Here is a 56691-nt window from a genome sequence, read left to right as displayed (position 1 = left end):
TAGGCCCAGCGCCCCTCCTCGAGAAATTCCAGATAGCGGGCATGATTGACGTGGCCGTAGCCATCGAGATGGAAGCCGCGAACGCGGACAGCGGTCACGGTAGTGCGTGAATCCATGGAAGCCTCTCCTGGTTGAGCGCAAGGTTTGCCGTAGCTCGTAGCTCGTAGCTTGTAGCTCGTAGCTTGTAGCTCGTAGCTCGTAGCTCGTAGCCAAAAACATACGCCCGTTTGAAACAGGCGCGCAAATATCAAAGGTCCACCTCGGTAGTAACAGCTGGGTCATTTCGCCATAATATGCCTCCTTTCAAACGGAACTGGCGCATGTGGTTCAAGCATTGTCATCTGTATCGCTGCCATGACGTCGAGGTCCTCTCGCTAGAGGATCTGGAAACCGCATTGGCAGAATTCGCATTTCGCCCCGTCTCCCCGCGCGAGGCACGGCGGGTCGGCTGGAGCGCACCGGCAGGCCGTCGCAGCGAACAGCGCGCGCATGAAATCCAGGGCCATCGGCTGCTGTCGATGCTGCGCCAGGAACGCCTGCTGCCGGCCGCGGTGATCAACGACGAAGTCAACGAGCGCAGCGAGGAGCGCGAACAGGCCGAGGGCCAGCCGCTGTCGCGGCGCGAGCGTCAACTGCTCAAGGAGCAGGTGATGGAGGAACTGCTGCCGCAGGCCTTCACCCGCACCCAGCGGGTCGAACTGTGGTGGGACACTCGCAAGCGCCTGATCGGCATCAACGCGTCCAGCCGCAAGCGCGCCGAAGAAGTGCTGGATCTGCTGCGTCAGTCGCTGGGTTCGCTCAAGGTCACTCCCCTGGCGACCAAAACGCCGCCGGCACGGGGGATGACCCAGTGGCTGAGCGATCCGGCCAGCCGCCCCGCCAGCCTGTTGCTGGGCGACCAGGTCGAGTTGCGCGCCGCCGAGGACGACGGCGTGCTGCGCGCCCGCAAGGTCGATCTCGACAGCGAGGAGATCCAGTCGCTGCTCGAGAACGGGCGCCAGGCCAGCCAGCTGAGCCTGGGGAGCGAAGGCCAGCTTCGCGTCATGCTGCACGACGACCTGGCGCTCAAGTCGCTGCAGTTCGACGACGCGCTGCTGGACGAAGCCAGCCAGAGCGACAGCGGAGAGGATCCGATCGTGAGTCTGGAGACGGACTTCGCGCTGATGTCGCAGACGCTTTCCACCTTCGTCGACCAACTCATCGAATGGCTGGGCGGTGAAGCCGACCCGGCAGCCCCGACGCCATGACGCCACGATCCAATACCGACAACAATGCCGTGCCCGGTAACGACGCCGTGAACGGCAGCGGCCCCGTGACCGACGCCAAGCCCTCAGCGTCCGCTAACCAGCATAGCGCCGAAGCGGCGATCGACCTCGATCGCTTCGCCGACATTCGCCCCTATCATGACGAAGAGGTCGAAGCCGTACTGGCCCGACTGGCGCATGACAGCGAGCTGCTGGATGCGATCACCCGCTTTCGTCTGCCGCGGCTGGCCCGTTTCGCCCCGCCATTGGCGCGGGCATTGGCGAGCTTTCGGCTCCAGCGCGAGATGCGCGGCGTCAAGACCGTGCGCGATCTTCAGCTGCGTATTGCCGACTACATGGCCCACATGATCAGCCACTCCACCCGCGGCTTCACGGTCGAGGGACTGGATCGGCTGGATGCGAATCAGGCCTACCTGTTCATCGGCAATCACCGCGATATCGCCATGGACCCGGCCTTCGTCAACTACGCGCTGTATAGCGAAGGCCACGACACCGTTCGCATCGCCATCGGTGACAACCTGCTGCAGAAGCCCTTCGTCACCGATCTGATGCGCCTCAACAAGAGCTTCATCGTGCCGCGCTCGGCCAAGGGCAAACGCGCGATGCTGGCAGCGTATCAGTCGCTTTCGGGCTATATCCGCCATTCGATCACCGATGACAACCACTCGGTGTGGCTCGCTCAGCGTGAGGGCCGGGCCAAGGATGGTGTCGATCGTACCGATAGCGCCATCGTCAAGATGCTGTGCATCGCGCGCCGGCTGGAACAGGGTGACAGCGATATCGGCAGCGCCGTGCGCGAGCTCAAGATCGTGCCGGTCTCGATCAGCTACGAGTACGACCCGTGCGCGATCAACAAGGCCCGCGAGCTGCACGCCAAGGAGACCGACGGCGCCTACCAGAAGGTCGAATTCGAGGATATCTTTTCGATCGTTGCCGGGATCACTGGCGACAAGGGGCGCGTCAAGCTGGTCTTCGGCACGCCGATCTCCAGCGATTTCGAAAGCGCCGATCAGGTCGCCGAAGAGATCGACCGTCAGATCCTGCAGAACTACCCCATCTTTCCCAGCCATCAACTGGCGCTGGCGGAAACCGGCCTGGCGCCGGAGCTGGTCGATCTTTCCGGCGTGACGCCTGATGATCGCGAGCGCTTCCAGGCGCAGTTGGCCACGGTTCCCGAGGCGTTGCGCCCATGGTGGCTACTGCAATACGCCAACCCGATTCTGAATCGAGCCGGCAAGGCGCGCCCGCAGGACGCCTGACCACCGCTAAGCCGGCTTGCCTCACGCTCACCGCCATCGCCTCGCGATGGCGGTTTTTTATGGGCGCCCAATCAACCTTGGTGAGAGAACGTCACTTGCGCCAGAAGAACGGCGTCATCAACACCAGCACGGTCAGGATCTCAAGACGCCCCATCAACATGCCCACGGAGAGCAGCCACTTGGCGGCATCCGGCAGCGAGGCAAAGTTGCCCGCGGGGCCGATCGTATTCCCCAGCCCCGGGCCAACGTTAGCCAGTGCCGTGGCCGCGCCGGTAATCGCGGTGACCATATCGAGCCCCAGCGCCGCCAGCGCCAGCGATAGCACCGCCACGATCAGAAAGAAGAAGAACGAGAAGGCGATGACCGCGCGCACGACTTCATCGTTGAGCGGACGCCCGTTGTAGCGCTGGGCGAATACGCCACTGGGGTGAACCAGATAGCGCAGCTGGTTGGCCAGCAGCAGACCGCCGATCTGAAAGCGGAAAATCTTCATGCCGCCGCTGGTCGAGCCGCTGCAGCCGCCGATGAACGTGATGAAGAAGAACGTGGTCACGGCAAGCGGCCCCCACTGGGTGTAATCCGCGCTGGCGTAGCCGGTAGTCGTCACCACCGAAATCACGTTGAAGGCGACATTCGTCAACGCCTCGAAAGGCGCATCCGAGAACGCCAGCACCCGGTAGAGCGTCAGCGCCGCGATCACCATGATCAACAGCCCGACCAGGCCGCGCACCTGCTGGTCCTCCCACAGCGCGCCCCGGCTATCGCGCAGCAGACGAATGTAGAGCACGAACGGCAGCGCGCCGCCGAGCATGAACAGACAGCCCAGCCACAGGATCAGCGGCTGATCGTGGTAGATACCGAACGACGCGTCGTAGTTGGCGAAGCCGCCGGTGGAAACCGAACTCATGGCGTGCACGACGGCATCGAGCATGCCCATGCCCGCCAGCCGGTAGCTCAGAATCGCGGCCAGGGTCAGCCCGAGATAGATAAAGGTTGAGGCCTTGGCAATACCGCCGGCCCGCGGCAGCACCTTGTCCGACCAGTCGGAGGATTCGGTCTGGAACAGCCGCATGCCGCCGACCTTGAGGAACGGCAGGATCGCGATCGCCATCACGATGATCCCGATGCCGCCCAGCCACTGCATCAGTCCGCGCCAGAGTTTCAACCCATCCGACAGATTATCGATGCCGGAGAGCACGGTGGAGCCGGTGGTGGTGATCGCCGAGACCGACTCGAACACCGCATCGGTGAACGACAGCTGCGGCGCCCCCAGCACCAGCGGCAGGCTGGCAAAGGCGCTGATCACCGCCCAGCTCGACGTGGTCAGGATGAACATGTGGCGCGTCTTCAACTCCACCGACGTGCGCCAGGTCCAGATCAGCAGCGAACTCGAGATGATCGCTACCAGCCCCATCGACTTGAGAAACGCCCACAGATCGGGGTCGTTCTCCAACCCCAGCATGATCACCGGCGGCACCATGAACAGCGCCAATACGATCAACAGCAGCGCCAGAATCTTGAAAATCGGCTTGGCGTCTTGCAAGACTTCCTCCTGATCCCATTACCGTTCGGCTGTTATCGCCGCGACGAGCCGAATGAACCGCAGCGATGATAGGCCATCCCGACGCGCAAGACACGACCCGGACACCATTTGTTATCGATGCGCCTTGCCCGAGACTGGCGGCAAAAAGCCGCCGAAAGCAGCGCACCGGATCCGCTCTGGACCCGCAGCGAGATATGCTATGGTGGCGCCAATCATCACCGCCGAACATGACCCGCCAAGTACGAGAGGAAAACCCCATGAGTTCCGCTTCGGAAATGCAGAAGACCCGCGTCATTCAGGAGCTTCGCGCCTTCATCAAGAAACTGCTGCAGGAACCCGGCATTCTCGAGAATTCGCTGAGCATCGCCAAGCGCCACTCCGACGGCAGCAACGACGCCAAGGCCTGGGCGACCATCGCCAACGAGATTTCGGACACCACCAGCGTGCATATTCCGGAAGACCCGGCTGAGCATTCGGAAGCGGACCGGCTGTTTCTGGAGGTCTTGCGGGAGGTCGTGGGGGAAGAGAAGGCGTTATACTGAAGTGGTAAGAGAGAAGCTATAAGCGGCAAGGAAAAGAAAGGCCGGCGATTGCCGGCCAATTAGAGATTAGGCTTCAGTACACGTGTCCGGCAAAAAATCACTATCAATCGTTCCCGTGCAAACCCACCCCTCTGTCTCGTTGCGAGTTAGCGTGAGATTAACATTGTCAGAGCCATCTACAGTCAAAGCGGCGGCGAAGTCTTTATTGCCGGCTCCGAATGTATAAACCAAAGACGGAGTCGGGCCGGTGCCACCTTCTACAGTTACCTGGCCGAAAGCTTGCTGCTTTTTAATACCCAAGTTGTTCTCTTTGGCGGTGCCGCCATCAGTCGCATCAACTCCCTCAGTGATCTCTTTTCCTGAGATTACGGACAACTCCGCTTGAGTGACCACACTTCTCAGCGTTGCCAACGCAGAAGCGGCCTGCGATCGCGCCACATAGTTCTGATACTGCGGAATCGCGATGGCGGCGAGGATGCCGATGATCGCGACGACGATCATGAGTTCGATCAGGGTGAAACCGCTCTGGCGGTGAGATATCTGCTTTCGTGTTTGCTGCATCGTGGTTCCCTGCCTTGCTGTTGTTGAGTCGATCGTTGAGTCAATTGTCGAGCCACTCGGCGTGACCCCCTTCTCCATGCCCGCCACGCGCCCCGAATTTTGCGTTCCGCTCGTCTGTCCCGCTTAAGCCCACCAGCTCCCGAACCCGCCCGAGCCACTGGAAGCTCGCACACGCACTGATACACAAGATTACCTTTAATGACACTTCAGTCGCCTTATCGGCCGATTGCGAAGGATACTTAAAGAAAAAATGGCACTCGCCGATAGCCAAGCTATCCGAACGCAACATTCGACTAACTACGGGTCGTCGTTGGCCGGCTTTCCAGACCTGCCGCCCGCGCTTTCACAAACACTCTGGGACACCCATTCCATGCCGGACGCCATCGCATCGCGCGCGCAGAGCAGTCTCGCCCAGCGCTTTATCGAGCAGCAGTTGATCAGCGCGGAAGCGTGCGAAAAGGCATTCCACGAAGCGGCCGACAAGCAGCTGACGCTGCTGGAATTCCTGGTGCGCGAAGGTCGAATCGATGCCCGTGAGGCCAGCATTCTGGCCGCTCGCGAGTACGGCCTGCCGTTCATGGACCTGAAGCAGGTCGACTGGGACAAGTTGCCGATCATCGAACCGGTGGCGGACAAGGTCATTCGACGCTTTCAGGTGCTGCCGCTGGCTCGCGACGATCGCCGCCTGACCGTGGCGATCGCCTTCCCCGCCACGCTGGCGAGCCTGGACGAGCTGCAGTTCACCACGGGCTTGGCGATCGAAGGCGTACTGGTGCCGTTCGATCAGCTGGAACGGGCGCTGGCCAAGCGCTACCAGCACCACGAGACCTCCGGCATGCTGGAAGCGCTGGGGGAAGCCAGCGAGTCGTTGACGCTGGATACCAGCGAGGCTGACCTGGCGAGCGAGGCCGCCGCGTTCGACAAGGGCGGCGAAGACGACGAACCGGTGGTGCGCTTCGTCAACAAGATTCTGCGCGACGCCATTCATCGCGGCGCCTCGGACATCCACTTCGAGCCCTACGAATCCAGCTACCGGATTCGCTTTCGCGTCGACGGGATGCTGATCGAGATCGCCCGGCCGCCGCTCAACCTGCGCACCCGCCTGGCGGCTCGACTCAAGGTCATGGCGCGGCTGGACATCTCCGAGCGCCGCCTGCCGCAGGATGGCGCGATGAAGATTCGCCTGGATGCCAATCGGGCCATCGATTTCCGCGTCAACACCCTGCCGACCGTGTTCGGCGAGAAGATCGTGCTGCGCCTGCTGGATGCCCGGACCGCCAGCTTCGGTATCGATGCGCTGGGCTTTGCGCCGGATCAACGGCGGCTATTCGAAGCCGCGCTGGCCGAACCCCAGGGCATGATTCTGGCCACCGGGCCGACGGGCAGTGGCAAGACAGTGACGCTCTACACCGGCATCAACCAGCTCAATACCGAGGAGCGCAATATTTCGACGGCCGAGGACCCGGTGGAGCTCAAGGTGCCCGGGGTCAATCAGGTCAACGTGCAGCCGCGTATCGGCCTCGACTTCGCCAGCGCCCTGCGCGCCTTCCTGCGCCAGGATCCGGACGTGGTGATGGTCGGCGAGATCCGCGATCTGGAGACCGCCGAGATCGCGGTCAAGGCAGCCCAGACCGGCCACCTGGTGCTGTCGACGCTGCATACCAACTCCGCCGCCGAGACGCTGACGCGCCTGCGCAACATGGGGGTCGCGAGCTTCAATATCGCAAGCTCGGTGTCGCTGATCATCGCCCAGCGACTGGCGCGCCTGCTCTGTCCGCGCTGCAAGGCCCCGGCGGAAATTCCTCACGAGGTGCTGCGTCGGGAAGGCGTCTCACCGGAGAAGCTGGCAGGCGCCACGCTCTACCGCGCCGTGGGCTGTGACCACTGCACGCTGGGCTACAAGGGCCGCATCGGGATCTATGAAGTCGTGCCGGTGGACGATGCCATGAGCCAGTTGATCATGACCGATAGCCACGCTCTCGAACTCGCCCGCGCAGCACGCACCGCCGGCTTTCCGGGGCTGCGCCAGAGCGGAATCGACAAGGTGCTCCAGGGCCTGACCAGCCTCGAGGAGATCAATCGCGTGACCACCGACTAGCCCATACGCGGCCACCGAAGGCCTCGCATCCTCTTTTCATCGATTCACTGTCAGGAACGCACGCATGGCGACCACGCTCAAGTCAGCCAGACCGTTGAGGCCCTCTAAATCACCCAAGCGAGTGGTGATGCACCGCTGGCAGTGGCGCGGCAAGAATCTGCGTGGCGAAGCGGTTTCCGGCGAGCTGATCGCCAGCGAAATCGCGGATGTGCGCAGTGAGCTGACCCGCCAGAAGATCATCGTCAAACGGATCACCCGCAAGACCGGGATGTTCGGTCTGGGCCGGATCAAGTCAAAGGACATCACGCTGTTCTCGCGTCAGCTGGCGACCATGATTCGTGCCGGCGTGCCGCTGCTGCAGGGCTGCAAGGTCGTCGCCGAAACCCTCAAGAATCCGGCCATGCGCAATCTGGTCGAGACGCTGGCCAACGATATCAGCGCCGGCGCCAGCTTCTCGGAAGCGCTGACCAAGCATCCCTCGCGATTCGACCGCATGTTCGTCAACATGGTCGCCGCCGGCGAGCAGGCCGGCGCTCTGGACAAGATGCTCGAACGCGTGGCCAGCTACCGCGAAAAGGTCGAGATCCTCAAGGGCCGAGTCAAGAAAGCGCTCTACTACCCGACCGCGGTGGTGCTGGTGGGCATCGGTGTTACCGCCCTGCTGCTGGTCAAAGTGGTTCCCCAGTTCCAGAGCCTGTTCAACGGCTTCGGCGCCGAGCTGCCGGCGTTTACCCAGTTCACGGTACATCTTTCCCAATTGACCCAGGCCTACTGGTGGCAGGCGATTCTCGCCGCCGCGGCGATCGTGTTCGGACTACGCCAGGCGATGAAACGCTCGCCGGCCTTCGCCTATCGTGCCGATCAACTGGTGCTCAAGCTGCCGGTCATCGGCAATATCGTCGACAAGGGCTCGATCGCGCGGTTCTCGCGGACCCTGGCGACAACGTTCAATGCCGGCATTCCGCTGGTCGAGGCGCTCGACACGGCCGCCGGCGCCACCGGCAACCGGGTCCACCAGCGGGCGATTGCCAGAATTCGCGAAGATGTCGGCACCGGCCAGCAGCTCAACTTTGCCATGCGTCGGACAAAAATTTTTCCCGTGATGGCCGTTCAGATGGTCAGCATCGGCGAGGAAGCGGGCGAACTGGATACCATGCTCGACAAGGTGGCGGAGTTCTACGAGGAGGAGGTCGACAACCAGGTCGACGCGCTGACCTCGCTGCTGGAGCCGTTCATTCTGGTGGTACTGGGGACGCTGGTCGGTGGGCTGGTCGTGTCGATGTATTTGCCTATTTTCCAGATGGGTTCCGCCATTTAGGTTGTTATTCATGACTGCGCGCATCCGCCGCGTTGTTGCCCGCCACCTCGAAATCCTCACGGACAACCGCGTCCGCGACGGGTTCTCGGCGTCGGGCGCCTAGCGGCAAAAGCGCTCGACAATGAATCTCGACCTCAGCGCACTCAAAAGCCAGCTTTCATATGCGTTACCCTTAGCGCTGACTATTTATTCGATGTTCGTGGAGTTTCCGTTGTCCGACCTTCCCCCTCTGATTCTCTGGCCGCTGGCGTTTCTATTCGGCGCGGCGCTTGGCAGCTTTCTCAATGTCGTCATCGTGCGGCTGCCGGTGATGCTGATGCGCCGCTGGCGGGCCGAGGCGCTGGCAGCGCTGGAGCAGCCGACGGAAGCCGATGCGCCCTACAATCTGGCGACGCCACGGTCGCACTGCCCCGGCTGCGGGCATTTCATCGCCTGGCACGACAACCTGCCGCTGATCGGCTGGCTCAAGCGTCGCGGCCGCTGTGCCGCCTGCGGCACGTCGATCAGCGCCCAGTATCCGCTGGTCGAACTGGCCGCGGCGCTGCTGACGGTGGCGGTTATCGCGCTGCACGGTTTGAGCTGGCAGAGCCTTTGGCTGATCGGCGCCTGTCTGACCCTGCTGGCCATGGCCGTAATCGATTGGCGAACCCAGCTGTTGCCGGATGCGTTGACCCTGCCGTTGCTCTGGGCCGGGCTGCTCTACCAATGGCTGTTCGATCCGCTGATGCTGGCAAGCGCGGTGCTGGGAGCGGCCGCCGGGTATCTGTCGCTGTGGGCGATCTACTGGCTATTCAAGCTGACCACCGGCAAGGAAGGGATGGGCTACGGTGATTTCAAGCTGATGGCGGCGCTCGGCGCCTGGCTCGGCTGGCAGAATCTACCGCTACTACTGTTGATTTCCGCGGGTGTCGGCGCGATCGTCGGCTTGATCCTGATCGCCTTGCGTCAGCAGAATCGCGACCAATCGATGCCGTTCGGCCCCTATCTCGCGCTGGCCGGCTGGATCTCTTTGCTGGTCGGCGCACCGCTGCTGGCCGGCTATCAGGCGCTGCTGATGGGAGGTTGGCAATGAGCACCGACGACAGGCAAGCCGAAGCGGGAATCGTCACGCTGATCGTTGGCGTGACCGGCGGGATCGGCTCGGGCAAGAGCGCAGTGGCGGATGCCTTTGGCGACCTGGGCATTGGCTGGGTCGATGCCGACCAGGTGGCGCGGGAAGTCGTCATGCCGGGCGAGCCGGCACTGGCCGCTATCGTCGACCGCTATGGCCCGAGGATCCTGCAGCCGGACGGCACACTCGACCGGCGCGCTCTCCGCACTCGAATATTCGACGACGAGGCGGAACGCCGGTGGCTGGAACACGAGACCCACCCGCGTATCCGTCAGGGCCTGATGAGACACCTGGAACGGCTGGCCGGCAGCGGCGCGCCGTACTGCCTGCTGGTCTCGCCGCTGCTGATCGAGTCGGGGCAGCGCGAGCTGGTCGATCGCATTCTGGTGGTCGACGTGCCGCAGGAACTCCAGATTTCCCGCACCCTGGCACGCGATGGTGTCGATCGACGTCAGGTTGAATCCATCATGGCCGCCCAGAGCCCGCGGGAACGTCGTCTTGCAGCCGCCGATGACGTCATCGACAATGGACGCGATCACCAACATCTACTCGAACAGGTCGCCCGGCTGGATATCCGCTATCGTCAACTGGCTCGTTCACGAGAACGATAGCGGCCGATACCCAAGCCGCCGCGTCAATCTCCGACACGAAAGCCACCGACACGACACCTCTCGCCATGACCCGACGTAACGACCCCAGTAATGATGCAGCCCCAGGTTCCGATCCCGCCTCCGGCAAGAAGCCGTTGACGGTACCCTGCCCTCAGTGCCAGAAACCGATCGCCTGGACGACCGAAAATCTCTATCGGCCATTCTGTTCGAAACGCTGCAAGCTACTCGATCTCGGCGCCTGGGCCGACGGCTCCCACCGTATCGCCGGCGAACCGCACATGGATGAAACCGAACTCGACGAACTGATCGATCGCCTCGAGCGCGGCGAATAGTCCGTTCATACCCAGAGTACCGACGCTTCCCACAGCGTAACTCTCCACAGCGCAACTCTCCACAGCGCAAGTCCGTGGCCAACAATGAAGACGCCGCACCCAGTGGGTGCGGCGTCTTCATTTTGACTCGTGGCTCGTGGCTCGTGGCTCGTGGCTCAGGAATCGTTGCGCCAGAAATCGCGGATCGAGGCGATGCCTTGAGCGCCGACCGCGCGGGCCTGACTGGCGTGATGGCGAGTCATGCCGCCCAGCGCGAAGACCGGCATCGCGGCTGTTTCCACCATCTGCTGGAAATCGTGCCAGCCGATGGTGACGGCATCGGGATGCGACGGTGTCGGCGCCAGCGGTGAAAGCGTGACGAAATCGCAGTCGATCGCACCCGCCTGAACCAGCTGCTCGTCACCATGCGTCGAGGCGCCCAGCCACTTGTTGCCGGGGATCGGGCGATGCTTGAGCGCCATCAGCCGCGCGCTGGTCAGATGAATGCCGTCGGCATCGACCCGCTGCAGCCATTCGGGATCGGCATTCAACAGCAGCTTGGCCCTGTAGCGCCGGCACAGTTCCAGGGTTTTTTCCGCCCTTGCCTGATAGGCGGCGTCGTCCAGGCCTTTGGCGCGCAGCTGCACCAGCCGGACATTGTCTTCCTTCAGCGCCCGTTCGAGCCGCTGCAGAAAGACCGTATCGTCCGCTTCTTCCGCGGTAATCAGATACTCCTGGGGAAGCGCCACCGCCTGCAGAATCGGCAGGTTGGCCGCCGGGAACGGATAGTTGGGCAGGTCATCCACATCGACCCAGCGCACCGGCTGGCCTTCCCGGCCGTAAGGATCGCCGTCGTATTCGCGCACCTGCCACACGTCCAGCAGGATATGCTTGTCGGGGTATTCATGATGCACCCGGATCAGCGGCTGGGCGCGCAGGATCTGAATGCCGAGCTCCTCGCTCAGCTCCCGCTTAAGCGCCTCCAATCCGGTCTCATAGGGCGCCAGCTTGCCCCCGGGGAACTCCCACAGACCGCCCTGATCGGCCGTTGCCGGACGCTTGGCGATCAGCACCCGTCCGTCGCCGCGAATGACGGCTGCTGCCGCTACATGGACCCGTCTTTTGATCATTTTGCTCAGTCTCTCGTACCACTGCAGTGTTTACGCTTTGTCTCGAAAATGCCTGCGCTCGCCGATTTTTTCAGACAGAACTTACTCTTGACCCGCGAGGTCGACATGGCGCGCATCGTCCGGAATCGCTCAACTGCGGTAGTCCGCGTTGATCGATACGTAATCGTGGGATAGATCCGAGGTCCAGACCGTCGCGCTGGCCGTGCCCCGACCAAGCCGAATCCGGATGGGGATCTCCTCCTGAGCCATGACCCGGCTGCCGATCTCTTCGGTATAGCTGTCGGCACGTCCACCGTGTTCGACCAGGCGTTCGCCGCCGAGATCGATGACGATACGCTCGACATCGAGGCCCTCCACCGGCGCGCGCCCCACGGCGGCGAGAATCCGCCCCCAATTGGCATCGCAGGCGTAGAGCGCGGTCTTGACCAGCGGCGAGTGCGCCACCGTGAACGCGACCGCGCGAGCCTCGTCGACACTGGCCGCCTGTTCGACGTCGAGCGTGACGAACTTGGTCGCGCCCTCGCCATCGCGAATGATCGCCTGTGCCAGCTCGGTCAATACCGCCGTCAGCGCCTCACGGAAACGTCGCTCGTCGTCGGCAGACTCGACAGGTGCGCCGCGGCCCGTGGCGATCAGGGTGCAGGCGTCGTTGGTGGAGGTATCGGAATCCACCGTGATCGAATTGAACGAGACCTGGACCGATTCGCGCAGCCACTGCTGAAGCTTCGACGCCTCGACGGTCGCGTCGCAGGCGACGAAACCCAGCATGGTCGCCATATTGGGCTGGATCATGCCCGAGCCCTTGCTGATGCCGTTGATCGTGACGGTGCCGCCGCTGAGCTCGACCTGAGCCGAAGCGCCCTTGATCCGGGTATCGGTGGTCATGATGCCCTCGGCGGCCAGTGCCCATCCGGCTTCGTCCAACGATTCCATTGCCGCCGACATCCCGCCGACGATGCGCGGCACCGGCAGAGGCTCGCCGATCACGCCGGTCGAGAACGGCAGTATCTGAGCGGCATCAACCCCGGCCAGATCGGCCAACGAGGCACAGCAGCTTTCGGCATCCTGACGCCCGCGAGCACCGGTTCCGGCATTGGCGTTGCCGGTATTGATCAGCAGATAGCGCGGCGCGGACTGCTGCAAGTGATCACGCGCCACCTGTACCGGCGCGGCACAGAAGGCGTTGCGCGTGAACGTCGCCGCGACCGCAGCGCCTTCCGGTATCTCGATCACCACCAGGTCACGCCGATCCGGCTTCTTGATCCCGGCCATCGCCGTGCCCAGGCGCACGCCCCCGATGGCTGGCATCTCCGGGAATACTGACTTACCTACGGCCATCTCGATTCTCCTTGAAAGGCCCGACTCGCGCCGAGCCCGCCACGCTTCAGCTGAGCGTGCCGTGGCACTGCTTGAATTTCTTGCCGGAACCGCACGGGCAAGGATCGTTACGGCCGACCTTGGGGCTCTCGCGACGGACAGGCTGGGCGCTCTCGTCCCCGGCTTCGGTTTCCGGCTCGGCCCCTTCGGCCGTCTGCTGAGCGGCGGCCACGGCATCTTCGTGCACCGATTGACTGGAGGCCTTTTCGCGCTCGAGCGCTTCGCGACGCTGGCGTTCGAGATCTTCGACCTCTTCCTGGCGACGTACCTGGACGTGGCTCAGAATTCGCGTGACGTCGTGCTTGATGTTATAGAGCAGCGACTGGAACAGCTCGAACGCTTCGCGCTTGTACTCCTGCTTGGGGTTCTTCTGCGCGTAGCCCCGCAGGTGGATGCCGCGGCGCAGGTGATCCATCGACTGCAGGTGTTCCTTCCAGCGGGTGTCCAGCACCTGAAGCATCACCTGCTTCTCGAAGCGTCGCATCATGTCGCCACCGATCGCCTCGACCTTGGCGACATACAGCCCGCGATGCTGATCGTGCAGGCGCTGGCGCAGCACTTCCTCGTTGAAGTTGTCGTCCTCTTCCGCCCATTGCACCAGTGGCAGGTCGAGATTGAACTCCTGCTTGAGCTGATCCTGAAGCCCGGCCAGTTCCCACTGTTCCGGCAGGCTCTGCGGCGGCACGTAGTCGGAGATGGTCTGCTCGAGCACCTCGTCACGAATGCTGGCGACGTTATCGGAAATCTCGTCGGCGGCAAGAATGTCGTCGCGCTGCTCGTAGATCACTCGGCGCTGGTCGTTGGAGACGTCGTCGTACTCCAGTAACTGCTTACGGATGTCGAAGTTGCGGCCTTCGACTTTCTTCTGCGCCCGTTCGACCGCATTCGACACCATCTTGTGCTCGATCGCCTCGCCTTCCTCGAGCCCCAAGGCGCCCATCAAGCGCTGCACGCGGTCGGAGCCGAACAGGCGCATCAGGCTGTCTTCCAGCGACAGGAAGAATCGCGTCGAACCGGGGTCGCCCTGACGGCCGGCACGCCCGCGCAGCTGGTTGTCGATACGTCGCGACTCATGACGCTCGGAGCCAATCACGTGCAGGCCGCCGGATTCGAGCACCGCGTCGTGGCGCTGCTGCCACTCGGTCTTGATCGCCGCGATCTGTTCCTCGCTCGGATTCTCGAGCTTGGCGACCTCGGCCTCCCAGTTACCGCCCAGCATGATGTCGGTACCACGACCGGCCATGTTGGTGGCCAGGGTGATCGCACCGGGGCGGCCGGCCTGGGCAATGATTTCCGCTTCGCTGTCGTGCTGCTTGGCGTTGAGCACGTTGTGCGGAATCTTCTTCGCCTGCATCAGCTTGGAGAGATATTCCGAAGTCTCGATCGACGCGGTACCCACCAGCACCGGCCGGTTGGCTTCGCGCTGGGTATTGACGTCCTCGATGATCGCGGCGTATTTCTCTTCGGCACTGAGGTAGACCAGATCGTTGAGATCCTGGCGCGCCAGGGGACGGTTGGTAGGGATCACCAGCACGTCGAGACCGTAGATATGGTTGAACTCGAAGGCTTCGGTATCTGCGGTACCGGTCATGCCCGCCAGTTTTTCGTAGAGACGGAAATAGTTCTGGAAAGTGGTAGAAGCCAGCGTCTGACTCTCGCGCTGGATCGATACCCCCTCCTTGGCCTCGACCGCCTGGTGCAGCCCTTCCGACCAGCGCCGCCCCGGCATGGTGCGGCCGGTATGTTCGTCGACGATGACCACGTTGTCGTCGGCGACGATGTAGTCGACGTCACGATGATAGAGACAGCGCGCACGCAGCGCGGAGTGGATATGTTGCAGCAGGCCGAGATTCTGCACGGCGTAGAGCGATTCATCGGCTTTCAGCAGGCCCGCTTCGCGCATCAGTTCCTCGACCTTCTGATGCCCTTCCTCGGTCAATTCGACCTGCTTCTGCTTTTCGTCGATCAGGAAGTCGCCGGTGCTCGGGTCTTCCTCGTCGGTGCACTGCTCGAGCTGCTTGGAAAGCGTGTGGATGGTGCGATAGAGCTCGACGTTCTCTTCCACCGGGCCGGAGATGATCAGCGGCGTCCGTGCCTCGTCGATCAGGATCGAGTCGACCTCGTCGATGATCGCGTAGTGCAGCGGGCGCTGGACCTTGTCCTGCATCGAGAACGCCATGTTGTCGCGCAGGTAGTCGAAACCGTACTCGTTGTTGGTGCCGTAGGTGATGTCGCAGGCGTAGGCCCGGCGCTTTTCATCGTTGGGCTGGCCGGAGGCGATGACGCCGACGCTCATCCCGAGGAATTCGTAGAGCGGGCGCATCCAGTTGGCATCACGGCTGGCCAGGTAGTCGTTGACCGTGACCACGTGAACGCCCTTGCTCAGCAGGGCATTGAAGTAGACCGCGAGAGTTCCGACCAGGGTCTTACCTTCGCCGGTCTTCATTTCTGCGATTCGGCCGTCGTTCAAGGACATGCCGCCGACCATCTGGACATCGAAATGGCGCATGCCCAGAACGCGTTTACTCGCCTCGCGGACGGTAGCGAACGCTTCCGGCAGCAGCGACTCGTGCTTCTCGCCGTCGGCGAGGCGCTGGCGGAACTCGGCGGTCTTGGCCTGGAGCGCGACATCGTCGAGCGCTTCGAAAGTGGCTTCCAGTTCGTTGATCGCCACCACCTGCTTGCGCATGCGCTTGACGTCGCGATCGTTCTTGGAGCCGACCAGTTTATGTAGCAATCCATTCAACATGATGTGGTTCCTGCCTAACTCTGTTTCTCTTACTGCGCCGAAGCAACGACACGACAATGAGAGCCGCGTCGGCTGCCGATGAGATGAAACGTATGACCAGAGATCAGGCAGAAGCCGGCGGACCGCGGCGGGAGATAACATCCAGTGCGGCGCTGAGGGAGATAGCGGGTTCGACATAGAACGAGCGTCGCGCTCGGGCCGCCGCGGCCTGCGGATGAACCGGCCGCTTGGCAGCCACGCGCGCGACGCGCCGGGATTCCGCGCGAATGGCCTCCGGGGCCATCAGATAGACCTGGGTCAGGCGCTCGGCCAGCCGCAATGCCTCGGCGTGGAGCAGACCTGCAGGCAGCAGACAACCGACCAGCACGCTGGCCAGCCACCAATGGGCTCGCTGCCGGGGGCGCCAGATGGCGCCGCGCTGACCGGACTGCGCTTTGGCCGAAGTCATGCTGTCGACGAACTCCGCGTCGTGATAGGTTTAGCGGGACATTTCCCACTGCGTGCAGGCCGATGAGTATAAAGGCTAAGCGTTTACGAGCCCAGCCCGTTTCCCGACTGCTGGAACAACCCGGCGGGCTGGGTGACGTCATGCGCATGGCGACACTGATCGAACGCGCCCAGACGCATCTGAGGCGTCAGCTGCCGCCGGATGTCGCCGAGCATCTTTACGTCGGTGGCTACCGCGACGGCGTGCTGACACTGATCACCGATCGCGCCGCGTGGCTGACCTGGCTGCGTTACGAGCAGCCGCGCCTGCTCAAGCTGCTGCATCAGCTGCCGGGATTCGAGGCGATCATGAAATTTTCGCTGAAGGTGCGCCCGATCCGCCCCGTCAAGGCGGTACCGCGCCACACGCGACGCCTGTCGGCGGCCGGCGCCGAGGCGCTCTCCCACTGCGCGGAAAACCTCGATGACTCTCCACTCAAGCGCTCGTTGAATCGACTGGCGTCTCATGCCGATGCGCCGTCCGAGCCCGCCGACGAAACCCCGACGTAGCGCGGGAGACGGACTTGACGTCCGTACGAATTGAGCGCACGAGCTGACGATGATGACCGCCGAGATTTCCAACACGCAGACACGACGACGCCGATCCGAAGATCGGCGTCCAACCCAGCGGCACCCTCGGCCGCGTGAGTGAAAGATCACGACTGGCGTATTACGCCATGGCAGGCGCTGCATAAGAGATAGGCGCAGACTGGGTCGACTCTTCGAAGGTCACGATTTCGTAAGCCTCTGGATGAGCCAGCAGCTCGCGGCAGAGCTGGTTGTTGAGTCCATGGCCGGACTTGTAGCCCTTGAACTCGCCGATCAGACTGCAACCCAACTGATAGAGGTCGCCGATCGCATCCAGCATCTTGTGCTTCACGAACTCATCGTCATATCGCAAGCCGTCCTGATTGACGATGCGATAATCGTCGACAACGATGGCATTGTCGAGACTGCCGCCCAGGGCCAGATTCTGTGAGCGCAGGAATTCGAGATCGCGCATGAAACCGAAGGTTCGAGCGCGCGACACTTCCTTGACGAAGGAGGTAGTAGAGAAATCGACGCTGGCCGTCTGCTTCTGCTGCTCGAAGACGGGATGGTCGAAATCGATCGCGAAGCTGACCTTGAAGCCGTTGTGCGGCAGGAAGGTCGCCTGCTTGCCATCGTCATTGACCGTGACTTCGCGCTTGATACGAATGAACCGCTTGGCCGCCGACTGCTCGGCGATACCCGCCGATTGAATCAGAAAGACGAACGGCCCGGCGCTGCCGTCCATTATCGGCACTTCCGGCGCGCTCAGCTCGACATAGGCGTTGTCGATACCCAGACCCGCGAACGCCGACATCAGATGCTCGACCGTGGCTACCTTGACGCCATCCTTGGACAGCGCGGTGCACAGATTGGTATCGGTAACACTCTCGGCGTGAGCCGGAATGTGCACCACCGGGTCGAGATCGGTACGCACAAACACGATGCCCGTGTTGGGCGCCGCAGGACGCAGCGTCAGATACACTTTCTCTCCGGAATGGAGCCCCACGCCGGTGGCGCGGATCGTGTTCTGCAACGTTCGTTGTTTGATCATGGCATCGACCTAACAGTCAAATGGTTTGGAAACGGTGTTCACTATAACACCAAACCAATAGCCTACCAACCATATCGACGTTACAGAATGATGATCGGCAGCTTAAAAAGCTATCAATCAGCCTGACGCCGCAGGAACGCCGGAATGTCCAGATAGTCGTCCATATCCGAAGACTTGCGTCGGTCCTGCTGGGGCTTCTTCGCCGCGGCTTCCTGCTCGGCACGCGCTGCCTGCTGGCGCATGACCGCCGGCTGCTGCAGCTTGCGATAGTCGGTCGTTTCCGGACGTGAAGCCGCAGTTTCGCGAGGAGCCGCCTTCTCTTTCTGCGCGTCGAGACCTGCAGCAACGACCGTCACCCGCAGCTCATCGGACATTTCCATGTCGATGGAGGTACCCACGACAATGGTGGCATCCTGTGAAGCGAATTCCTGAACCGTTGCCCCCACATCGTTGAACTCACCGATGGAGAGATCCGGACCGGCCGTAATGTTGACCAGGATGCCGCGGGCGCCGTGAAGGTCGATATCTTCGAGCAGCGGGCTGCGAATGGCCTTTTCAGCCGCTTCACGCGCACGGTTTTCACCCGTCGCCGCGCCGGTGCCCATCATCGCCATCCCCATTTCCGACATCACCGTGCGCACGTCGGCAAAGTCGACGTTGATGATACCGGGGCTGGTGATCAGCTCGGCGATTCCCTGGACTGCGCCCAGCAGCACATCGTTGGCGGCGCTGAACGCGGTCAACAGGCTGGCATTCTTGCCCAGCACCGACAGCAGCTTCTCGTTGGGAATGGTGATCAGCGAATCGACGTACTCGGAAAGCTCCTTCATTCCCTCTTCCGCCGCGCGCATGCGCTTCGGACCTTCGAACGGGAACGGCCGCGTGACGACAGCGACTGTCAGAATGCCGAGTTCCTTGGCCACCTGGGCCACGACGGGCGCGCCACCGGTTCCGGTACCGCCACCCATGCCGGCAGTGATGAAGACCATGTCCGCACCCTGCAGCATTTCCGCGATGCGCTCGCGATCTTCCATCGCGGCCTGACGTCCAACATCCGGATTGGCTCCCGCGCCCAGCCCTTTGGTGATCTCGCCACCCAGCTGCAGTACGGTCTTGGCCGCCACGCGCTTGAGCGCCTGGGCATCGGTGTTGGCGCAGATGAACTCGACGCCTTCGATGTTGCTCTCGACCATGTGGTTGACAGCGTTGCCGCCGCCGCCGCCGACACCGATGACTTTGATGACTGCACTACTAGAAGGTGCGTTATCTACTAGTTCGAACATTGCCCCGTCTCCAAGACCGCGTGCGGCCTGTCAGAAATTTCCTTTAAACCAGCCTTTGAGTCGCTCCAGCGTCGAAACCTCATCCCTGGTTGCGCGCCGGGGAAGCAATTCTTCCCGTTGAGGCTGGGCTGATACTGCGCGAGAGTGCTTGGAATCTTTCATTCCGTAGAATAGCAAACCAACGCCTGTCGAATAAATCGGGTTACGCACCACGTCCGCCAAGCCGCGGACGTTATACGGGCAGGCGATGCGGACCGGCATGTGGAATATCTCCTCCGCCAGCTCCACGACCCCCTCCATGCGAGAGGTGCCCCCCGTCAGCACGACACCGGCCGCCACCAGATCCTCATAGCCACTGCGGCGCAACTCTTCGCGCACCAGAGTGAAGAGTTCCTCGTAGCGGGGCTCCACGACTTCCGCCAAGGCTTGGCGCGAAAGGTCCCGCGCCGGACGATCGCCGACGCTGGGAACCTTGATCATTTCATCGCTGCTCGCCAGTTGTGTCAGCGCGCAGGCATATTTGACCTTGATGTCTTCGGCATACTGGGTCGGTGTCCGCAACGCCATCGCGATGTCGTTGGTCACCTGATCGCCGGCAATCGGGATCACCGCGGTGTGTCGAATGGCGCCCTCGGTAAATACGGCGATATCCGTCGTGCCACCACCGATATCGACCATGCACACGCCGAGTTCGCGCTCGTCCTCTGTCAGCACCGCATGACTGGAGGCGAGCTGTTCGAGGATGATGTCGTCGACTTCCAGACCGCAACGTCGCACACATTTTTCAATATTCTGCACGGCGTTCATCGCCGCCGTCACCAGATGCACGCGCGCCTCGAGGCGTACGCCGGACATCCCGAGCGGCTCGCGGATCCCCTCCTGGGTATCGATCGCGAACTCCTGGGGGATGACGTGCAGCACTCGCTGCCCTTCCGAGATGGCACGGGCGCGGGCGGAGTCGATCACGCGCTCGATATCGGCCTGCGCGACTTCACGCTCCTTGATCGCCACGACGCCATCGGAATTCATGGAGCTGATGTGGCTCCCGGCGATACCGACATACACGGAATGAATATCACAGCCGGCCATCAGCTCGGCTTCTTCCACGGCACGCTGAATCGACTGAACGGTTGATTCGATATTGATCACGACACCCTTCTTCATACCACGAGAAGGATGTGAACCAATCCCGGCGATTTCCAACCCGCCATCGTCGGTGGGTTGCCCCACGATGGCGACCACCTTGGATGTTCCGATATCCAGCCCGACCACCATGTTGGAAGCGTTGGATTGTCCTGCCATAGGTCGGGGTCGCTCCTCAAACTTCACCAGTAAACCGATAAAAATGGGCTAACAAAGACTCGCGCTTATTATAGGAACAAGTCGACCTTTTTCACCAGCCCATCACTGAAACAAAAGCCACATTAAGCTCTTTTTCTTTAAAAGGGAAATAAGGAAGGAGGCTCGCGGCTATTTACAGCCGCGAGAAATAACAGAATGGGCCAATAGCAGTATGTCGACGAGGGTCGGACGAGGCCAAAGTCCTGCGACTGTTTCCGTCCAACTGCCGAGTGATGTTCTCCAGGATGCGCCAGCCGGGAGATCGAGGCCATCTTTACGAACCATGATGACAAGGACTAATCATCGGACGTCGCGGTCGTTTCACCATGGCGCGCCACTGAAACTCCGTTGGGATAACGCAAGTCGATGTAGCGTATCTGCGACGCTTCCTCACTTAACTGTCGCTTCCATGCAGCAATAAAACGAGCCAGTCGTGCGTCCAAGTCGGTACGTCCCAGAATCACCCACACGCCATCATTGACTTGAAAACGCCAGGCGCCTCGAGGTTCCAATCTCAACTGGGTGATCGACAGTCCGAGATTGGACAACGTACGGCGCAACGAGTCGTAATAACCCAGCACTTCTCGACCCGATCCCTTGGGGCCGCCGAGATCAGGTAGCCGGCGACCCAGATCGGTCACAGGCCCAGGGGCAAACGACTGTCCCCGGCTGTTGAGCAACCGATCATCATTCCAGCGGGCGACTGGATCCTGTTCGTAGAGCACGAAGCGCAGGGTATTCGGCCACTCCCGTGAGATTGTCACTTCTCGAAGCCACCCGATCTGACGCGCTTCGTTGCGCAGATCGGTCAAGGATAGAGACAGCCAGGTGTGTCCCCTCACCAGTGGCGCTAGTTCTTTTTGCAGGTAACTCGCGCTCACGTAATTCAGGTCGCCGCTGATCGACACCCGTTCGATGGGCTTGTCCAGCCACAACCACAGCGCCCTGCCGCCGGCACCGATGAGCACGACGAGCATGAGCACACCCAGTAGCGTACCCCGCGCGTTCGCGTTCATGTCGATCGCCCCATACTGACGTCGTCGCGCCCATTGTCGATCCTTGGTGACTCGCTCAAAGGTCCACCTCGTCGAGATGGAGCGCACTCTGGGCGAGTCGCTGGGAAATACCGCCGATATCACCGGCGCCCTGCGTCAGCAGAATGTCCCCCGGGCGCAACACCCGCGACAGGATCGCCGGCAGGGCCGACTTCTCTTCGATGAACAGCGGGTCGACTTGGCCCCGCTGGCGAATCGATCCCGCCAGCGTCTTGCCTTCGGCTCCCGGAATCGGCGCTTCACCGGCGCCGTAGACATCCAGCAATAGCAGCGTGTCGACGCCGGAAAGCACGCGCACGAAATCCTCGTAGAGATCGCGGGTACGACTGTAGCGATGCGGTTGATAGACCATCACCAGACGACGCTGTGGCCAGCCAGCCCGCACCGCACGGATCACCATCTCGACTTCCCGCGGGTGATGGCCATAGTCGTCGACCAGCATCACTTCGCCACCGCTAGGCAGCGAGTAATGGCCATGAACCTGGAACCGCCGGCCGACACCTCCGAACGACGCCAGCCCCTTGACGATATCGTCGTCGCTGACGCCCGCATCGGTGGCCACGGCGATCGCGGCCAGCGCGTTCAGCGCATTATGGGTACCGGGCATTGCCAGCGTGATGGTCAGCGAAGCCAGGCCGTCGGGGCGTTCCGCAACGAAGCGGATGGTTTCGGCAGTCTGCTGGAAGTCTTTCAATCGATAATCGGCTTCTTCGCTGAAACCGTATGTCACGAACTGGCGCTGAACCTGGGGCAGCAATTCCCGTACGTTGTCATCGTCGAGACAAAGCACGGCACGACCGTAGAACGGCAGGTTGTGCAGGAACTCGATGAAAGTCGTCTTCAACCGCGAGAAATCGCCATCATAGGTCGCCATGTGGTCGGCATCGATATTGGTAACGATCGATGTCATCGGCTGGAGATGGAGAAAAGACGCATCGGATTCGTCGGCTTCGGCGACCAGAAAGTCACCGCTACCCAACCGCGCGTTGGTTCCGGCACTGGTCAGTTTGCCACCGATGACGAAGGTCGGATCGAGTCCGGCTTCGGCGAACAGCGTCGATAGCAGACTCGTGGTCGTGGTCTTGCCATGAGTACCGGCAACGGCGATGCCATGACGAAAGCGCATCAATTCGGCGAGCATCTCCGCCCGGCGTACGACCGGAACGCGATGCTCGCGCGCCCACTGGATCTCGGGATTGGTCGGATCGACTGCCGTCGACACCACGATGACATTGGCACCCTCGGCGTTGATCGCTGCATGACCGATCGCCACGCGAATGCCGCACTGGCGCAGATGCTGCGTCACCGCGGATTCGCGAAGATCGCTGCCACTGACCTCATACCCTTCATTGACCAGGACTTCGGCGATACCGCACATGCCGGCCCCGCCGATTCCGACGAAATGGATGCCACGGATGCGCCGCATGCCCAGATGCGATCGCGTCGGACGCGTCTGAATGCTATCGCTCAAAATCGATCTCCATGCAGCCGTCGACCAGACGATCGACGGCATCGAGGTGGGCTACCCGCCGAGCCTGGACCGCCATTCGCGCCAGCACGTCGGGCTGTAAAAGTGACTCGAGCGCCGCCTGGAGACGTTCAGGGGTCAACTCGGCCTGCTGGATCAACTCGGCGCCACCGGCCTCGACCAGGTGGCGCGCATTATGGGTCTGGTGATCGTCGACAGCGTGCGGAAACGGCACCAGCAACGACGGCTTGGCCGCTGCCGACAGCTCGGCAATGGTCAGCGCCCCGGCGCGACACACGATAATATCCGCCCAGTCATAGGCCTCGGCCATATCGTCGATGAAAGCGCTGACCTCGGCTGCGACACCGGCCGCGCGATAGGCTTCTCGTGTGCCATCGTCCTTGTCGCGCCCGGCCTGGTGACGAACCTCGGGCCGCGGCGACAACGTCAGCGCCGCCAATGCTTCCGGCAATTTCTGATTGAGCGACTGCGCCCCCAGCGAGCCGCCCAGCACCAGCAGGCGCAGCGCACGGCCGTTCATCTGCTCGGCCGTTCGGGGCCGCTCGCCCAGCGCGGCGATATCCGCGCGCACCGGATTGCCAACCACCTCGGCCTTGCCACCGGGAAACGCCCCCGGGAAGGCGGCGTAGACGCGCGTCGCCAGCCGCGCCAGTGAGCGGTTGGTGAGTCCGGCGACGGCATTCTGTTCATGGACGACCAATGGTTTGCCGCTCAATCGCGCCGCCAGCCCGCCGGGACCGCTGGCAAATCCGCCCAGGCCGACGACCAGTTGCGGGTCGAATCGCTGGATCACCCGGCGCGACTGCCGGATGGCACGCGTCAAACGCCACGGAATCGCCAGCCAGCCGGCCAACCCCTTGCCTCGCAGTCCCGTCACATCGATCTGGTTCAGCGGAATGCCGTCAGCGGGAACGAGACGGTTCTCGATCCCGCGCGGGCTTCCCAGCCACTCTACCGTGACACCACGTTCGCGCAGGGCCCGGGCCAGCGACAGCGCCGGCACGACGTGCCCGCCGGTGCCCCCGGCCATGATCAGGACGCGCCTCAGTTCACTCATGATCGGGCTCCATCGTGCCGCGCGCCGGTCGGACGCCCGGCCCGATGTCGGTTTCAGGACGGGAATTCAAATCGGGACGGGAATCGTCGTCGGGCGTCGGACGCCGTCCCAGCCGCCGCACTTCGGCGTCGACCCGGAACAGAATGGCCATCATGATGCCGCTGATGATCAGGCTCGAGCCGCCGTAACTCAGCAATGGCAACGTCAAGCCCTTGGTCGGCAGCATGCCGGAGCTGACGGCGATGTTGATGAACGCCTGGGCGCCGATGACCAGCGCGATGCCGTAGCAGAGATAAGCCGCGAACGGGTTCCCGGCCAGCTCGGCCTTGCGCCCGATCCGGAAGGCGCGGAACACCAGCAGCGCGAACAGGAGAATCACCGCGATGGCGCCGAACAGTCCCAGCTCTTCCGCTAGCACGGCGAAGACGAAATCGGTATGCGCCTCGGGTAGATAGAACAGCTTCTGAACGCTGTTGCCCAACCCCAGGCCGAACCAGTGGCCGCGACCGAAGGCGATCAGCGCCTGAGTCAGCTGGTAGCCGGTGTTGTACTGGTCCGCCCAGGGGTTGGCAAAACTGGTGATGCGCTGAAGACGATAAGGCTCCGCCACTGCCAGCATCACCGCCCCCGAGCCGACGACGGCCAGGATCAGCAGGAATCGCCACAACGGGGCACCCGAGAGCAGCAACATTCCCATCACGCAGCCGGTCAGCACCACGACGGCCCCGTAGTCGGGCTCCAGAATCAGCAGAAAGCCGATCAGAGCCATCACCGCCAACGGCCGCATGAACGCGCCCCAGCTTCGGCGAACCTCAGGCAGATACCGCTCCAGGTAGCCGGCTACGTAGACGATCAAGCAGAGCTTGGCGACTTCCGAGGCCTGAATATTGATGAGACCCAGCGGGATCCAGCGGCGACTACCATTGATCTCGCGGCCCACGAGCAGCACCAAGAACAGCAGCAGCAGCGCGCCGATCAGCATCAATGGCCCCTTTCGACGCCACCAGTCCAGCGGCAGACACACGGCGACCAGGCCGACCCCGATCGCCGCCAGCACGAAAATGCCATGCCGAATGCTGAAATAATAAGGGTTGCCGGTCAGATTGGCGGCGATTTCGGTCGAGGCGGAGGTCACCATCACCCAGCCGATCAGCATCAGCGAAAGCGTGGCCAGCAGAAGCCAGCCATCGAATGCGTGATGCCGCGTGGTGAGCCGATCCTGCGACGTCCTCAACATGGCTTTCAACATGCGACTTCCTGTCCTTGATCGAGAATCTTCCGGAACGATTCGCCCCGCGCCAGATAGTTGGGAAACTGATCGAGACTGGCGCAAGCGGGTGACAACAACACACAGTCTCCGGGCTCGGCGATCGAAGCCGCCCGGCGCATGGCCTGCAGAAGCGTCTCGACACGCCACGTCGCTACCTGCGACTCCAGCGCCGAGACCAGCAATGGCGCATCCTGACCGAAGACGATCGCCTCGCGAGCGTGCCGGGCGAGCGGTGCCGCCAGCGGCGCGAAATCCGCCCCTTTACCGACCCCGCCACCCAGCCAGATCAAGCGCCCGGTCAAGGTTTCTCCCAACCCGGCGATCGCCGCCAGGGTCGCGCCCACGTTAGTGCCTTTGGAGTCGTTGATCCAGCGCACGCCGCCACGCTCGGCGACGATCTCACCGCGATGGGGAAGGCCCGCAAACCGGGCCAGAACACCGCGCATGACCGCCAGCGACAAGCCGACGACGTGTCCGATCGCCATCGCCGCCAGCGCATTGGCCTGGTTGTGCCGCCCGGCCAGGCGCAGCTCGCTGACCGGCATCAAGGCTTGCTGGCCATGGCACAGCCACTCGCCCGTGGCCTCCGCCTCCCCTGGCACGCTACCCGGACTGGCGATCCCCCAGGCGTCGCCTACAGGCGAATGCGTCGTGAAGCGCTCGCAAAGCAATGAGATGTCGTCCGGCCAGGTGGCGGGGTCCTCGCCGTTGACGACGACATGCGCCGCGCCCTCGAAAATTCGCGCCTTGGCGTGCCGGTATCCGGCCATGTCACCATGGCGATCGAGATGATCCGCGGACAGGTTGAGGAAAGCGGCACAGCTCGCGCCCAGAGCGTCCAGCGTCTCCAGCTGGAAGCTCGACAGCTCGAGCACGAATAGCTCGGCATCCGGATGATCGATCAGCAGGTCCAGTGCGGCATCGCCCAGATTACCGCCCACGGCCACTCGTCTGCCCGCCTCCCGAGCCATCTCCCCGACCAGCGTGGTCACCGTGGACTTGGCATTCGATCCGGTAATCGCCACGATCGGTGCCTTGCAATGGCGTGCGAACAGGGAAATTTCCCCGATGACGCGATCGCGTACCGCGGCCAGACCGCTGCGGCCGAGATCGACGCCGGGACTCACGACGATCTCGGCAAAGCTCGACAGATCCAGCCCCGCCAGATCGCCGAGATGAATCTCGACGTCCGGATAGGCCTCGCGGAAGGCGTCGATGCCGGGCGGCGCTACCCGCGTGTCGGCTACCACGAAGCGCTCGCCGCGCTGCTGCAGAAACCGAGCGATCGCCCGGCCGGATATTCCCAGCCCGACGACCAGCCAGGGCATCGCCCCTCTTCCGTCGTCATTCTTCGAACGCGATACGACTCGCTCAATCCCCGACTGATCGCTCATGACATCAACGCAGCTTCAGGGTCGCCAGCCCCAGCAGGACGAGGATCACGGTGATGATCCAGAAGCGCACGATCACCCGCGGCTCCGGCCAGCCCTGGAGTTCGAAGTGGTGGTGCAACGGCGCCATGCGGAAGATCCGGCGACCGGTAAGCTTGTAGGAACCGACCTGTAGGATGACCGACACCGTCTCCATCACGAACACCCCGCCCATGATGAACAGCACGATTTCCTGACGCACGATGACCGCGACGATACCCAGCGCCGCGCCCAGTGCCAGCGCACCGACGTCCCCCATGAAGACCTGGGCGGGATAGGTGTTGAACCACAGGAAGCCGAGCCCGGCCCCGGCGATGGTGCCGCAGAATACCGCCAGCTCGCCGGCCCCCGCCACTTCGGGAATGTGCAGATAGTTGGCGAACACCGCGTTGCCGCTGGCGTAGGCGAACACCGCCAGTCCCATGGAAACCAGTACGGTGGGCATGATCGCCAGCCCGTCGAGACCATCGGTCAGGTTGACCGCATTGGAACTGCCGACGATGACCAGATAACTCACGACGATGTAGAACACGCCGAGCGGCATCACCACGTCCTTGAACAACGGCACGATCAGACTGGTCTCGACCGGGCTCGCGGCGGTGAAATAGAGAATGATCGAGGCGCCGAGCCCGATGACCGACTGCCAGAAGTATTTCCACCGCGCGGGCAGACCACGAGGGTTCTTCTCGACCACCTTGCGGTAGTCGTCGACCCAGCCGATGGCGCCAAAGCCAAGCGTCACCGCCAGCACCAGCCATACGTAGTGGTTGGTCAGATCGCCCCACAGCAGCGTGCTCACGGCAATCGAGACCAGAATCAGCGCCCCGCCCATGGTCGGCGTCCCGGCCTTGGACAGATGCGACTGTGGGCCATCGTCACGCACGGCCTGGCCGATCTGACGCTCGACCAGACGTCGAATCATCTGTGGTCCCATCCACAGACTCAGAAAGAGCGCTGTCAACGTGCCCAGAATCACGCGCAGGGTCAGGTATCCGAAAACATTGAAAGCACTTTGAAAATGGGTCAGCAGTTCAGCCAGAAAAAGCAGCATGAGTCAGATTCACCTTGAGGCATCGTCACGCAGTGCGGCAACGAGTCGTTCCATGCCGGCACTACGCGAACCCTTGACCAGCACGCTGGCCCGGGAAGGAAGCTGATCCTGGGCAAAACGCTCGAGCGTTGCCCAGTCATTGAAATGACGGCCTTCGTCACCGAAGGCCTTGATGGCGGCACGTGCGGGTTCGCCGTACGTGCCCAGAAACTCGATGCCGAGGTCGCGTGCTGCGCGCCCGACCTCGGCATGCAGGCGCTCGGCGTCAGCCCCCATTTCGCCCATCGCGCCGAGAAAACACCAGCGCGGCGATGGCAGCGAAGCCAGTACCTCGAGCGCCGCTCGCATCGCGCCGGGGTTGGCATTGTAGCTATCGTCGATCACCCGACAGCCGCGAATGCCGTCGAGCGCCTGCATCCGTCCGGCCATGCTGTGACAGGCCTCGAGCCCGGCGGCGATTTCCGCGCCACAGAATCCCAGGGCGTGCGTCGCGGCCGCGGCGGCCAGTGCGTTACGCACGTTGTGCCGGCCCATCAATGACAGCGTGACCCGCACCGGCGTCTCGCCCGGCAGGTGAAGCGTGAAAGCATAACGCCCGGCCGCGTCACAAACCAGATCATCGGCGACGACGCTGGCCCCGGTATCGATACCGAAATCGATCACCCGGGCGCGTCCGGCCAGCGCCTGCCACACCGGGAAGTAGCGCTCGTCGCGGTCGAGCACGGCACAGCCGTCGACCGGCAGTCCGGCAAGAATCTCGCCCTTGGCCTGGGCGATCTGCCCCAGCCCGCCGAATTCCCCGACATGCGCGCCGGTGACGTTGGTGATGATGGCGACCTGCGGTTTGGCCAGCGCGGTCGTCCAGGCGATTTCTCCCAGATGATTGGCGCCCAGCTCGATCGCCGCATAGCGCTGCTCCGCGCTAAGCTCGAGCAGGGTCAGCGGCGCGCCGATGTCGTTGTTCAGATTGCCCCGTGTAGCAAGCGTCGGGGCGCGGGCCGGCAGAATCGACGCCAGCATCTCCTTGACCGTCGTCTTGCCACTGTTGCCGGTCACTGCGATCAGCTGACCATCCCAGGCCAGCCGATGGGCCCGCGCCAGCAGCCCCAGCGCGAGCCGCGTATCCGGCACTTCGATCTGTGTTAGCGGATCGTCGACCGGCCGGGAGACGATCGCCCCCACCGCGCCCTTTTCGCGCGCCTGGGACAGAAAATCATGCGCATCGAAGCGCTCTCCTTCGAGCGCGACCAGCAGGTCACCGGGCAAAAGCGCCCGGGTGTCGGTAACGACCCGCGAGAACTCGACGTCAGCCCCTCGCAGCGTGGCACCCAGCTGCGCGGCGATGGCACTGAGTCTGCCGTTCATTGAACTGCCTCCCGCGCCCGGCAGGCTCGCGCCGCGACATCGATGTCGCTGAAGTCGTGGCGCACCCCGGCGATTTCCTGATAGTCCTCGTGGCCCTTGCCGGCGATCAACACGATGTCGTCGGGACCGGCGGCGGCGATGACGCGCTCGATCGCCTGGCCACGGCCGGCGATGGACCAGCTGCGCACGCGAGCCGTCTCCGACAGCCCCTCGACGATCTGATCGCGAATCGACTGTGGATCCTCGCTACGCGGATTGTCGTCGGTCACCACGACCCGGTCTGCCAGCGTCTCGGCCGCCGCCGCCATCAGGGGACGTTTGCCACTGTCACGATCGCCGCCACAGCCGAACACGCACCACAGCTCGCCGCCGTTCGCGGCGGGCAGGTGCGTGCGCAAGGCGGACAGGGCATTCTCCAGCGCGTCCGGCGTGTGGGCATAATCCACCACCACCACCGGCACCTTCGCGCCTTCTTCTCGTGGCAGACGCTGCATGCGCCCCGGCACCGGCCGAAGTTCGCCAGCGGCCTGCCACAGGGATTCAAGCGGATAGCCCAAGCCATAGAGCGTGGTCATGGCCAGCAGCGTATTGTCGAGATTGAAGCGGCCCATCAGCGGTAGCTCGAGCACGCCTTCGTTATCGGGGGTGGCGACGATCGCGCGCAGACCGTTGGGCAGCGCTTCGCAATCGACGACTCGCAGCGTCGTCGCTTCGCCATTGCCCGTCGCCAGCACTCGAACACCGGACGACAGACCGGCCAGCATCAGCCGCGCCAGGGGATCATCGCCGTTGACCACGGCAAGCTGAAGCGACTCTCTCTTGAACAGCCGTGCCTTCGCCGCAGCGTAGGCCGCCATGCTGCCATGATAATCGAGGTGATCTCGGCTCAGATTGGTGAAAACCGCCGCGTCGACCCGCGTATCGCCCAGCCGCTCCTGAGTCAGCGCGTGGGACGAAACCTCCATTGCCACGGCCTCGACGCCCTCACGCGCCATCTCGCCGAGCATCTGCTGCAGCGCCAACGGCCCCGGCGTGGTCTGCAGCGCGGGACGAATGGCGTCCGGCCGGCCGTAGCCCAGCGTACCGATCACCCCCGCCGGCGTGCCCAGCGCCTCCAGCAACGTGGCGATGTAGTGGGTCACGGAACTCTTGCCATTGGTGCCGGTGACACCGATCAGCTTGAGCGTCTCCGGCACCGCAAACAGTCCGCGACCCAGCGCGGCCAGACGACGCGTCAATCCCGGCAGCGCCAGAACGCGATCGTCCGCCAGCCAAGTCGAATCCAGCTCATCCGCTTCACACAGAACGCCGACGGCACCGGCCTGCAACGCGGTTTCAATGAAGTGACACCCATCGACACTGACGCCAGGCACCGCCAGAAACAGATCGCCCTGTTGCAATTGGCGGCTATCCTGCACGAGCCTCAGTTCGGTCGTCGCCGGCAGCCAGGTCGCCAGGCGAGACGCCACGGCGAGATCCGGCCACAGCTCGGCCAGCGTTGTCGCCAGCCGCGTCGCATCGATTTTCATCGGGACGCCTCCTGTTTCTCCGCCTTGGACGGGGCGTCGGGCGGAACATCGAGCAGGCGCAGGGCGCTGCCGACCACACGGCTGAACACGGGCGCGGCAACCAGGCCACCGTAATAGTCACCCTTCTTGGGGTTGTCGATCATCACCACGGTGACGACTCGCGGATCGGAAGCCGGAGCGATACCCGCGAACAGGCCTCGATATTCCTTTTCCTGATAGCCGGAGCTCGTGACCTTGCGCACGGTGCCGGTCTTGCCCGCAATCTGATAGCCCGGGACCATCGCCAGGTGGCCGCCGGCGTTGGGTTGCACGATCTTTTCCATCATGCCGAGCAGTTGATGAGCGATCGTCGGCGAGATCACCTGCTGGCTCTCGGGGCTACCGTCGAGCTTGAGCAGCGACGGTGACAGGCGCTTGCCATCGTTGGCGATGGCCGTATAGGCGCTCGCCAGCTGCAGCGGTGTGACGGCGATGCCGTAACCGTAGGCCATGGCGGCCTGAACGCTGCGCGGCAGATTGGTCAGCGACGGCAGACTGCCGCTGTTTTCACCGGGGAAGCCGGTGCCGGGTGACTGGCCCAGCCCCAGTTCGCGATAACGATTCCAGATGGTGTCCTGGGGCAGCGACAGCGCGATATGCGACATGCCGACGTTGGAGGAGTGGAACAGAATTCCCGCAGGATCGAGTTTGCCGTAATTGCGGAAATCGCTGATGGTATAGCCGTCCACCACCATCCAGCCCGGCGTGGTGTCGACGATGGTATCCGGGGTGTACTTGTCGGTAGCCAGCGCTGCCGACATCGCCAGCGGTTTCATCACCGAGCCGGGTTCGATGGCGTCGGTGACCGCCTGGTTGCGCAGCCCGCGAACGTCGACATCACCGCGATTGTTGGGGTTGTAGGAGGGCAGATTGGCCATCGCCAGCACCTCACCGGTACGCGCATCGAGCATCACCAGCGAGCCGCCATCGGCGTCGTTCTCGCGGATTCCCGCGGCCAGCTCCCGGTAGGCCATGTACTGCAGACGCAGATCGATCGACAGTGTGAGATCGCCGCCCGGCTTGGCCTCTTCGATCAAATGGAGATCGCGAACCAGATGCCCCTTGCGATCCTTGAGCACGCGACGCTTGCCCGGCTGACCGGTCAGATAACGGTTGTAGGCGAGTTCGAGCCCTTCCTGCCCCTTGTCGTCAACATTGGTCACGCCCACGACCTGGGCCGCCACTTCCCCCGCCGGGTAATAGCGCTTGTACTCGTCACGCGAATAGACCCCGGGCATCTGCAGATCGAGCACGGGCTTGGCCGCGGCGGGCGTCAACTGCCGCCGCAGGTACATGAACTCATGGTCGGAATAGCGCTCGATCCGATCTTCGAGCTGCTGGGGGTCGATCTTCAGCGCCTTGGCCAGCAAGGTCTGCTGGATGGGATCGTGAGGCAATTCCTTGGGGTTGGCCCACAGCGTCACTACCGGAGTGGAGATCGCCAGTGGATCACCGTTGCGATCGCTGATCATTCCGCGATGGGCACCGATGGTCTCGACCCGCAAGGTGCGAGCGTCGCCCTGATTCTGAAGAAAGCTGCGATCGATCACCTGGAGATAGATGATACGACCGGCCAATGCGGAGAGGGCCACCAGAATGATGAAGAGCATGAACCAGTAACGCCCCGCGCCCAGCGGACCTTCCGGCCGACGCGATCTACCCGGTGGCCTGCGACGCGTCGCACTCATGGATGAATCACCTTCACTTCATCGACGCTCGGCACGCGCATGTCCAGGCGCTTGCTCGCCAACGCTTCGATCCGTGCCGGCGATGACCAGGTGCTCTCCTCGAGCAACAGTCGCCCCCACTCGGTCTGTAGAGAGTCGCGCTGGTTTTCCAGTTTCTGCAATCTGGCGTACTGCACGCGGGTCAGGTGAGACGTACTGATGACGGCAACCGCCGTGATCAGAACCGCAACGAGTACCGCGCCGAGCAGCAGCGCGCGACCACTCGGGCGCCGAGCGAATGGCCAGTCACCGGTTCGCAGTAGACGGTGTCGTCCTTGAACGGCCATGGGGCTCCTTAACTCGACTTCTCGGCGGGCGGTCTCGACTTCTCGACGGCAGGTCCCAGCTTCTCTGCGATACGCATCACCGCACTGCGCGAGCGCGGGTTGGCATCGATTTCACTGTCGCTGGCACGCATCGCCTTGCCCACCGGCTTGAGACGCTTGTTGAGCTGGTCTTCGCGGATCGGCATGCCGCGAGGCAGATGCGTATCGCCACGCGCCTGATCCCGGATAAAACGTTTGACCAGCCGGTCTTCCAGCGAATGAAAGCTGATGACGACCAGCCGTCCTCCCGGTTGCAGCGAGTCGAGCGCCACATCCAGTGCCCGCTCCAGCTGCCCGAGTTCATCGTTCAGGTGAATGCGGATCGCCTGGAAGACCCGCGTCGCCGGATGCTTGCCCTTCTCCCAGGCGGGGTGGGCCGCCTTGACGATCTCCGCGAGCTGGTGGGTACGCTGGACCGGCGCCTCTTGCCGCGCGGCGACGATGGCTCGGGCGATGCGTTTGGCGAAACGCTCTTCGCCATAGGTCTTGAAGACGCGAGCCATCTCCTGGTCGCCGGTGCGCGCGATCCATTCGGCGGCACCGATGCCCGAGGTCGGGTCCATGCGCATATCGAGTGGGCCATCACGCAGAAAGCTGAACCCACGCTCGGGATCGTCCAGTTGAGGAGAGGAAACGCCGACATCGAGGAGAATACCGCTCAGGCTGCCATGGACGCCGCACGCCGCCGCTTGGCGGTCCAGCTCGGCAAAGACACCCTGGCATACCGTCAATCGAGCGTCGTCGATCTCGGCGGCAACGGCCAGCGCGGCAGGGTCGCGGTCGATCGCGATCAGCCGGCCGTGACCGTCGAGACGCGACAGAATCGCGCGGGAATGGCCGCCGCGACCGAAAGTCCCATCGAGATAGGCACCCGAGGGAGACTGCACCAAGGCATCCACGGCACCCTCGAGCAGAACGCTGGTATGACGAAAATCGGGGCGATCTGCCGTACCGCCTGAGGGTGCCTCTGAAGCGTTGTCGCGGTGCAGCATGCGGATCTCGGTGTCGAACGGCAAAAATCGGAGAGGGAGTCGGCCGATAAGCCGGGTTCTGTCTAAGACAGTCATTCATCTAGGAAACGCGTCGCCACGTTTCTCGAGCAACCTACCCGGATCCAGCGCGGGCCACGCCAACGGATCCCTATTTGGTCTTGCTCCAGGTGGGGTTTACCTTGCCACGCACTGTTACCAGGCGCGCGGTGCGCTCTTACCGCACCCTTTCACCCTTACCGGCAGCGAATACGCTGCTTAGGCGGTCTACTCTCTGCTGCACTAGCCGTCGGCTTGCGCCGCCCAGGCGTTACCTGGCACCTCGCCCTATGGAGCCCGGACTTTCCTCCCCCGGCAATGCCGGCGGCGACTGTCTGGCCAACTCCCAAGCGCGCAAGAATAGCAGCCCCCCGGAGCCCTCTCAAGGCGGCATTGTCGCGATCGACGAAAGCCGCCAAGATTGGCATGAAAACGTCGCCCGACGCCGACACTTTCCGCGGCGAGACTAACCACTCGACAAAACCTAGGGGTCGGATTTCAGCGTCAACGCCAGCTGATACCAATGCTTGCGTCGCCCACCGAGCAGACGCACCGCCACGGCGGCCGCGCTCTTGACCCCGACGTCCTCGGCGAGCATCGCCCGAATCAGCGCCTCACCCTCGGCATCGTCGGCGGTCTCGCCCCGGGCCGGCGCACCGGCCAGCATCACCACGAACTCCCCGCGCGCCTGATCCGGATCCTCTTCCATCCGTTGCAGCAACTCGGTGGCGGAGCCCTCCAGCAATGTCTCGAAGGTCTTGGTCAACTCACGCGCCAGCACCACCCTGCGCTCGCCGACCACCGCGGCAAGATCGGCGAGCAGATCGCGAATTCGGTGCGGCGACTCGTAGAACACCCGCGTCTCGGCGCGAGCCGCTCCGGCGGCCAGCTGTTTCTGGCGCGCTCCCGACTTGGCGGGAAGAAATCCCTCGAAAGTAAAACGATCCGTCGGCAGCCCGGCCACACTCAACGCGGCGATCAGCGCACAGGGGCCGGGCACCGGAACCACACGGCAACCCGCCCGGCGCAGCTCCCGAACCAGCACGAAGCCAGGGTCGGAGATCAAAGGCGTCCCGGCATCGCTCACCAGCGCCAGCGACTCCCCCTCGATCAGGCGTCGACGCAACTGCTCCACGCGAGCGGCTTCGTTATGTTCATGGAGTGAAATCAGCGGACGCTCGATTCCCAGATGACGCAGCAGGCGCTGGGTATGCCGGGTATCCTCGGCCGCAATCGCGTCGACCTCCGAAAGAAGCCGGCCCGCCCTGGCGCTGATATCCTCGAGATTCCCAATCGGCGTGGCGACCACGTACAATACGCCTTCCTTTGTCTCGCTCATTCGGTACCATCCGGATTGACGTGCATTCAGACATCGACGACTGCCAGCGGCAGACTCGATTTTCAGTTCAACAAGGAAGCCTCCGCGAGGCAGCGACGGGCAGCCAGCATTGGCCAACGAGATGCCGAAGCCGCCCACGGAACGGGAACAGGTCAGCGCCTCGAGTCTTCGAGCTGCCGCTCTCGATCTCCGGCTCAGCGATGACCGGTATCGACAGCGCAAGACCCTCAACACGTAAAGGGATAGACACTATGCGTTATGCGCTGCGGCAACTTCTTCTGCCACTGATCGCACTCCTGATGCTGGCTGGCTGTGCCGGGCAGAACATGATGCCAGGCACCAGTGGGCCAAGCGCTCAGGAACTGCTCGATCAGGCCAACAGCCAGAGCGGCCAGCAGGCTGCCGCCTCTCGTCTCGAGGCGGCGGATATCCTAGCACGCCAGGGCGACACGGCGCAGGCGCTCCAGATCGCCAGCCAGATCAATGAGGGCCAGCTCGACGACGCACAGCGAATTCGCTGGGCCCTGGTACTCTCCGATAGCGCGTTGAACGAAGAGGACGGCGACAGCGTGATTCGCGCCACCGACATCCTCGACAGCACCAGCAACCTCTCCAGCGACGATCGCCAGACGCTGCGTTACCGGCGCGGTATCGCCCTCAACATGGTCGGCGAACCGGAAGCGTCCGCCCGCCTGTTGATCGGTCTGCAACGCGAAGATGCCCCTTACGAGCTGAACGACGAAATCTGGAAGCCGCTATCGACCCTCAGCCCGACTGCGCTCGATGCGCTGGCCGCCACGGGTAACGACTCACTCACTCAGGGCTGGGTGAATCTCGCCCGCCTCTATCGCACCAGCAGCAGCGATATTTCCAACCTGTTCGACCGCCTGGATCAATGGCGCAGCCGCTATCCGGACCACCCGGCCAACCGGCGCCTGCCCAAGGATCTGACGACATTGCGCGAAGTCGAGGACAACAAGATCAACCAGATCGCGGTGTTCCTGCCGAGCAGCGGTCCGTTGGCCAATGTGGCCTCGGCCATCCGTCAAGGCCTGGAAGCGCGCGCTCGCGACGCCGAGGCGCATGGAGAACGCACGCCGCAGCTGACCTTTATCGACTCCAGCGAGCAGGATACCGATGCCCTCTATGCCCAGGCGACCATGGCCGGCGCTCAAGCGGTCATCGGGCCGCTCGACAAGAGCAAGGTCAGTGCGCTGGAAACTCGCAGCAGCGTTCCGCTACCCACTCTGGCGCTGAATTACGGCGAGCATGCTCAAAACCAGGCCGCCAAACTGTTCCAGTACGGCCTTTCCGCGGAAGACGAAGCGCGTCAGGTCGCGCATCGCGCCTATCTCGACGGTCACTCACGCGCCGGGATCATGGTTCCGGACAACGACTGGGGCTCCCGCGTCCTGGCCGCGTTCCGCAAAGGCTGGGAACGTGAAGGTGGCGACGTCGCCTCGGTGGTCAGCTACGACCCCTCGGGCTCGGTTGCTACCGCAGTGCGCAACTTGTTGAACAGCGACCCCTCGAGCATGGACATGCTGTTCCTTCTGGCGCTGCCCAGCTATGCCCGCCAGGTGCCGCCCACGCTGGACTTCTACTACGCCGGCAATTTATCGGTGTACGCTACGTCGCACGTTTATGAAGGGATCTCCCAGCCACGCGCGGATCACGACCTGAATGGCGTGCAGTTCGTCGATATCCCATGGATGATTCCGGATGCCGCCACCGGGGGCGCCGATGCGCTGCCGTTCGGCTCCACCTACCAGCAGCTGTCCAGCCAGGATGATCCGGGGCTGCTCAAGCTCAACGCCATGGGCGTCGACGCCTATGAACTCGCCCGGCGTCTGCCGCTGATCCAGGCCCTGCCCAATACGCAGATCTTCGGTGCCACCGGCATGCTGCAGGCTGCCGACGACGGCCGCATCCAGCGCACGCTGCCATGGGCCGTGTTCCAGTCCGGCAGCCCCCAGCCGCTGTTGACGCCGGTCCCGAGCCGCGCGACATCGAATCGGGTCCGCGCTGACGAGCGAGGCGCCTCATTGTCTCGTTCGCCGGATTCGGCCAACGGCAGCCTCAACGGATCCGCGCTCGATGCCGAAGAAGATCGCACCATCCAGTCGTCGGGCGCCAACCCACCGTCCACCCCCTCGTCAGATGCCAACTGATCGATCCACACCGATCAATCGCCGCCAACTCGGGCAGCAGGTCGAACAGGCCGCCGCCCGCTGGCTCGAAACCCATGGCCTGGTGCTGGTTGCGAGCAATCAGCACGCCAAGGGTGGCGAGATCGATCTGGTCATGCACCATGGCGATGATCTGGTCTTCGTCGAGGTGCGACATCGTCGGCGTAGCGACTACGGCAACCCGCTCGAAACGATCACCCCGGCCAAGCAGCGAAGAATCATCAAGGCGGCGCGTTTTTATCTTCACGCACACGGGCTATCATGCCCCTGCCGCTTCGACGTCGTTGGCGTGACCGGAAGCTTGCCCGCGCTCGAATTCGACTGGATTCGATCCGCCTTCGACGCATATTGACCCAGGCCCCGATAGGCAACTCATGGATTTTCAAGCACGCATTCTCGACCTGTTCAACTCAAGCATCGATACCAAGACCTACGCCAGCGAGGTGTTACCGCCGTTCATCGAAGTGGCTAGCCAGATGATGGTTCAATGTCTGGTGAGCGAGGGCAAGATTCTTGCCTGCGGCAATGGCGGAAGCGCCGGCGACAGCCAGCACTTCTCCTCCGAGCTGCTCAATCGCTTCGAGCGCGAGCGCCCGAGCCTGCCGGCACTGGCGTTGACGACCGACACCTCGACACTGACGTCGATCGCCAACGACTACAGCTACAACGACGTATTCTCCAAGCAAATCCGCGCTCTAGGTCAACCCGGCGACATCCTCCTGGCCATTTCGACCAGCGGCAACTCGGCCAACATGGTTCAGGCCATCCAGGCTGCCCACGACCGCGAAATGAGCGTGGTTGCCCTGAGCGGTCGCGACGGCGGCGACATGGCTTCCCTGCTTGGCCAGGAAGATTGTGAAATTCGCGTTCCCGCGACTTCCACCGCGCGCATTCAGGAAGTCCACCTTCTAGTGATCCACTGTCTGTGCGATCTGATCGACCAACAGCTTTTTGGCAGCAACGAGTGAGCCCCCATGAAAAGAACCCTGATCGTTTCCTCCTGTTTGATTGGCTTGCTGACACTCGGCGGATGCGCCACCGGTAGTCAGGAAGAGAACTACGCCGAACGCACGCCCGGCGCCAAAGTCGAAGACAGCAACATCCAGGGCAAGATATTCGATGCGCTCAACGCCTCCGACGCCCGCTATGGCGATGCGCATGTCAATGTCGACAGCTACAACAGCAACGTGCTGTTGACCGGCCAGGTTCCCAGCGACGATCTCAAGCAGCGGGCCGCCGAGATCGCCCGCGACGTGCGCAGCGTACGCCAGGTGCACAACGAGCTGACCGTATCGGCCAATACGCCGGTCAGCCAGCGCATGACCGATACCTGGATCACCGGCCGCATCAAGGCCAATATCGTCGCCAACGAAGACCTGGACGCCAACCTAATTCGGGTGATTACCGAAAACGGAACGGTCTACCTCATGGGCCTGGTTACCCAGCAGCAGGCCACCGAGGCGACCGGCGCCGCTTCCGGCGTTGGTGGGGTACAGCGCATCGTCAAGGTATTCGAATACCTCAATTGATCGCCTGAGTCTGAGTCTGGACCTGAGCCCGAGCCTGAGCCCAAGCCCGGACCCGGACCGGAAAGAGAAAGCCGCCGCCGAATCAGATTCGGCGGCGGCTTTTTTCAAGCTTCAACTTGCCACGAACATCGACGACATCACGACGTCGGCGAACGCAGAGCCTACTTGACGATGCGCAGGGACGGCTTTCCCTTTCCGGGACGATTGGACGAATCCTCATCCGTTTCGTCGACGGATTCGGATGGTTTGGTCGCCTCCTCCGTGTGACTTTCGACGCTCTCGAGCGTAGGTCGCCCTTCGTCTTCCAGCGCCGCATCCTCTTCACTGGCGAAACTCGGCATGACCGGCTCCTGGCCGAAAACCATGCCGATACCGTTCTCGCGAGCGTAGATGGCGATCAGCGCATCCATTGGCACCACGACCTGCATCGGCTGACCGCTGAAACGCGCTCCGAAGGTGACCGCCGCGTTGTCGATGGACAAGTCCCGCACCGCTGCAGGTGCGATGTTCAAAACGATCTGACCGTTCTGCACGAACTGCTGCGGAACCCTGACGTCGGGTTTTCCCGCATCGACCACGACGTAGGGCGTCTGCTCGTTATCCAGCAACCACTCATAGAGGGCTCGCGCCAGATAGGGACGGCTAGTCAGCATGTCATCTCCTCTCGGGGCAGCTTGGGACACGGCCGTGTCAGCTACGCATTTCACGTTCGGATTCGGATAGTGACACCTTGAAAGCGTCACGCGCGAAGACGCGCTCCATATAGCTTACCAGCGGCGCAACCTGCTTTTCAGGCAGCTCCACGCCCAGTGCCGGCAAGCGCCAGAGAATCGGCGCAATGCAGCAATCCACCAGCGTGAACTCTTCGCTCATGAAAAATGGCATGTCTTCGAAGATCGGCGAGATTCCCGTCAGGCTTTCGCGCAGTTCCTTGCGGGCCTTCTCTGCGTCCTTCTTGGAGCCCTGCTGAATCTGTTCGACCAGAGGGCACCATTCACGCTCGATGCGGTGCATCCACAGGCGACTCTGCGCACGCGCCACCGGATAGACCGGTAACAGCGGCGGGTGCGGGAAACGCTCGTCGAGATACTCCATCATGACCTTGGACTCGTACAGCACCAGGTCACGATCCAGCAGCGTGGGCACGCTGTTGTACGGATTGAGATCCGCCAGTTCGGCGTTGTGCTCGTCGGCTGAGACTTCCAGGATATCGACGGCCACGCCCTTCTCTGCCAACACGATTCTGACGCGATGGCTGAAATGATCATCACTACCGGAGTAAAAGATCATCGACGATCGCTTGGCCACTACACCCATGAAACTTTCCTCGCATTAATTCAATGGCCAATGGTAACACGACGGGCAAACCGGCTGGGTCCCCGCCGCGACCATGGGAAGCACAAATGCTCATACGCATCGTACCAACGGCAAAACGCCCGACTGAGTAAGTCGGGCGTTTTGCGCAGACGCGATCCCGCAGGATCAGCGCTTGGAGAACTGCGGACGACGACGAGCTTTGCGCAGACCCACTTTCTTACGCTCGACTTCGCGAGCATCGCGGGTCACGTAACCGGCCGCACGCAGCGGACGACGCAACTCTTCGTTGTAGACCATCAGCGCGCGCGTGATGCCGTGACGAATCGCGCCGGCCTGAGCGGAACCACCGCCGCCCTTGACCGTGACGTAGACGTCGAACTGGCCAGTGGTCTCGGTCAGTTCCAGCGGCTGACGCACGACCATCTGTGCGGTCACGCGGCCAAAGAACTCACCCAGCTCACGATCGTTGACGGTGATCTTGCCGGTGCCCGGCTTGAGAAACACACGAGCGGTGGAAGTCTTGCGGCGCCCGGTGCCGTAATACTGTTGTGCCATGACGGATTACCCTCAGATGTTCAGTTCTTGCGGCTGCTGCGCGGCGTGCGGATGCTCGGTACCGGCATACACCTTGAGCTTGGCGTGCATGGCACGACCCAGCGGCCCTTTGGGCAGCATGCCCTTGACGGCGGTTTCAATGACACGCTCCGGCGCATGATCGATCAGCTTCTCGAACGACATGGTGCGCAGACCGCCCGGATAACCGGTATGACGATAATAAGTCTTGGCTTGCGCCTTGTTGCCGGTCACGTGCACCTTCTCGGCGTTGACGACGACGATGTAATCGCCGGTGTCGACGTGCGGGGTGTATTCCGGCTTATGCTTGCCACGCAGGCGGCGTGCGATTTCTGTCGCCAGACGACCGAGCGTCTTGCCCGATGCATCAACGACATACCAATCGCGCTCCACGGTATGCGACTTGGCACTGAACGTCTTCATGAGTGTTTCACCAAATAAGCGTATTTGGGCGTCGAAGCAAACGCTTCTCGGCCATCCCTATTTTTCTTGGGTTACCGGTCTCATGGTGCCCGCGAGGGTCACCGACAAGGCGGTAACAGATCGAAGAGCGCATATTGTACACGAGCCGATCGGGCGACGGAAGATCGAGCCTTGATTTTGCCACGACACCGCCGCCCCTCGTTTCAAGGCTTGTGCGCCAGCGCCAGGTAGTCGCGAGACTGCATCTCCTGCAGGCGTGACAGCGTGCGTTCGAATTCGAAACCGAGATTACCCCCGGTGTAGAGCGACTCGACTTCGGTCTCGGCAGAGAGCAGCAGCTTGACCGCGCGGTCGTAGAACTCGTCAACCATGCTAATGAAGCGGCGCGCCTGATCGTCGTTGCTTCCGCCCATGCGCGTCACACCCGACACCAGCACGGTGTGGAATTCCCGCGACAGCTCGATGTAATCGTTCTGGCTGCGCGGCCCGTCACAGATCATCTTGAAATCGAACCAGACGACTCCCTCGTGCAGGCGACGCGCCTTCAATTCACGATGATTGATCGTCAGTGCCGCGTTCTCGCGCCCCGCGTTGCCGGCCACCGAGCGAAAGCTCTTCGCGAGCAGCTGCTCGGCCTCGTCATCGAGCGGCGAATGGAATATCTCGACCTGCTCGAGGGTACGCAGACGATAATCCACCCCGGAATCGACGTTGACCACCTCGCAGTGTCGCTTCAGCAGATCGATTGCCGGCAGGAAGCGGGCCCGCTGCAGACCGTCCTTGTAGAGCTCGTCCGGCACGATATTGGAAGTCGTCACCAGCACCACGCCCTGCGCGAACAGTGCCTCCATCAGATTGCCGAGAATCATCGCATCGGTGATGTCCTTGACGTAGAACTCGTCAAAACAGATGACACGCGCCTCGCTGGCAAAGGTGGCAGCGATCTGGGTCAACGGGTTCTTTTCACCTTTGTGAATTTCGAGCTCGCGATGGACCCGCTGCATGAAACGGTTGAAATGCGTGCGCATCTTGCGATCGAACGGCAACGACTCGTAGAACACGTCGACCAGATAGGTCTTGCCGCGCCCGACGCCGCCCCAGAAGTAAAGTCCCATCACTCGCGGCTTGTCGCTTGCCTCCGGCTCCGATGACTTGCGCTTGCCGAACAGCCCCGCCATCTTGGACAGCTTCGACTCCCCCGGTCCCGCGAAAGAGGGCTTGGGAGCCGGTGTGCGCTGGAGATCGTCATAGAGACGTTGCAGATGCTTGACCGCATTCTCCTGCGCGGCGTCATAGCTGAAGTCATCGCGCTCGAGGTCGGCGCGATAGCGGGACATCGGCGTCATGGCGCTGGAATCGGACGTCGCAGACTGGGGAGAACTCATGGCAGTATCGTGACCTCACGTCGGGACAAGTGGCGAGATTATACGCTTCGACGAAAGTCTTGACAGGGGTCGAGCACAAGCAAGGTTTGACCCGGCAGCCAGACAGATCGATATAATGGCCCCGCATCGATCTCATGCAATGGTCTACAGGACAGATCGTGCCGGGCACGACGACGAGGAGCGCACTGTGAACGAAAGCAATATCGACTGGATTCTGGCAATCGCCTGCTTCCTGGCGGGCATCGGTATCGGCGCCCTTTGTTATCACCTGATGAACGCCAACGTGGCCCGCAATCAGAAAGTGCGGCAACGTCTGGCCGAGACCGAGCTGGAGCTCAACCAGGTCAAGGACGGGTTGAACGACCACTTCGCCAAGGTAGCCGATCTGGCTGCCAGCATTCAGCGTCAGAGCCACGACCTCGAACTGCATCTCGTTCAGGGCGCGGACAAGTTGGTCGACGACTTGAAGTTGAAGCGCCGCCTGCACGGCCAACAGGAGGAGAGCGAAGAGATCGACGCGCCGGAAGTGCCGCGCGACTACGCCGACGGTGCTGGCGGCACGCTGTCCGAGGATTACGGCGTTCGCCAACGCCATACCGCCGGGCAACAGGAAGGCACGCCTCAACCCCCGCGCTACTGATACGCCTCGCATCAATCCTGCCACCGGCGTTATCGACGTTCCTGGCACTATCGACGTCACTGACGCTATCGACGTCACTGACGTTCGACCGACGCTAGCCCGCCGCTGCCAGCCCGCCATTCGCCGGAATGGCGGGCTGGCGGGCTGGCAGCGGTCGCTCAGGCAGGGTTGTCGATATCGATGAATCGCTGCTCGATATCGAATCGTTCGGCCAACCACTGCCCCAACGCCTCGATGCCATCCCGTTCGGTGGCATGATGACCGGCGGCCAGATAGGTGATGCCGAGCTCTCTCGCCATGTGCGTGGTGCGCTCGGAGATCTCCCCGGAGATGAACGCATCGGCCCCCGCCTCCGCCGCCAGCGGCAACATGTCCTGCGCCCCGCCGGTACACCAGGCCACGCTTCGGATGACACCGGCGTGGCCCTCGATCAACGTGGGCGCGCGCCCCAGCCGCTGTTCGATACGCTCGGCTAGCGCCTGGCTGTCGAGCTCTGCTTCCGGCACGCCCATCCACAGCAGGCCCTGCCCCAGCTCACCGTCGAGGCAGCGTTCGGCTCGAAAGCCGAGACGTCGCCCCAGACATGCGTTATTGCCCAGCGAGACGTGCGCATCCAGAGGCAGATGATAAGCCAGAAGATTGAGATCATTCTGCAGCAAGGTCGCGAAGCGACGCCGCTTCATGCCCGTCACGCTGGCCGGCTCGTTTTTCCAGAAATAGCCGTGATGGACCAGAACGGTATCGGCGTTCCAGGCGACCGCCTCGTCCAGCAGCGCCTGACAGGCAGTCACACCGGTCACGATTCGCCCGACCGATTGACGTCCCTCGACCTGCAACCCGTTGAGCGTGTAGTCCTTGAAGGTGTCGACACGCAATTCGGCATCGATAGCCGCCTGCAGCACCTGCCGTGAAACCATACTGCCTCCCAGCGAAAAGCATTGTTGAATGTTACACTTATGATACGTCTTGCCATCACGCCTCGGCGGCGTGGCTGTCATCGAGCTTAGCGTTCCGCTGTCGATAACACGACAACGCGACTGGCCTTGACTGGATGCGACGCTGCCAGCGAAGAGACGCCGTTTGGCCGAGTCGCTCCTGGTATCGGCGAGCCGCATCCATGTAAGCACCGTCATCGTTTATTGCCATCGGCTGCCACGACATAGTCCGATCCCGAGTCCAAGGACCCAGCAAATGCGTCGCCATCTCGCTACCTACCTGTGGCCCGCCCTCTGTGGCATTCTGCTGTCGATCGTCTTGCTCTACGCATTTCCGTCGTTGCTGGGTCGCCAGCAGCCCAGCCAGCAAACCGAGACGTCGACCGCCACGACCAACGGTGATCGCTCCGCGCCCGAGGTCGTCGACGCCCCCGCGCTGAATCGCCACGAAGGCCCCGTCAGCTATTCCCGTGCCGTCAATCACGCCGCGCCCGCCGTGGTCAACGTCTACTCGTCTCGCGTGGTCGATACCAGTCAGCACCCGCTGATGTCGGATCCGTTCTTCCGCCAGTTCTATGGCAAGAACATGCCTCAGCGTCAGCGCATGCTGTCGAGCCTGGGTTCCGGGGTCGTGGTCAGCGAGGATGGCTACATCCTCACCAACAACCATGTCATCAGCGATGCGGACGAGATCCAGGTGGCACTGCGGGACGGCCGGGAAGCCATCGCTCGGGTGATCGGGACCGATCCCGACAGCGATCTGGCGGTACTCAAAATCGACATGGACAACCTCCCGGTCATCAAGCTGAGCGACTCCGAAGATATCGCCATCGGTGACGTCACCCTGGCGATCGGCAACCCTTTCGGGGTCGGCCAGACCGTCACCATGGGCATCATTAGCGCCACCGGCAGGGACCACCTCGGCCTGAGCCGCTACGAAGATTTCATCCAGACCGACGCCGCGATCAATCCGGGCAATTCCGGCGGTGCCCTGGTGGATGCCAATGGCTCGCTGATCGGCATCAACACCGCGATCTTCTCACGCTCCGGTGGCTCCCAGGGCATCGGTTTCGCGATCCCGGCCAATCTGGCCCGCAGCATCCTGGATGACATCGTGACCCAGGGCCGAGTCATCCGCGGCTGGCTCGGTCTGGATGCCCAGCAGATGACACCCGATCTCGCCGCCTCGTTCGGCCTCAAGACCTTGAGCGGCGTCATCATTGCCAACGTGGCATCCGGCGGCCCCGGCGACCAGGCCGGGCTACGACCTGGCGATATCCTGCTGGCGATCGATGGCAAGCCGATCCTCGATCCGCGGGAAACACAGGTGGATATCGCCGAGATCGCACCGGGTACAAAGCTGCCATTGACGATCGTGCGCGGCGGAGAAAAACGCCAGGTTATCTTGAACGTCGGCGAACGCCCCCAGCCAGCGGAAAGTCGCGACAATGCGCCCCGGCAGGCGACGCAATCCGACGGCAATGACGAACCCGGCACGAATGACGAACCCGGCGCCAAAGAACCCGGCACGAATGACGAACCCGGCGCCAAAGAACCCAGCGCCAATGACGAACCCGGCGCCACAGAGCCTAATACCGATGGCACGAACGACGAGCAGCGTGTCGAAACAACGCCACCCGATCGCGGCGGCAGCGACAACGACCAGCCCTAGCTCGATCTGTCACCCATGAAAGACGAGATCGCCGCCTCGAAGGGCGGCGATCTCGATCGTGAACGGCCACATTATTGCCAAATGTTGTGCGTGCCAGACAGCCCTTTTTCTAACGCTTGAATCGATTCTCGGCCGACCGTGCATGAGCCGTCAGTGACTCGCCCCGCGCCAGAACGGAGGCGGTTCGACCCAGCGTGTCGGCGCCTTCCGGCGAACACTGGATCAGGGACGAGCGTTTCTGGAAGTCGTAGACCCCCAGCGGCGAAGAGAAGCGCGCGGTCCCGGAGGTCGGCAGCACGTGGTTAGGACCGGCACAGTAGTCGCCCAGGACTTCCGCCGTATAACGGCCCATGAAGATGGCCCCGGCGTGACGCACGCCTTCCGCCATCTCTTGTGGCGCCTCCACGGAGAGCTCAAGGTGCTCCGGCGCGATCCGGTTGATCAGCTCGACCGCCTGCGCCGGCCCGTCGCAGAGAATCAGCGCCCCGCGGCGAGCCAGCGACTCGCGAATGATCGCCTCTCGCTCCATCGTCGGTAGCAGACGCTCGATCGAGGCCAATACCGCCTCCAGGTGCTCCGCATTCCACGTCACCAGAATGGCCTGGGCGTCCTCGTCGTGCTCGGCTTGGGAGAACAGGTCCATCGCCAGCCAGTCCGGATCGGTTTCGCCATCGGAAACGACCAGAATTTCCGAGGGCCCCGCGATCATGTCGATCCCTACCTGGCCGAACACCGCTCGCTTGGCGGTGGCGACATAGATGTTGCCGGGCCCGACGATCTTGTCGACCCGCGGCACGGTCTCGGTGCCATAAGCCAGCGCTGCCACCGCCTGAGCGCCGCCCAACGTGAAGACGCGATCGACGCCGGCAAGATGCGCCGCGGCCAGGACCAGTTCGTTGACGATGCCGTCCGGCGTTGGCACGACCATGATGATTTCCGCCACGCCAGCCACGTGCGCCGGCACGGCGTTCATCAACACCGACGAGGGGTAAGCGGCCTTGCCGCCGGGGACATAGATGCCGACCCGGTCGAGTGGCGAGACCTTCTGCCCCAGCACGGTTCCATCCGGCTCACTGTACTGCCAGGATTCCGGCTTCTGGCGCTGATGATAGGCGCGGATACGCTCGGCGGCGTGCTGTAGCGCTTCACGCTGCGTCTGCGGTACCGAGGCGAACGCTGCCGCCAGGCGATCGGCGCCGATCGTCAGCTCCGACATCGAGCTCACGGACAGACGGTCGAAGCGATTGGTGTATTCGATCACGGCGTCATCGCCGCGCTGACGGACGGCGGCAAGAATCTCCGCCACCCGCGAAGCGATCTCGTGATCGGACACTCCTTCCCAGGCCAGCAGCGACTCGAGTCGCGCCTCGAAGTCGACGTCCTGAGTGGTAAGACGGGCTATGGTCGTCATCTGGCTCATCTATCGATTCTCTCTAGGTTCGAACGACGCTGTCGATGCCGCTGCCTGAGTCCGCTCAGACGGCGCTCGCACCTCGGTCCTGGACCGCCTGACGCAAACGCTCGATCAGCGGCCGCAGGCGTTCGTGCTTCATCGTCATCGATGCCTTGTTGACCACCAGCCGAGTGCTGATGTTCTCGATCAGCTCGCGGGGCGCCATGCCATTGGCACGCAGCGTGTTGCCGGTGTCGACGATGTCGACGATTTCATCCGCCAGGTTCATCAGCGGCGCCAGCTCCATCGCGCCGTAAAGCTTGATCACCTCGGCCTGAATCCCCTGCTCCGCATAATAGCGGCGGGCCACGTTGACGAACTTCGTCGCCACGCGGCGCCGGGCATGAGCCGGCTGCGCACCGACGATGCCCGCCGTCATCAGGCGGCAGCGGGAAATTCCCAGGTCGAGAGGCTCGTAAAGCCCTTCGGCGCCATGCTCCAGCAGCACGTCCTTGCCGGCGACGCCGAGATCGGCCGCGCCTAGCTGCACGTAGGTCGGCACGTCGACAGCGCGAATGACCACCAGCTTGACGTCGGGGAGGTTGGTATCGAACAGCAGCTTGCGGCTCTTGCCGAAGTCGTCCGCCGGCGTGATACCGGCATCCGCCAGCAGCGGCAAGGTCTCTTCGAGGATACGGCCCTTGGAAAGCGCCAGAATCAGTTGGTTGCTCATGGTCTCTCTAGCCGTCGCTTAACCCGGCACGCGTCGAATGCGCGCGCCCAGTAGCTGCAGTTTCTCTTCGATGCACTCGTAGCCGCGATCGATGTGGTAGATCCGGTCGACCATGGTCTCCCCCTCCGCCAGCATCGCCGCAATGACCAGGCTCGCCGAAGCGCGCAGATCCGTTGCCATGACCGGCGCGCCGGACAACTTCTCGACGCCGGTCACCACCGCCGTGTTGCCCTCGAGTGCAATATGCGCGCCCATGCGGTTGAGCTCCTGCACGTGCATGAAGCGGTTCTCGAAGATCGTCTCGACCACGGTGCCGGTGCCTTCGGCCACGGAGTTCATCGCCACGAACTGCGCCTGCATGTCGGTCGGGAACGCCGGATAGGGCGCCGTGCGCAGATTGACGGCCTTGGGCCGTCGCCCGCCCATATCGAGCTCGATCCAGTCTTCGCCGGTGGTGATGGTCGCGCCGGCTTCCTCGAGCTTCGCCAGCACCGCTTCCAGAATGTCCGAGCGCGTCTTGCGCACGCGAACACGACCGCCGGTCGCGGCCCCGGCAACCAGAAAAGTTCCGGTCTCGATACGGTCCGGCATCACCTCGTAATGACAGCCGTGAAGACGCTCGACCCCTTCGATCGTGATGGTATCGGTGCCCTGTCCACGAATATTGGCGCCCATGGCGATCAGGCACTCGGCCAGATCGACGACTTCCGGCTCGCGAGCGGCGTTTTCCAGCACGGTGGTCCCTTCGGCCAGCGTCGCTGCCATCAGCAGGTTCTCGGTCCCGGTCACCGTGACGGTGTCGAAAAAGATCGTGGCGCCCTTGAGCTTGCCATTCACACGCGCCTTGATGTAGCCGTTTTCGACCGTGATCTCGGCGCCCATCGCCTCGAGCCCGCGGATATGCAGGTCGACCGGCCGAGAGCCGATGGCGCACCCGCCGGGCAAGGACACATCGGCCGTGCCGAAATGCGCCAGCAGCGGGCCAAGCACCAGGATCGACGCGCGCATCTTCTTGACCAGCTCATAGGGCGCATGACAATCACGCACCTGGGAGCCATCGATCTGGATGCTCATTTTCTCGCCCATGACCGGCTCGATGCCCATGCGCCCGAGCAGTTCTAGCGTCGTGGTGATGTCCTGAAGATGCGGCAGATTGCCGATGGTGACGGGCTCGTCGGCGAGCAGCGTCGCCGCCAGGATCGGCAGCGCGGAGTTTTTCGCGCCGCTGGCCCAGACCTCGCCATCGAGGGGCCCGTTGCCGGTGATGATCAGCTTGTCCATGAAGGTTCGCTATAGAATCGAGAGAGATGATCGACCCGAAGGCCCAGAACGACGTTCGGGCGTCGATTTTGAATCAACCGCCTAGGATTCTGTGAATCAAGCGCCCAGGTTTTCAGGCGCCTTTTGCCACTGCGCCGGCGTAAAGGTCTTGATGGTGATGGCGTGCAGCGCGCCGGACGCGATCTCGTCGGATAGCGCGCCGTAGATCAGCTGCTGGCGCTTGACCGGGCTCATGCCGTCGAAGACATCGCCCACGGCGATCACCTGGAAGTTGCAGCCTTCGCCCTGAATATGAAACTCGCAGCCGTCGATCTGATTCTCGAGGCGGCTTTTGACATCGCTGGGTTGCATGACGATCGGGCTCCCTTGTGACGGCTGCGCAGAATGCGCAGGGAAAGCGCCACATGGTAGCGGAAAGCGCCCCGTCTTGGCGATCTCGCCAGCGTGTAAAAACGCTGCAAGTCACCGAATGCTACGGGGCGCTAGGATGCGGGAGATGCTAGCGGCCGGCCGGTGCAGGCTCGGCGCAGGTCGTCTCTACAGCCGGCAGCAGTGGCGCCAGCTCGGTGATATCCATCAGTCGCTGAAGCGGCGCCGACAGCGAGACACGGCGCAACGTCAGGGAGTGACGATTGACGCTACGCACCCACACCAGCAGCACACTGAGAACGGCACTACTGGCGACCTGCACGCCGGTCAGATCGAACGAGACCTCGGTCTGTCCCGGCTGATCCGCCAACCAGTGCCGACCCGCCTGGGCCAGTGGGCCGGCACTGTCGAAGTCCGCCTCGCCGCGAATCGTCAGCACGTGATCGTCGACGACTTCCAGCGTGGCGTCCTTGCGCTCGAGCAGCAAGCTCACGCGTCGCCACCCTTCTGGAGCTCGTCGGTACCCACTTCCGGCGCCCAATTGTCGATCACTGCATCGATATCGCGATTGTTGTCACGCATCGACTGATCGAACTGATTGCGGAATGTCAGGCCAAGGTTGATACCGTTGACGATCACATTGATCACCTTCCACTGTCCGTCACTCTGACGCAGCGTGAAGTTGACGGGATAGGTCTCGCCGCTGGTAGAGACGACTTCCATCGATACCGACGCCTGGTCGTCGTAGCGACCTGCCTCCTGTTCGTCTTTCACTCGGAGTGTCTTGTAGTCGAACGTCACCAGCCCTCTGGCGTAGGTATCGATCAGCGTCTTGCGGAACACCTTGACGAATTTCGAACGCTGCTCCGGTGAAGCGCCGCGGAAATAGCGGCCCATCACGCTAGCGCCGATGTATCGAAAGTCGGCCACTTCCGCCATGTTGGTATCGACCAGTTTCGCCAACTCGCCTTCGTGCTGGGCATAGTAGTCCTTCTTGCCATCCAGCTCGGACATCAGCGAGTCGACGCTCTGCTGAATGACCTGCGTCGGCGACTGTGCCGCCTGCGCCGGGGTAATGACGCTTGCCAGACACATCGCGATCAGCGTCAGCCCGGCCATCCAGACGCGGCGCGCCCAGGTATCACGACTTGAAATACTCATGGCGTTACGTGCAGACATCATTTTCATCATCGACTCCTTGTCTACGATCTCGATCTATCGACTTATTTGGACATATTGGACACGAACTGCTGGATGAGTTCCTCCAGCACCAGCGCCTGCTGAGTATCGTGGATGACATCCCCGTCATGCAGCATATCGGGCGCCCCGCCCACGGTCAGGCCGATGTACTGCTCTCCCAGCAACCCCGAGGTCAGGATCGCCGCCGTGGTGTCGTTGGAGAGCTTGCCGTCGTACTTCGAATCCAGCTGCATGGTGACCTTGGCATCGAACCACTTGGGATCGAGCTGGATATCGGTCACCTCGCCGATGCGTACGCCGGACATGGTGACCTTGGCCTGGGGCCGCAATCCGCCGATGTTGGCGAAGTTCGCACTCAGCGTGATGGTATCGTTGGGCATTCCCACGCCCAGGCCACTGACCCTGAGACCCAGGAACACCAGACCCAGAATGCCTGCCAGCATGAAAATGCCGACGCCCAGTTCCAGCAAATTATTGCGCTTCATCCTAGATCTCCAAACATCAACGCGGTGAGCACGAAATCGAGGCCCAATACCGCCAGCGAGGCGTATACCACCGTCCGGGTGGTCGCGCGCGAAATACCTTCCGAGGTGGGAACCAGGTCGTAACCCTGGAACACTGCGATCCAGGTCACGACCAGACCGAATACCAGGCTCTTGATCACACCATTGAGAACGTCATCGACGAAGTCGACGCTGTCCTGCATGTTGCTCCAGTAGGAACCCTTGTAGACACCCAGCCAATCGACGCCGACCAGATATCCCCCCCAGATACCGACCACGCCAAAGAGAACGGTCAGGATCGGCAACGAGATGAAACCGGCCCAGAACCGCGGGGCGACGATACGCCGCAGCGGATCGACACCGATCATCTCCATGCTGGTGAGCTGTTCGGTGGCCTTCATCAAACCAATCTCGGCCGTCAGCGCGGAGCCCGCGCGGCCGGCGAACAGCAGCGCAGCGACCACCGGCGCCAATTCCCGGACCAGCGACAGCGCGACCATCTGGCCCAGAGCCTCGTCCGCCCCGAAACTCACCAGAATGGTGAAGCCCTGCAGCGCCAGCACCATTCCGATGAACAGTCCCGACACCAGCACGATCGCTACCGACATCACGCCAACGAAATGCATCTGGCGAAGCCAGAGATGAAAACCCTCGCGGGAAGGCAGGCAAAAGATCGACTGGATCAGGAACAGACCGGCTCGACCGATCGTGCTCAAGGTGTCGAGGGTGGCCCGACCCAGCGCGGCGATATATCGCGTCATGAGAACTGCCCTGCCGGCGCCAGAATGTCGTCGAAGAAATCCGGAGCCGGATAGTGAAACGGCACCGGCCCGTCGGGCTCGCCATGTACGAACTGCTTTACATGGGCATCGTCATTGACGTTGAGTGTCTGGGGAGTGCCATGCGCCATGACCCGGCCGTCGGCGATGATATAGACGTAATCCGCGATCGACAGTGTCTCCTTGATGTCGTGGGACACCATTACAGCAGTCAATCCGAGGGCCTGATTGACCTTCTTGACCAGCTGCACCAGCACACCCATCGAGATCGGATCCTGACCCACGAACGGCTCGTCGTAGAGCACCAGCTCGGGGTCCAGCGCCACCGCTCGCGCCAGCGCGACACGCCGGGCCATGCCGCCGGACAACTCGGACGGCATCAGATGCCGCGCACCCCGCAACCCCACCGCCTGCAGCTTCATCAACACGATGTCACGAATCATCGCGTTGGGTAGTTCGGTATGAACCCGAAGCGGAAACGCGACGTTCTCGAACACGTCAAGGTCGGAGAACAGGGCGCCACTCTGGAACAGCATGCCCATCCGGCGACGCAGCGTGAACAGCGAACGCCGGGGAAGTTGGTGTACGTCCTGGCCGTCGATGAGGACCTGCCCTCGATCCGGCACCAGCTGCCCCCCGATCAACTTCAACAGGGTAGTCTTGCCGGTTCCGCTGGGCCCCATGATAGCGGTTATCTTGCCGAGCGGAATCTGCAGATCGACACCGCGAAAAATGTCAGTGTTGCCGCGGGAAAAGTGCAGATCCTTGACCTCGACCATAATCGGGTCATCCATGCAGCATCCACCAGTTCAGTGAGATTGATTATCGAACATTGTATCCTAACCTAACCGGCAGCGACCAGCCGTCACTCGACGACGACAAGACCCGCCACCGTTCCGGGGACGAATCCCCGCCCAAACGAAGGTATACTCTCTATCCTTTGCATCGCCTTTGAAGAATCGATCCGAGTGTGATGCTTTCCATACCACGACCGATATGCATGCCATGACCGAATCCCGAACCGCTTCCGCCGAGACGCCGAGCGAACCCGCAGGGCTGGACTTTCGCGCCAGCGCCAGACGTACGCTGACGCTGGAACAGCAGGCCATCGGCGAACTGGTCGAGAAACTCGACGACTCTTTCGACGCGGCCTGCCGGCTACTGCTCGACTGCCGCGGGCGCCTGATCGTGACCGGCATGGGCAAGTCAGGTCACATCGCCCGCAAGATGGCAGCAACACTGGCCAGCACCGGCTCTCCGGCTTTCTACGTTCATCCCGGCGAAGCCAGTCACGGCGACCTTGGCATGATCACCGGCGAGGACGTCGTCATTGCCCTGTCCAATTCGGGCGAGACCCAGGAAATCACCGGCCTGCTGCCGCTGTTCAAACGCCTCGGCGCACCGCTGGTCAGTCTGACCGGCCGGCCGGCCTCCACGCTGGCCCGCTACAGTGACGTGCATATCGATGTCGGCGTTTCTCGCGAAGCCTGCCCCCACGATCTGGCGCCAACTTCGTCCACGACCGCCGCCCTGGCCATGGGCGATGCGCTGGCGTTGGCACTGCTCGAGTCCCGTGGATTCAGTGCCGAGGACTTTGCGCTTTCCCATCCCGGCGGCACGCTCGGCAAACGTCTGTTACTGCGGGTCGCCGATCTCATGCACGACGGCAACCGCCTGCCTCGCGTCGCCACTGGCAGCCCGCTGAGAGAAGCACTGCTCGAGATGACACTCAAGGGCATGGGCTTTACCTGCGTCGTCGATGAACACGGCGTGCTCGCCGGTGTCTATACCGACGGTGATCTCCGTCGAACGCTCGATCAGCGCGGCGATTTCACGCTGCTCCGGGTCGACGACGTCATGACTCGCGGCGGCAAGACGGCGACACCGGAGATGCTGGCTGCCGAAGCGGTGCGGATCATGGAAGACAACCGTATCACCGCGCTGGCCGTGGTCGAGAACGGTATTCCGGTCGGCGCGCTGCACATGCATGATCTGCTGAGAAGCGGCGTGATCTGAACTACGCGGCGTCAAGACCATGCGGCGTCAAAGCGCGGAGGACCCGCCGAGCGCGTCGCCCATTCGGGCATCTATCGCACCATCTATCGAGCCATCTATCGAATCATGGACCCAAGCGTAGATCATCAGGTCGATCACGACACCGATCAGAGCATCGACAAGCGCCGATCATTGCCGCTCGATGAATGCACGCTCGACGAATACGACCGCTATCCTAGATAGCCGATCATGATCCAATCGACCCACACGAGGAGAATCCGTGGCCAAGACGACCCGATTTCAGTCTCCCTGGTGGCGCCGCCTCGGCCTGCTGGTACTGTTGCTGGCACTGGGGGGTGGCTTGACCTATCTGGACCAGCGCGGGGACAACGATAGCGGAGAAACTCTCGGCAATACCGCGGGCGAACCCGATTACTACCTCGAGGATGCCAGCATGACCCGCTACGACGAGCAGGGCCGTGCCTACCAACGGCTGGAAACGCCTCGCCTGGTGCATACCCCGGCCGATGACATCATTCGCACCCAGACCCCTCATGGCTACCTGACCGATGACCAGCAGCGCCAGTGGCAGGTGACCAGTGACACGGGCATCATGAATCGTAGCGGCGAGCAGTTGACGCTGGAAGGCGACGCGCGCCTGGTACAGCCGGAACAGGCCTGGAGCCTGGAGACCCGGACGCTGCATTACGACAGCCGCAAGGCGCATGTCTGGAGTGACACATCCGCCGTGTTGCGTCAGCATGACCAGAGCATGCGTGGCGACCGCTTCGATGCCTGGATCGATGAAGATCGTATGCGCCTGACCGACAACGTGCAGGGTCGCCTGCCACAGCAATCCCAGTCACAGCAACCCAAGGATCAAGGATCATGAGGCGAGAACTCGGCCAACTTCTGGTGCTGACGACGCTGGGCATCGCAAGCTTCTCGGCGAACGCGCTGGAAAGCGACGCCAGCGCGCCGATCGAGATCGCGGCGGACCAGCTCGATATCGATGACCGTCAAGGTACCGCCGTCTACACCGGCGGTGTCGACATGCAGCAGGGCAGCATGCATCTCAAGGCTGCGCGGGTCGATATCCAGCGCGCCGACAACGGTCAGGTCGGCCAGGTCACCGCCAAGGGCGGGGGCAGCGAGCGCGCCTATCTCGAACAGAAGCCGGGGGCCGACCAGGAACTGGTCAAGGGCTGGGGCGATACCGTGGTCTATCACGCCGCAGAACGGCGGGTGGAGCTGATCGGTAACGCCGAACTGCACCAGGGCGGCGATACTTTCGACGGTGCCTACGTCGAGTACTATCTCGACTCACGCCGCGTCCAGGCTCGCGCCAGCCAGGACAGCGACGGCAACAGCGACGGCCGCGTCCGCATGACGCTGACCCCGCGCGAATCGTCCCAATAGCACCTCGACCGCGCCCGGATCCCGAGGGTGCTCGAGACCTGATTTCGAAGTGAGCGGGCCAGATGCCGATCTCCGTCGCGATCGCGACGGTCTGCTCTGCCCCGCGTTGTGCCGTGACAAGGAACGACCGAATGAAAACGCTGACGGCCGCCAATCTGGCCAAGAGCTACAAGGGACGCCGCGTCGTCCATGATTTCAGCCTGACCCTGCGTCAGGGCAGCATCGTTGGCCTGCTGGGCCCCAATGGGGCCGGCAAGACCACGTCTTTCTACATGATCGTCGGCTTGGTCAAGGCGGATGCGGGAAGCGTCCATATCGACGATCACGACCTCAGTCGCGCCCCGATGCACGACCGCGCCCGCGCCGGTATCGGCTATCTGCCGCAGGAGGCCTCGATCTTTCGCAAGCTGAGCGTGGCCGACAACATCATGGCCATCCTCGAGACCCGCAAGGATCTGGACCGCGCCGGACGCCGCCATCATCTCGAGCAGTTGCTCAACGATTTTCATATCGACCACATCCGTGACAACCTCGGCATGAGCCTGTCCGGTGGCGAACGTCGCCGCGTGGAAATCGCCCGGGCACTGGCTACCGAGCCCGCCTTCGTGCTGCTCGACGAACCCTTTGCCGGTGTCGATCCGATTTCGGTCGGCGATATCAAACGTATCGTCCGCCAGCTTCGTGACCGCGAAATCGGCGTGCTGATCACCGATCACAATGTGCGCGAAACGCTCGATATCTGCGATAACGCCTATATCGTCGGCGATGGCCAGATCATCGCGGAAGGTCGTCCGGACGCCATTCTCGACAATCAGCGCGTGCGTGACGTCTATCTGGGCCACGAGTTCCGGCTATGACCGCCTTGCGAACCGGCACCAACTGATGCGAGCCACTGGCATGTTTCTTGCATCGTTTTCCTGCATAAGTCGTTGCACGCCACCCGATCAGTCAGTAACGTAGTCCCCTTCTCGTTGATTGTGACGATCGCCTCACCATGTCCATGAAGCCCTCGCTGCAACTTAGAGTCGGCACGCAGTTGACCATGACGCCTCAGCTTCAGCAGGCGATTCAACTCCTGCAGCTG

At 62.6% G+C, this 56691-nt stretch carries 56 protein-coding genes, 1 other RNA gene and 1 pseudogene (2 of these 58 cut by a window edge); 20 read left to right on the top strand and 38 right to left on the bottom strand.

Annotated features, from left to right (window positions below):
- On the bottom strand, window positions 1-116 hold the 5' end (the start) of the coding sequence (locus ACUN9V_RS03145; RefSeq protein ID WP_439303748.1) for an acyl-CoA thioesterase. 316 nt of this gene lie to the left of the window's left edge; the window shows 116 of its 432 coding nt (coding positions 1-116); its start codon is at window positions 114-116; the stop codon falls past the left edge of the window.
- A gap of 204 nt (window positions 117-320) precedes the next feature.
- Here ACUN9V_RS03145 and ACUN9V_RS03140 point away from each other — a divergent pair, with 204 nt between their 5' ends.
- On the top strand, window positions 321-1247 hold the full coding sequence (locus ACUN9V_RS03140) for a recombination-associated protein RdgC (protein ID WP_445510289.1): 927 nt from the start codon (window positions 321-323) through the stop codon (window positions 1245-1247).
- Window positions 1244-2524 carry a 1-acyl-sn-glycerol-3-phosphate acyltransferase gene (locus tag ACUN9V_RS03135; protein WP_445510288.1) on the top strand — a complete coding sequence of 427 codons (1281 nt, stop codon included), beginning with the start codon at window positions 1244-1246 and terminating at the stop codon, window positions 2522-2524. Before ACUN9V_RS03140 ends, ACUN9V_RS03135 begins: the two co-directional genes overlap by 4 nt.
- A gap of 91 nt (window positions 2525-2615) precedes the next feature.
- Here ACUN9V_RS03135 and ACUN9V_RS03130 read toward each other — a convergent pair whose 3' ends face one another.
- Window positions 2616-4067, bottom strand: coding sequence for a TrkH family potassium uptake protein (locus tag ACUN9V_RS03130; RefSeq protein WP_445510287.1), 1452 nt, complete (start codon window positions 4065-4067; stop codon window positions 2616-2618).
- A 257-nt stretch (window positions 4068-4324) separates the two neighbouring features.
- On the opposite strand from ACUN9V_RS03130, the gene ACUN9V_RS03125 reads away from it, so the two are divergent.
- Entirely contained in the window at window positions 4325-4609 is a 285-nt protein-coding gene (locus tag ACUN9V_RS03125) for a hypothetical protein (RefSeq protein ID WP_445510286.1), read from the top strand.
- 66 nt (window positions 4610-4675) lie between these two features.
- Here the strand turns inward: ACUN9V_RS03125 and ACUN9V_RS03120 are convergent, their stop codons facing one another.
- Entirely contained in the window at window positions 4676-5170 is a 495-nt protein-coding gene (locus ACUN9V_RS03120; RefSeq protein WP_445510285.1) for a pilin, read from the bottom strand.
- A 370-nt stretch (window positions 5171-5540) separates the two neighbouring features.
- Between ACUN9V_RS03120 and pilB the strand changes: the two genes are divergently transcribed.
- The 5 genes from pilB to yacG all read left to right on the top strand — a co-directional run bounded on the left by pilB (window position 5541) and on the right by yacG (window position 10640).
- On the top strand, window positions 5541-7268 hold the full coding sequence (gene pilB, locus ACUN9V_RS03115; RefSeq protein WP_445510284.1) for a type IV-A pilus assembly ATPase PilB: 1728 nt from the start codon (window positions 5541-5543) through the stop codon (window positions 7266-7268).
- A 64-nt stretch (window positions 7269-7332) separates the two neighbouring features.
- Window positions 7333-8586 carry a type II secretion system F family protein gene (locus ACUN9V_RS03110; protein WP_445510283.1) on the top strand — a complete coding sequence of 418 codons (1254 nt, stop codon included), beginning with the start codon at window positions 7333-7335 and terminating at the stop codon, window positions 8584-8586.
- A 211-nt stretch (window positions 8587-8797) separates the two neighbouring features.
- Window positions 8798-9658, top strand: coding sequence for a prepilin peptidase (locus ACUN9V_RS03105; RefSeq protein ID WP_445510282.1), 861 nt, complete (start codon window positions 8798-8800; stop codon window positions 9656-9658).
- A complete protein-coding gene (gene coaE / locus ACUN9V_RS03100) occupies window positions 9655-10308 on the top strand; it encodes a dephospho-CoA kinase (protein ID WP_445510281.1) in 654 nt (217 codons plus the stop codon). The genes ACUN9V_RS03105 and coaE overlap by 4 nt, the downstream gene beginning before the upstream one ends.
- Window positions 10309-10373: 65 nt before the next feature.
- Window positions 10374-10640 (top strand): DNA gyrase inhibitor YacG, encoded by a 267-nt coding sequence (yacG, locus tag ACUN9V_RS03095; RefSeq protein ID WP_083627885.1) that lies wholly within the window; start codon window positions 10374-10376, stop codon window positions 10638-10640.
- A gap of 155 nt (window positions 10641-10795) precedes the next feature.
- On the opposite strand, the gene ACUN9V_RS03090 is transcribed toward yacG, so the two are convergent.
- The 4 genes from ACUN9V_RS03090 to ACUN9V_RS03075 form a co-directional block, all read right to left on the bottom strand.
- Window positions 10796-11749 (bottom strand): Nudix family hydrolase, encoded by a 954-nt coding sequence (locus ACUN9V_RS03090; RefSeq protein WP_075563146.1) that lies wholly within the window; start codon window positions 11747-11749, stop codon window positions 10796-10798.
- A gap of 129 nt (window positions 11750-11878) precedes the next feature.
- The gene (gene argJ / locus ACUN9V_RS03085) at window positions 11879-13087 is read right to left on the bottom strand and encodes a bifunctional glutamate N-acetyltransferase/amino-acid acetyltransferase ArgJ (protein ID WP_445510280.1); all 1209 of its coding nucleotides are present in this window, start codon (window positions 13085-13087) and stop codon (window positions 11879-11881) included.
- A 46-nt stretch (window positions 13088-13133) separates the two neighbouring features.
- Window positions 13134-15875, bottom strand: coding sequence for a preprotein translocase subunit SecA (gene secA / locus ACUN9V_RS03080; protein ID WP_445510279.1), 2742 nt, complete (start codon window positions 15873-15875; stop codon window positions 13134-13136).
- 103 nt (window positions 15876-15978) lie between these two features.
- Window positions 15979-16323: a hypothetical protein gene (locus ACUN9V_RS03075; protein ID WP_439285001.1), complete on the bottom strand. Its 345-nt coding sequence runs from the start codon at window positions 16321-16323 to the stop codon at window positions 15979-15981.
- A gap of 62 nt (window positions 16324-16385) precedes the next feature.
- On the opposite strand from ACUN9V_RS03075, the gene ACUN9V_RS03070 reads away from it, so the two are divergent.
- Window positions 16386-16871, top strand: coding sequence for a DUF721 domain-containing protein (locus ACUN9V_RS03070; RefSeq protein ID WP_075563142.1), 486 nt, complete (start codon window positions 16386-16388; stop codon window positions 16869-16871).
- A gap of 160 nt (window positions 16872-17031) precedes the next feature.
- On the opposite strand, the gene lpxC is transcribed toward ACUN9V_RS03070, so the two are convergent.
- The 16 genes from lpxC to rsmI form a co-directional block, all read right to left on the bottom strand.
- Window positions 17032-17943, bottom strand: a complete 912-nt coding sequence (gene lpxC, locus ACUN9V_RS03065; RefSeq protein ID WP_445510278.1) for a UDP-3-O-acyl-N-acetylglucosamine deacetylase — start codon at window positions 17941-17943, stop codon at window positions 17032-17034.
- Window positions 17944-18056: 113 nt separating this feature from the next.
- Entirely contained in the window at window positions 18057-19226 is a 1170-nt protein-coding gene (gene ftsZ / locus ACUN9V_RS03060) for a cell division protein FtsZ (RefSeq protein WP_075563140.1), read from the bottom strand.
- A gap of 30 nt (window positions 19227-19256) precedes the next feature.
- Window positions 19257-20528 (bottom strand): cell division protein FtsA, encoded by a 1272-nt coding sequence (gene ftsA / locus ACUN9V_RS03055; RefSeq protein WP_445510277.1) that lies wholly within the window; start codon window positions 20526-20528, stop codon window positions 19257-19259.
- Between the two features lie 335 nt (window positions 20529-20863).
- Entirely contained in the window at window positions 20864-21583 is a 720-nt protein-coding gene (locus ACUN9V_RS03050; protein ID WP_075563138.1) for a cell division protein FtsQ/DivIB, read from the bottom strand.
- Window positions 21584-21638: 55 nt separating this feature from the next.
- Complete coding sequence (murC, locus tag ACUN9V_RS03045) at window positions 21639-23048, bottom strand: UDP-N-acetylmuramate--L-alanine ligase (RefSeq protein WP_445510364.1); 1410 nt, start codon at window positions 23046-23048, stop codon at window positions 21639-21641.
- Window positions 23049-23082: 34 nt separating this feature from the next.
- Window positions 23083-24168, bottom strand: a complete 1086-nt coding sequence (murG, locus tag ACUN9V_RS03040; protein WP_445510276.1) for an undecaprenyldiphospho-muramoylpentapeptide beta-N-acetylglucosaminyltransferase — start codon at window positions 24166-24168, stop codon at window positions 23083-23085.
- The gene (gene ftsW, locus ACUN9V_RS03035) at window positions 24161-25417 is read right to left on the bottom strand and encodes a putative lipid II flippase FtsW (RefSeq protein WP_445510275.1); all 1257 of its coding nucleotides are present in this window, start codon (window positions 25415-25417) and stop codon (window positions 24161-24163) included. The genes murG and ftsW overlap by 8 nt, the downstream gene beginning before the upstream one ends.
- The gene (gene murD / locus ACUN9V_RS03030; protein ID WP_445510274.1) at window positions 25411-26766 is read right to left on the bottom strand and encodes a UDP-N-acetylmuramoyl-L-alanine--D-glutamate ligase; all 1356 of its coding nucleotides are present in this window, start codon (window positions 26764-26766) and stop codon (window positions 25411-25413) included. The genes ftsW and murD overlap by 7 nt, the downstream gene beginning before the upstream one ends.
- 70 nt (window positions 26767-26836) lie before the next feature.
- Complete coding sequence (gene mraY / locus ACUN9V_RS03025; protein WP_075563134.1) at window positions 26837-27919, bottom strand: phospho-N-acetylmuramoyl-pentapeptide-transferase; 1083 nt, start codon at window positions 27917-27919, stop codon at window positions 26837-26839.
- Window positions 27920-27928: 9 nt separating this feature from the next.
- On the bottom strand, window positions 27929-29284 hold the full coding sequence (locus tag ACUN9V_RS03020) for a UDP-N-acetylmuramoyl-tripeptide--D-alanyl-D-alanine ligase (RefSeq protein ID WP_445510273.1): 1356 nt from the start codon (window positions 29282-29284) through the stop codon (window positions 27929-27931).
- The gene (locus ACUN9V_RS03015) at window positions 29281-30813 is read right to left on the bottom strand and encodes a UDP-N-acetylmuramoyl-L-alanyl-D-glutamate--2,6-diaminopimelate ligase (protein WP_445510272.1); all 1533 of its coding nucleotides are present in this window, start codon (window positions 30811-30813) and stop codon (window positions 29281-29283) included. Before ACUN9V_RS03015 ends, ACUN9V_RS03020 begins: the two co-directional genes overlap by 4 nt.
- A complete protein-coding gene (locus ACUN9V_RS03010; protein WP_445510271.1) occupies window positions 30810-32540 on the bottom strand; it encodes a peptidoglycan D,D-transpeptidase FtsI family protein in 1731 nt (576 codons plus the stop codon). Before ACUN9V_RS03010 ends, ACUN9V_RS03015 begins: the two co-directional genes overlap by 4 nt.
- A complete protein-coding gene (gene ftsL, locus ACUN9V_RS03005; protein WP_445510270.1) occupies window positions 32537-32866 on the bottom strand; it encodes a cell division protein FtsL in 330 nt (109 codons plus the stop codon). Before ftsL ends, ACUN9V_RS03010 begins: the two co-directional genes overlap by 4 nt.
- A gap of 8 nt (window positions 32867-32874) precedes the next feature.
- The gene (rsmH, locus tag ACUN9V_RS03000) at window positions 32875-33897 is read right to left on the bottom strand and encodes a 16S rRNA (cytosine(1402)-N(4))-methyltransferase RsmH (RefSeq protein WP_445510269.1); all 1023 of its coding nucleotides are present in this window, start codon (window positions 33895-33897) and stop codon (window positions 32875-32877) included.
- Window positions 33898-33928: 31 nt separating this feature from the next.
- An RNA gene (gene rnpB / locus ACUN9V_RS02995) (RNase P RNA component class A) lies at window positions 33929-34280 on the bottom strand.
- A gap of 137 nt (window positions 34281-34417) precedes the next feature.
- Window positions 34418-35272, bottom strand: a complete 855-nt coding sequence (gene rsmI, locus ACUN9V_RS02990) for a 16S rRNA (cytidine(1402)-2'-O)-methyltransferase (protein WP_075563129.1) — start codon at window positions 35270-35272, stop codon at window positions 34418-34420.
- Window positions 35273-35523: 251 nt separating this feature from the next.
- Between rsmI and ACUN9V_RS02985 the strand changes: the two genes are divergently transcribed.
- From ACUN9V_RS02985 to ACUN9V_RS02970, 4 genes are read left to right on the top strand one after another with little or no spacing between them, the layout of a single operon-like run.
- Window positions 35524-37443: a penicillin-binding protein activator gene (locus tag ACUN9V_RS02985; RefSeq protein ID WP_075563128.1), complete on the top strand. Its 1920-nt coding sequence runs from the start codon at window positions 35524-35526 to the stop codon at window positions 37441-37443.
- Window positions 37433-37813, top strand: coding sequence for a YraN family protein (locus ACUN9V_RS02980; RefSeq protein ID WP_075563127.1), 381 nt, complete (start codon window positions 37433-37435; stop codon window positions 37811-37813). The genes ACUN9V_RS02985 and ACUN9V_RS02980 overlap by 11 nt, the downstream gene beginning before the upstream one ends.
- A 22-nt stretch (window positions 37814-37835) precedes the next feature.
- On the top strand, window positions 37836-38429 hold the full coding sequence (locus tag ACUN9V_RS02975; RefSeq protein WP_075563126.1) for a phosphoheptose isomerase: 594 nt from the start codon (window positions 37836-37838) through the stop codon (window positions 38427-38429).
- Window positions 38430-38435: 6 nt separating this feature from the next.
- On the top strand, window positions 38436-38990 hold the full coding sequence (locus tag ACUN9V_RS02970; RefSeq protein ID WP_075563125.1) for a BON domain-containing protein: 555 nt from the start codon (window positions 38436-38438) through the stop codon (window positions 38988-38990).
- 161 nt (window positions 38991-39151) lie between these two features.
- Here ACUN9V_RS02970 and ACUN9V_RS02965 read toward each other — a convergent pair whose 3' ends face one another.
- From ACUN9V_RS02965 to zapE, 5 genes are all read right to left on the bottom strand, one after another.
- Complete coding sequence (locus tag ACUN9V_RS02965; RefSeq protein ID WP_445510268.1) at window positions 39152-39643, bottom strand: ClpXP protease specificity-enhancing factor; 492 nt, start codon at window positions 39641-39643, stop codon at window positions 39152-39154.
- 37 nt (window positions 39644-39680) lie between these two features.
- Window positions 39681-40307 carry a glutathione S-transferase N-terminal domain-containing protein gene (locus tag ACUN9V_RS02960; protein ID WP_075563123.1) on the bottom strand — a complete coding sequence of 209 codons (627 nt, stop codon included), beginning with the start codon at window positions 40305-40307 and terminating at the stop codon, window positions 39681-39683.
- A gap of 165 nt (window positions 40308-40472) precedes the next feature.
- Complete coding sequence (gene rpsI / locus ACUN9V_RS02955) at window positions 40473-40862, bottom strand: 30S ribosomal protein S9 (protein ID WP_075563122.1); 390 nt, start codon at window positions 40860-40862, stop codon at window positions 40473-40475.
- Window positions 40863-40874: 12 nt separating this feature from the next.
- Window positions 40875-41303 (bottom strand): 50S ribosomal protein L13, encoded by a 429-nt coding sequence (rplM, locus tag ACUN9V_RS02950; protein ID WP_075563121.1) that lies wholly within the window; start codon window positions 41301-41303, stop codon window positions 40875-40877.
- A gap of 203 nt (window positions 41304-41506) precedes the next feature.
- Entirely contained in the window at window positions 41507-42688 is a 1182-nt protein-coding gene (gene zapE / locus ACUN9V_RS02945; protein WP_445510267.1) for a cell division protein ZapE, read from the bottom strand.
- Window positions 42689-42875: 187 nt separating this feature from the next.
- Between zapE and ACUN9V_RS02940 the strand changes: the two genes are divergently transcribed.
- Complete coding sequence (locus tag ACUN9V_RS02940) at window positions 42876-43328, top strand: YhcB family protein (protein WP_075563177.1); 453 nt, start codon at window positions 42876-42878, stop codon at window positions 43326-43328.
- Window positions 43329-43486: 158 nt separating this feature from the next.
- On the opposite strand, the gene ACUN9V_RS02935 is transcribed toward ACUN9V_RS02940, so the two are convergent.
- On the bottom strand, window positions 43487-44245 hold the full coding sequence (locus tag ACUN9V_RS02935) for a Nif3-like dinuclear metal center hexameric protein (RefSeq protein ID WP_439284972.1): 759 nt from the start codon (window positions 44243-44245) through the stop codon (window positions 43487-43489).
- 274 nt (window positions 44246-44519) lie between these two features.
- Between ACUN9V_RS02935 and ACUN9V_RS02930 the strand changes: the two are divergent.
- A pseudogene (locus ACUN9V_RS02930) lies at window positions 44520-45704 on the top strand (Do family serine endopeptidase); the annotation flags it as partial.
- A 340-nt stretch (window positions 45705-46044) separates the two neighbouring features.
- Here the strand turns inward: ACUN9V_RS02930 and hisD are convergent.
- The 9 genes from hisD to ACUN9V_RS02885 all read right to left on the bottom strand — a co-directional run bounded on the left by hisD (window position 46045) and on the right by ACUN9V_RS02885 (window position 52987).
- Window positions 46045-47355, bottom strand: a complete 1311-nt coding sequence (gene hisD, locus ACUN9V_RS02925) for a histidinol dehydrogenase (protein WP_445510266.1) — start codon at window positions 47353-47355, stop codon at window positions 46045-46047.
- Between the two features lie 55 nt (window positions 47356-47410).
- The gene (gene hisG / locus ACUN9V_RS02920; protein WP_075563116.1) at window positions 47411-48061 is read right to left on the bottom strand and encodes an ATP phosphoribosyltransferase; all 651 of its coding nucleotides are present in this window, start codon (window positions 48059-48061) and stop codon (window positions 47411-47413) included.
- A gap of 18 nt (window positions 48062-48079) precedes the next feature.
- Window positions 48080-49342 (bottom strand): UDP-N-acetylglucosamine 1-carboxyvinyltransferase, encoded by a 1263-nt coding sequence (gene murA / locus ACUN9V_RS02915; RefSeq protein ID WP_439284966.1) that lies wholly within the window; start codon window positions 49340-49342, stop codon window positions 48080-48082.
- Window positions 49343-49438: 96 nt separating this feature from the next.
- The gene (locus ACUN9V_RS02910; RefSeq protein WP_075563114.1) at window positions 49439-49693 is read right to left on the bottom strand and encodes a BolA family protein; all 255 of its coding nucleotides are present in this window, start codon (window positions 49691-49693) and stop codon (window positions 49439-49441) included.
- A 148-nt stretch (window positions 49694-49841) separates the two neighbouring features.
- Window positions 49842-50204, bottom strand: a complete 363-nt coding sequence (locus ACUN9V_RS02905) for an STAS domain-containing protein (RefSeq protein WP_110693210.1) — start codon at window positions 50202-50204, stop codon at window positions 49842-49844.
- Complete coding sequence (locus ACUN9V_RS02900; protein WP_110693349.1) at window positions 50201-50830, bottom strand: MlaC/ttg2D family ABC transporter substrate-binding protein; 630 nt, start codon at window positions 50828-50830, stop codon at window positions 50201-50203. The genes ACUN9V_RS02905 and ACUN9V_RS02900 overlap by 4 nt, the downstream gene beginning before the upstream one ends.
- Window positions 50831-50934: 104 nt before the next feature.
- On the bottom strand, window positions 50935-51396 hold the full coding sequence (mlaD, locus tag ACUN9V_RS02895; protein WP_075563112.1) for an outer membrane lipid asymmetry maintenance protein MlaD: 462 nt from the start codon (window positions 51394-51396) through the stop codon (window positions 50935-50937).
- A complete protein-coding gene (gene mlaE, locus ACUN9V_RS02890; RefSeq protein ID WP_075563111.1) occupies window positions 51393-52175 on the bottom strand; it encodes a lipid asymmetry maintenance ABC transporter permease subunit MlaE in 783 nt (260 codons plus the stop codon). Before mlaE ends, mlaD begins: the two co-directional genes overlap by 4 nt.
- The gene (locus tag ACUN9V_RS02885; protein ID WP_110693212.1) at window positions 52172-52987 is read right to left on the bottom strand and encodes an ATP-binding cassette domain-containing protein; all 816 of its coding nucleotides are present in this window, start codon (window positions 52985-52987) and stop codon (window positions 52172-52174) included. Before ACUN9V_RS02885 ends, mlaE begins: the two co-directional genes overlap by 4 nt.
- A 211-nt stretch (window positions 52988-53198) precedes the next feature.
- On the opposite strand from ACUN9V_RS02885, the gene ACUN9V_RS02880 reads away from it, so the two are divergent.
- The 5 genes from ACUN9V_RS02880 to ACUN9V_RS02860 all read left to right on the top strand — a co-directional run.
- Complete coding sequence (locus ACUN9V_RS02880) at window positions 53199-54209, top strand: KpsF/GutQ family sugar-phosphate isomerase (protein ID WP_445510265.1); 1011 nt, start codon at window positions 53199-53201, stop codon at window positions 54207-54209.
- Between the two features lie 259 nt (window positions 54210-54468).
- Window positions 54469-55080: an LPS export ABC transporter periplasmic protein LptC gene (gene lptC, locus ACUN9V_RS02875; RefSeq protein ID WP_445510264.1), complete on the top strand. Its 612-nt coding sequence runs from the start codon at window positions 54469-54471 to the stop codon at window positions 55078-55080.
- On the top strand, window positions 55077-55607 hold the full coding sequence (lptA, locus tag ACUN9V_RS02870) for a lipopolysaccharide transport periplasmic protein LptA (protein WP_075563107.1): 531 nt from the start codon (window positions 55077-55079) through the stop codon (window positions 55605-55607). The genes lptC and lptA overlap by 4 nt, the downstream gene beginning before the upstream one ends.
- Before the next feature lie 131 nt (window positions 55608-55738).
- The gene (lptB, locus tag ACUN9V_RS02865) at window positions 55739-56464 is read left to right on the top strand and encodes an LPS export ABC transporter ATP-binding protein (protein WP_075563106.1); all 726 of its coding nucleotides are present in this window, start codon (window positions 55739-55741) and stop codon (window positions 56462-56464) included.
- Window positions 56465-56601: 137 nt separating this feature from the next.
- Window positions 56602-56691 carry the beginning of an RNA polymerase factor sigma-54 gene (locus ACUN9V_RS02860; RefSeq protein ID WP_110693214.1) on the top strand. Its footprint extends 1362 nt past the window's final position, so the window shows 90 of its 1452 coding nt (coding positions 1-90); the start codon lies at window positions 56602-56604; the stop codon falls past the right edge of the window.

This window comes from Salinicola sp. V024, from assembly GCF_052645315.1.
This window is presented reverse-complemented; position numbering and strand designations above follow the sequence as displayed.

Bases quoted from the DNA above. Each gene is read 5' to 3' on its own strand.
- ACUN9V_RS03140 (WP_445510289.1), top strand. From the start codon at position 321: ATGTGGTTCAAGCATTGTCATCTGTATCGCTGCCATGACGTCGAGGTC.
- ACUN9V_RS03135 (WP_445510288.1), top strand. From the start codon at position 1,244: ATGACGCCACGATCCAATACCGACAACAATGCCGTGCCCGGTAACGAC.
- ACUN9V_RS03125 (WP_445510286.1), top strand. From the start codon at position 4,325: ATGAGTTCCGCTTCGGAAATGCAGAAGACCCGCGTCATTCAGGAGCTT.
- ACUN9V_RS03120 (WP_445510285.1), bottom strand. From the start codon at position 5,170: ATGCAGCAAACACGAAAGCAGATATCTCACCGCCAGAGCGGTTTCACC.
- pilB (WP_445510284.1), top strand. From the start codon at position 5,541: ATGCCGGACGCCATCGCATCGCGCGCGCAGAGCAGTCTCGCCCAGCGC.
- ACUN9V_RS03110 (WP_445510283.1), top strand. From the start codon at position 7,333: ATGGCGACCACGCTCAAGTCAGCCAGACCGTTGAGGCCCTCTAAATCA.
- coaE (WP_445510281.1), top strand. From the start codon at position 9,655: ATGAGCACCGACGACAGGCAAGCCGAAGCGGGAATCGTCACGCTGATC.
- yacG (WP_083627885.1), top strand. From the start codon at position 10,374: ATGACCCGACGTAACGACCCCAGTAATGATGCAGCCCCAGGTTCCGAT.
- ACUN9V_RS03090 (WP_075563146.1), bottom strand. From the start codon at position 11,749: ATGATCAAAAGACGGGTCCATGTAGCGGCAGCAGCCGTCATTCGCGGC.
- argJ (WP_445510280.1), bottom strand. From the start codon at position 13,087: ATGGCCGTAGGTAAGTCAGTATTCCCGGAGATGCCAGCCATCGGGGGC.
- secA (WP_445510279.1), bottom strand. From the start codon at position 15,875: ATGTTGAATGGATTGCTACATAAACTGGTCGGCTCCAAGAACGATCGC.
- ACUN9V_RS03075 (WP_439285001.1), bottom strand. From the start codon at position 16,323: ATGACTTCGGCCAAAGCGCAGTCCGGTCAGCGCGGCGCCATCTGGCGC.
- ACUN9V_RS03070 (WP_075563142.1), top strand. From the start codon at position 16,386: ATGAGTATAAAGGCTAAGCGTTTACGAGCCCAGCCCGTTTCCCGACTG.
- lpxC (WP_445510278.1), bottom strand. From the start codon at position 17,943: ATGATCAAACAACGAACGTTGCAGAACACGATCCGCGCCACCGGCGTG.
- ftsZ (WP_075563140.1), bottom strand. From the start codon at position 19,226: ATGTTCGAACTAGTAGATAACGCACCTTCTAGTAGTGCAGTCATCAAA.
- ftsA (WP_445510277.1), bottom strand. From the start codon at position 20,528: ATGGCAGGACAATCCAACGCTTCCAACATGGTGGTCGGGCTGGATATC.
- ACUN9V_RS03050 (WP_075563138.1), bottom strand. From the start codon at position 21,583: ATGAACGCGAACGCGCGGGGTACGCTACTGGGTGTGCTCATGCTCGTC.
- murC (WP_445510364.1), bottom strand. From the start codon at position 23,048: ATGCGGCGCATCCGTGGCATCCATTTCGTCGGAATCGGCGGGGCCGGC.
- murG (WP_445510276.1), bottom strand. From the start codon at position 24,168: ATGAGTGAACTGAGGCGCGTCCTGATCATGGCCGGGGGCACCGGCGGG.
- ftsW (WP_445510275.1), bottom strand. From the start codon at position 25,417: ATGTTGAAAGCCATGTTGAGGACGTCGCAGGATCGGCTCACCACGCGG.
- murD (WP_445510274.1), bottom strand. From the start codon at position 26,766: ATGCCCTGGCTGGTCGTCGGGCTGGGAATATCCGGCCGGGCGATCGCT.
- mraY (WP_075563134.1), bottom strand. From the start codon at position 27,919: ATGCTGCTTTTTCTGGCTGAACTGCTGACCCATTTTCAAAGTGCTTTC.
- ACUN9V_RS03020 (WP_445510273.1), bottom strand. From the start codon at position 29,284: ATGAACGGCAGACTCAGTGCCATCGCCGCGCAGCTGGGTGCCACGCTG.
- ACUN9V_RS03015 (WP_445510272.1), bottom strand. From the start codon at position 30,813: ATGAAAATCGATGCGACGCGGCTGGCGACAACGCTGGCCGAGCTGTGG.
- ACUN9V_RS03010 (WP_445510271.1), bottom strand. From the start codon at position 32,540: ATGAGTGCGACGCGTCGCAGGCCACCGGGTAGATCGCGTCGGCCGGAA.
- ftsL (WP_445510270.1), bottom strand. From the start codon at position 32,866: ATGGCCGTTCAAGGACGACACCGTCTACTGCGAACCGGTGACTGGCCA.
- rsmH (WP_445510269.1), bottom strand. From the start codon at position 33,897: ATGCTGCACCGCGACAACGCTTCAGAGGCACCCTCAGGCGGTACGGCA.
- rsmI (WP_075563129.1), bottom strand. From the start codon at position 35,272: ATGAGCGAGACAAAGGAAGGCGTATTGTACGTGGTCGCCACGCCGATT.
- ACUN9V_RS02985 (WP_075563128.1), top strand. From the start codon at position 35,524: ATGCGTTATGCGCTGCGGCAACTTCTTCTGCCACTGATCGCACTCCTG.
- ACUN9V_RS02980 (WP_075563127.1), top strand. From the start codon at position 37,433: ATGCCAACTGATCGATCCACACCGATCAATCGCCGCCAACTCGGGCAG.
- ACUN9V_RS02975 (WP_075563126.1), top strand. From the start codon at position 37,836: ATGGATTTTCAAGCACGCATTCTCGACCTGTTCAACTCAAGCATCGAT.
- ACUN9V_RS02970 (WP_075563125.1), top strand. From the start codon at position 38,436: ATGAAAAGAACCCTGATCGTTTCCTCCTGTTTGATTGGCTTGCTGACA.
- ACUN9V_RS02965 (WP_445510268.1), bottom strand. From the start codon at position 39,643: ATGCTGACTAGCCGTCCCTATCTGGCGCGAGCCCTCTATGAGTGGTTG.
- ACUN9V_RS02960 (WP_075563123.1), bottom strand. From the start codon at position 40,307: ATGGGTGTAGTGGCCAAGCGATCGTCGATGATCTTTTACTCCGGTAGT.
- rpsI (WP_075563122.1), bottom strand. From the start codon at position 40,862: ATGGCACAACAGTATTACGGCACCGGGCGCCGCAAGACTTCCACCGCT.
- rplM (WP_075563121.1), bottom strand. From the start codon at position 41,303: ATGAAGACGTTCAGTGCCAAGTCGCATACCGTGGAGCGCGATTGGTAT.
- zapE (WP_445510267.1), bottom strand. From the start codon at position 42,688: ATGAGTTCTCCCCAGTCTGCGACGTCCGATTCCAGCGCCATGACGCCG.
- ACUN9V_RS02935 (WP_439284972.1), bottom strand. From the start codon at position 44,245: ATGGTTTCACGGCAGGTGCTGCAGGCGGCTATCGATGCCGAATTGCGT.
- hisD (WP_445510266.1), bottom strand. From the start codon at position 47,355: ATGAGCCAGATGACGACCATAGCCCGTCTTACCACTCAGGACGTCGAC.
- hisG (WP_075563116.1), bottom strand. From the start codon at position 48,061: ATGAGCAACCAACTGATTCTGGCGCTTTCCAAGGGCCGTATCCTCGAA.
- murA (WP_439284966.1), bottom strand. From the start codon at position 49,342: ATGGACAAGCTGATCATCACCGGCAACGGGCCCCTCGATGGCGAGGTC.
- ACUN9V_RS02910 (WP_075563114.1), bottom strand. From the start codon at position 49,693: ATGCAACCCAGCGATGTCAAAAGCCGCCTCGAGAATCAGATCGACGGC.
- ACUN9V_RS02900 (WP_110693349.1), bottom strand. From the start codon at position 50,830: ATGGCCGGGCTGACGCTGATCGCGATGTGTCTGGCAAGCGTCATTACC.
- mlaD (WP_075563112.1), bottom strand. From the start codon at position 51,396: ATGAAGCGCAATAATTTGCTGGAACTGGGCGTCGGCATTTTCATGCTG.
- mlaE (WP_075563111.1), bottom strand. From the start codon at position 52,175: ATGACGCGATATATCGCCGCGCTGGGTCGGGCCACCCTCGACACCTTG.
- ACUN9V_RS02885 (WP_110693212.1), bottom strand. From the start codon at position 52,987: ATGGATGACCCGATTATGGTCGAGGTCAAGGATCTGCACTTTTCCCGC.
- ACUN9V_RS02880 (WP_445510265.1), top strand. From the start codon at position 53,199: ATGACCGAATCCCGAACCGCTTCCGCCGAGACGCCGAGCGAACCCGCA.
- lptA (WP_075563107.1), top strand. From the start codon at position 55,077: ATGAGGCGAGAACTCGGCCAACTTCTGGTGCTGACGACGCTGGGCATC.
- lptB (WP_075563106.1), top strand. From the start codon at position 55,739: ATGAAAACGCTGACGGCCGCCAATCTGGCCAAGAGCTACAAGGGACGC.